Annotated in this window: 52 protein-coding genes, 1 tRNA gene and 1 riboswitch (1 of these 54 cut by a window edge); of the genes, 24 read left to right on the top strand and 29 right to left on the bottom strand. The window is 63.4% G+C overall.

Going from position 1 to position 55963, the window contains the following annotated elements; all coding sequences use genetic code 11:
• The 3 genes in view from BM177_RS15910 to rpe are tightly spaced (at most 40 nt apart) and all read left to right on the top strand, a layout consistent with a single transcriptional unit that may run on beyond the window.
• Positions 1-179, top strand: the final stretch of a protein-coding gene (locus BM177_RS15910) for a ribulose bisphosphate carboxylase small subunit (RefSeq protein WP_091685499.1). The gene continues 241 nt to the left of window position 1, outside the view; only the last 179 of its 420 coding nucleotides appear in the window; its start codon lies beyond the left edge, outside the window; its stop codon occupies positions 177-179.
• 40 nt (positions 180-219) lie between these two features.
• Positions 220-1161 carry a CbbX protein gene (cbbX, locus tag BM177_RS15905; protein ID WP_091685497.1) on the top strand — a complete coding sequence of 314 codons (942 nt, stop codon included), beginning with the start codon at positions 220-222 and terminating at the stop codon, positions 1159-1161.
• The gene (gene rpe, locus BM177_RS15900) at positions 1161-1844 is read left to right on the top strand and encodes a ribulose-phosphate 3-epimerase (RefSeq protein ID WP_175492645.1); all 684 of its coding nucleotides are present in this window, start codon (positions 1161-1163) and stop codon (positions 1842-1844) included. The genes cbbX and rpe overlap by 1 nt, the downstream gene beginning before the upstream one ends.
• Positions 1845-1879: 35 nt before the next feature.
• Here rpe and BM177_RS15895 read toward each other — a convergent pair whose 3' ends face one another.
• Complete coding sequence (locus BM177_RS15895) at positions 1880-2536, bottom strand: pentapeptide repeat-containing protein (protein WP_244532385.1); 657 nt, start codon at positions 2534-2536, stop codon at positions 1880-1882.
• 190 nt (positions 2537-2726) lie between these two features.
• Here BM177_RS15895 and BM177_RS21035 point away from each other — a divergent pair, with 190 nt between their 5' ends.
• Positions 2727-3389 (top strand): DUF3617 domain-containing protein, encoded by a 663-nt coding sequence (locus BM177_RS21035; protein WP_342028930.1) that lies wholly within the window; start codon positions 2727-2729, stop codon positions 3387-3389.
• Positions 3390-3415: 26 nt separating this feature from the next.
• On the opposite strand, the gene BM177_RS15885 is transcribed toward BM177_RS21035, so the two are convergent.
• On the bottom strand, positions 3416-4588 hold the full coding sequence (locus tag BM177_RS15885) for a serine hydrolase domain-containing protein (protein WP_091685489.1): 1173 nt from the start codon (positions 4586-4588) through the stop codon (positions 3416-3418).
• A gap of 280 nt (positions 4589-4868) precedes the next feature.
• Here BM177_RS15885 and rnpA point away from each other — a divergent pair, with 280 nt between their 5' ends.
• Entirely contained in the window at positions 4869-5354 is a 486-nt protein-coding gene (gene rnpA / locus BM177_RS15880; RefSeq protein ID WP_175492644.1) for a ribonuclease P protein component, read from the top strand.
• Positions 5355-5373: 19 nt separating this feature from the next.
• Here the strand turns inward: rnpA and bluB are convergent, their stop codons facing one another.
• From bluB to ychF, 3 genes are all read right to left on the bottom strand, one after another.
• Positions 5374-6033 carry a 5,6-dimethylbenzimidazole synthase gene (gene bluB / locus BM177_RS15875; protein WP_091685487.1) on the bottom strand — a complete coding sequence of 220 codons (660 nt, stop codon included), beginning with the start codon at positions 6031-6033 and terminating at the stop codon, positions 5374-5376.
• Positions 6030-7022 (bottom strand): MaoC family dehydratase, encoded by a 993-nt coding sequence (locus tag BM177_RS15870; protein ID WP_091685485.1) that lies wholly within the window; start codon positions 7020-7022, stop codon positions 6030-6032. The genes bluB and BM177_RS15870 overlap by 4 nt, the downstream gene beginning before the upstream one ends.
• A 148-nt stretch (positions 7023-7170) precedes the next feature.
• Entirely contained in the window at positions 7171-8268 is a 1098-nt protein-coding gene (gene ychF, locus BM177_RS15865) for a redox-regulated ATPase YchF (RefSeq protein ID WP_091685482.1), read from the bottom strand.
• A 256-nt stretch (positions 8269-8524) separates the two neighbouring features.
• Between ychF and rfbD the strand changes: the two genes are divergently transcribed.
• Together rfbD and BM177_RS15855 are read left to right on the top strand one after the other, a co-directional pair.
• A complete protein-coding gene (gene rfbD / locus BM177_RS15860; RefSeq protein WP_091685477.1) occupies positions 8525-9409 on the top strand; it encodes a dTDP-4-dehydrorhamnose reductase in 885 nt (294 codons plus the stop codon).
• Between the two features lie 115 nt (positions 9410-9524).
• Positions 9525-9953: a Rieske (2Fe-2S) protein gene (locus BM177_RS15855; RefSeq protein WP_091685572.1), complete on the top strand. Its 429-nt coding sequence runs from the start codon at positions 9525-9527 to the stop codon at positions 9951-9953.
• Between the two features lie 272 nt (positions 9954-10225).
• Here BM177_RS15855 and BM177_RS15850 read toward each other — a convergent pair whose 3' ends face one another.
• Positions 10226-10927 carry a response regulator transcription factor gene (locus BM177_RS15850; protein ID WP_244532384.1) on the bottom strand — a complete coding sequence of 234 codons (702 nt, stop codon included), beginning with the start codon at positions 10925-10927 and terminating at the stop codon, positions 10226-10228.
• A gap of 1034 nt (positions 10928-11961) precedes the next feature.
• A complete protein-coding gene (locus tag BM177_RS15845) occupies positions 11962-13335 on the bottom strand; it encodes a cobyrinic acid a,c-diamide synthase CobB (protein ID WP_175492651.1) in 1374 nt (457 codons plus the stop codon).
• A 53-nt stretch (positions 13336-13388) separates the two neighbouring features.
• Between BM177_RS15845 and BM177_RS15840 the strand changes: the two genes are divergently transcribed.
• Complete coding sequence (locus BM177_RS15840; protein ID WP_091685475.1) at positions 13389-14501, top strand: cobalt-precorrin-5B (C(1))-methyltransferase; 1113 nt, start codon at positions 13389-13391, stop codon at positions 14499-14501.
• A 23-nt stretch (positions 14502-14524) separates the two neighbouring features.
• Here BM177_RS15840 and cobM read toward each other — a convergent pair whose 3' ends face one another.
• Genes cobM through cbiE form a run of 3 tightly spaced genes read right to left on the bottom strand, consistent with a single transcriptional unit; the run spans position 14525 to position 16949 of the window.
• Positions 14525-15286, bottom strand: a complete 762-nt coding sequence (cobM, locus tag BM177_RS15835; protein WP_091685473.1) for a precorrin-4 C(11)-methyltransferase — start codon at positions 15284-15286, stop codon at positions 14525-14527.
• Positions 15283-15702 (bottom strand): cobalamin biosynthesis protein, encoded by a 420-nt coding sequence (locus BM177_RS15830; protein ID WP_091685564.1) that lies wholly within the window; start codon positions 15700-15702, stop codon positions 15283-15285. The genes cobM and BM177_RS15830 overlap by 4 nt, the downstream gene beginning before the upstream one ends.
• The gene (gene cbiE / locus BM177_RS15825) at positions 15699-16949 is read right to left on the bottom strand and encodes a precorrin-6y C5,15-methyltransferase (decarboxylating) subunit CbiE (RefSeq protein WP_091685470.1); all 1251 of its coding nucleotides are present in this window, start codon (positions 16947-16949) and stop codon (positions 15699-15701) included. The genes BM177_RS15830 and cbiE overlap by 4 nt, the downstream gene beginning before the upstream one ends.
• A gap of 47 nt (positions 16950-16996) precedes the next feature.
• Between cbiE and BM177_RS15820 the strand changes: the two genes are divergently transcribed.
• Complete coding sequence (locus tag BM177_RS15820; protein ID WP_091685468.1) at positions 16997-17770, top strand: cobalt-precorrin-6A reductase; 774 nt, start codon at positions 16997-16999, stop codon at positions 17768-17770.
• Here the strand turns inward: BM177_RS15820 and cobJ are convergent.
• The 7 genes from cobJ to BM177_RS15785 all read right to left on the bottom strand — a co-directional run bounded on the left by cobJ (position 17737) and on the right by BM177_RS15785 (position 26455).
• Positions 17737-18507, bottom strand: coding sequence for a precorrin-3B C(17)-methyltransferase (gene cobJ / locus BM177_RS15815; protein WP_091685465.1), 771 nt, complete (start codon positions 18505-18507; stop codon positions 17737-17739). The genes BM177_RS15820 and cobJ overlap by 34 nt on opposite strands.
• Complete coding sequence (locus BM177_RS15810; RefSeq protein WP_091685462.1) at positions 18504-19259, bottom strand: precorrin-2 C(20)-methyltransferase; 756 nt, start codon at positions 19257-19259, stop codon at positions 18504-18506. Before BM177_RS15810 ends, cobJ begins: the two co-directional genes overlap by 4 nt.
• Positions 19256-19906 carry a precorrin-8X methylmutase gene (locus BM177_RS15805; RefSeq protein ID WP_091685459.1) on the bottom strand — a complete coding sequence of 217 codons (651 nt, stop codon included), beginning with the start codon at positions 19904-19906 and terminating at the stop codon, positions 19256-19258. The genes BM177_RS15810 and BM177_RS15805 overlap by 4 nt, the downstream gene beginning before the upstream one ends.
• A complete protein-coding gene (gene cobG, locus BM177_RS15800; RefSeq protein ID WP_091685457.1) occupies positions 19903-21258 on the bottom strand; it encodes a precorrin-3B synthase in 1356 nt (451 codons plus the stop codon). The genes BM177_RS15805 and cobG overlap by 4 nt, the downstream gene beginning before the upstream one ends.
• Positions 21252-24659: a cobaltochelatase subunit CobN gene (cobN, locus tag BM177_RS15795; protein ID WP_091685455.1), complete on the bottom strand. Its 3408-nt coding sequence runs from the start codon at positions 24657-24659 to the stop codon at positions 21252-21254. Before cobN ends, cobG begins: the two co-directional genes overlap by 7 nt.
• Positions 24659-25735: a cobalamin biosynthesis protein CobW gene (gene cobW, locus BM177_RS15790; protein WP_091685453.1), complete on the bottom strand. Its 1077-nt coding sequence runs from the start codon at positions 25733-25735 to the stop codon at positions 24659-24661. Before cobW ends, cobN begins: the two co-directional genes overlap by 1 nt.
• Before the next feature lie 140 nt (positions 25736-25875).
• Positions 25876-26082, bottom strand: a riboswitch (cobalamin riboswitch).
• A 58-nt stretch (positions 26083-26140) separates the two neighbouring features.
• Positions 26141-26455 (bottom strand): hypothetical protein, encoded by a 315-nt coding sequence (locus BM177_RS15785; RefSeq protein WP_091685451.1) that lies wholly within the window; start codon positions 26453-26455, stop codon positions 26141-26143.
• A 270-nt stretch (positions 26456-26725) separates the two neighbouring features.
• Between BM177_RS15785 and cobO the strand changes: the two genes are divergently transcribed.
• Both cobO and BM177_RS15775 read left to right on the top strand, forming a co-directional pair.
• Positions 26726-27343 (top strand): cob(I)yrinic acid a,c-diamide adenosyltransferase, encoded by a 618-nt coding sequence (gene cobO / locus BM177_RS15780; RefSeq protein WP_091685449.1) that lies wholly within the window; start codon positions 26726-26728, stop codon positions 27341-27343.
• Between the two features lie 26 nt (positions 27344-27369).
• Positions 27370-28812, top strand: coding sequence for a cobyric acid synthase (locus BM177_RS15775; protein WP_091685447.1), 1443 nt, complete (start codon positions 27370-27372; stop codon positions 28810-28812).
• A gap of 8 nt (positions 28813-28820) precedes the next feature.
• On the opposite strand, the gene BM177_RS15770 is transcribed toward BM177_RS15775, so the two are convergent.
• Complete coding sequence (locus BM177_RS15770; RefSeq protein ID WP_091685561.1) at positions 28821-29606, bottom strand: hypothetical protein; 786 nt, start codon at positions 29604-29606, stop codon at positions 28821-28823.
• 261 nt (positions 29607-29867) lie between these two features.
• Between BM177_RS15770 and BM177_RS15765 the strand changes: the two genes are divergently transcribed.
• The 3 genes from BM177_RS15765 to BM177_RS20145 all read left to right on the top strand — a co-directional run bounded on the left by BM177_RS15765 (position 29868) and on the right by BM177_RS20145 (position 32519).
• Positions 29868-30971 (top strand): YeiH family protein, encoded by a 1104-nt coding sequence (locus BM177_RS15765; protein ID WP_091685444.1) that lies wholly within the window; start codon positions 29868-29870, stop codon positions 30969-30971.
• A 47-nt stretch (positions 30972-31018) separates the two neighbouring features.
• Entirely contained in the window at positions 31019-32059 is a 1041-nt protein-coding gene (locus tag BM177_RS15760) for an MBL fold metallo-hydrolase (RefSeq protein WP_091685442.1), read from the top strand.
• A gap of 307 nt (positions 32060-32366) precedes the next feature.
• Positions 32367-32519 (top strand): hypothetical protein, encoded by a 153-nt coding sequence (locus BM177_RS20145; protein ID WP_175492643.1) that lies wholly within the window; start codon positions 32367-32369, stop codon positions 32517-32519.
• A 355-nt stretch (positions 32520-32874) separates the two neighbouring features.
• On the opposite strand, the gene BM177_RS15750 is transcribed toward BM177_RS20145, so the two are convergent.
• Together BM177_RS15750 and cbiB are read right to left on the bottom strand one after the other, a co-directional pair.
• Positions 32875-34350, bottom strand: coding sequence for an arylsulfatase B (locus tag BM177_RS15750; RefSeq protein ID WP_244532383.1), 1476 nt, complete (start codon positions 34348-34350; stop codon positions 32875-32877).
• Between the two features lie 181 nt (positions 34351-34531).
• On the bottom strand, positions 34532-35512 hold the full coding sequence (cbiB, locus tag BM177_RS15745; RefSeq protein ID WP_091685435.1) for an adenosylcobinamide-phosphate synthase CbiB: 981 nt from the start codon (positions 35510-35512) through the stop codon (positions 34532-34534).
• Between cbiB and cobD the strand changes: the two genes are divergently transcribed.
• The 4 genes from cobD (at position 35511) to BM177_RS15725 (ending at position 39206) form a co-directional block, all read left to right on the top strand.
• Positions 35511-36590, top strand: coding sequence for a threonine-phosphate decarboxylase CobD (gene cobD, locus BM177_RS15740; protein ID WP_091685433.1), 1080 nt, complete (start codon positions 35511-35513; stop codon positions 36588-36590). The genes cbiB and cobD overlap by 2 nt on opposite strands.
• Positions 36591-36884: 294 nt before the next feature.
• Entirely contained in the window at positions 36885-37367 is a 483-nt protein-coding gene (locus BM177_RS15735; protein ID WP_244532387.1) for an iron transporter, read from the top strand.
• Between the two features lie 35 nt (positions 37368-37402).
• Positions 37403-37729 (top strand): cupredoxin domain-containing protein, encoded by a 327-nt coding sequence (locus BM177_RS15730; RefSeq protein WP_244532386.1) that lies wholly within the window; start codon positions 37403-37405, stop codon positions 37727-37729.
• A 10-nt stretch (positions 37730-37739) separates the two neighbouring features.
• Positions 37740-39206 carry a 4Fe-4S binding protein gene (locus BM177_RS15725; protein ID WP_091685425.1) on the top strand — a complete coding sequence of 489 codons (1467 nt, stop codon included), beginning with the start codon at positions 37740-37742 and terminating at the stop codon, positions 39204-39206.
• Between the two features lie 11 nt (positions 39207-39217).
• Here BM177_RS15725 and BM177_RS15720 read toward each other — a convergent pair whose 3' ends face one another.
• The 7 genes from BM177_RS15720 to rplU all read right to left on the bottom strand — a co-directional run bounded on the left by BM177_RS15720 (position 39218) and on the right by rplU (position 45186).
• On the bottom strand, positions 39218-39853 hold the full coding sequence (locus BM177_RS15720; RefSeq protein WP_280140570.1) for a nicotinate-nucleotide adenylyltransferase: 636 nt from the start codon (positions 39851-39853) through the stop codon (positions 39218-39220).
• Positions 39850-41145, bottom strand: coding sequence for a glutamate-5-semialdehyde dehydrogenase (locus BM177_RS15715; protein ID WP_091685557.1), 1296 nt, complete (start codon positions 41143-41145; stop codon positions 39850-39852). The genes BM177_RS15720 and BM177_RS15715 overlap by 4 nt, the downstream gene beginning before the upstream one ends.
• An 84-nt stretch (positions 41146-41229) precedes the next feature.
• Positions 41230-42417, bottom strand: coding sequence for a glutamate 5-kinase (proB, locus tag BM177_RS15710; RefSeq protein ID WP_091685554.1), 1188 nt, complete (start codon positions 42415-42417; stop codon positions 41230-41232).
• Positions 42414-43451 (bottom strand): GTPase ObgE, encoded by a 1038-nt coding sequence (gene obgE / locus BM177_RS15705; RefSeq protein ID WP_091685423.1) that lies wholly within the window; start codon positions 43449-43451, stop codon positions 42414-42416. The genes proB and obgE overlap by 4 nt, the downstream gene beginning before the upstream one ends.
• 38 nt (positions 43452-43489) lie before the next feature.
• Positions 43490-44248 (bottom strand): GNAT family N-acetyltransferase, encoded by a 759-nt coding sequence (locus tag BM177_RS15700; RefSeq protein WP_244532382.1) that lies wholly within the window; start codon positions 44246-44248, stop codon positions 43490-43492.
• Between the two features lie 109 nt (positions 44249-44357).
• Positions 44358-44633: a 50S ribosomal protein L27 gene (rpmA, locus tag BM177_RS15695; protein ID WP_091685421.1), complete on the bottom strand. Its 276-nt coding sequence runs from the start codon at positions 44631-44633 to the stop codon at positions 44358-44360.
• A 205-nt stretch (positions 44634-44838) separates the two neighbouring features.
• Positions 44839-45186: a 50S ribosomal protein L21 gene (rplU, locus tag BM177_RS15690; RefSeq protein ID WP_091685418.1), complete on the bottom strand. Its 348-nt coding sequence runs from the start codon at positions 45184-45186 to the stop codon at positions 44839-44841.
• A 787-nt stretch (positions 45187-45973) separates the two neighbouring features.
• Between rplU and BM177_RS15680 the strand changes: the two genes are divergently transcribed.
• Positions 45974-47992 carry a M23 family metallopeptidase gene (locus BM177_RS15680; protein WP_091685549.1) on the top strand — a complete coding sequence of 673 codons (2019 nt, stop codon included), beginning with the start codon at positions 45974-45976 and terminating at the stop codon, positions 47990-47992.
• 280 nt (positions 47993-48272) lie between these two features.
• On the opposite strand, the gene BM177_RS15675 is transcribed toward BM177_RS15680, so the two are convergent.
• Both BM177_RS15675 and gluQRS read right to left on the bottom strand, forming a co-directional pair.
• On the bottom strand, positions 48273-49022 hold the full coding sequence (locus BM177_RS15675) for a DUF6134 family protein (RefSeq protein ID WP_139223666.1): 750 nt from the start codon (positions 49020-49022) through the stop codon (positions 48273-48275).
• 492 nt (positions 49023-49514) lie between these two features.
• Positions 49515-50411 carry a tRNA glutamyl-Q(34) synthetase GluQRS gene (gene gluQRS, locus BM177_RS15665; protein ID WP_091685408.1) on the bottom strand — a complete coding sequence of 299 codons (897 nt, stop codon included), beginning with the start codon at positions 50409-50411 and terminating at the stop codon, positions 49515-49517.
• A 276-nt stretch (positions 50412-50687) separates the two neighbouring features.
• On the opposite strand from gluQRS, the gene recJ reads away from it, so the two are divergent.
• The 5 genes from recJ to BM177_RS15640 all read left to right on the top strand — a co-directional run bounded on the left by recJ (position 50688) and on the right by BM177_RS15640 (position 55095).
• Positions 50688-52511 (top strand): single-stranded-DNA-specific exonuclease RecJ, encoded by a 1824-nt coding sequence (recJ, locus tag BM177_RS15660; protein ID WP_091685405.1) that lies wholly within the window; start codon positions 50688-50690, stop codon positions 52509-52511.
• A gap of 123 nt (positions 52512-52634) precedes the next feature.
• A tRNA-Glu gene (locus tag BM177_RS15655) sits at positions 52635-52710 on the top strand.
• Positions 52711-53000: 290 nt separating this feature from the next.
• Positions 53001-53255 (top strand): hypothetical protein, encoded by a 255-nt coding sequence (locus BM177_RS15650; RefSeq protein ID WP_091685402.1) that lies wholly within the window; start codon positions 53001-53003, stop codon positions 53253-53255.
• Positions 53256-54147: 892 nt separating this feature from the next.
• Positions 54148-54474, top strand: coding sequence for a hypothetical protein (locus tag BM177_RS15645; protein ID WP_091685401.1), 327 nt, complete (start codon positions 54148-54150; stop codon positions 54472-54474).
• Positions 54475-54540: 66 nt separating this feature from the next.
• Positions 54541-55095 (top strand): hypothetical protein, encoded by a 555-nt coding sequence (locus BM177_RS15640; RefSeq protein WP_091685399.1) that lies wholly within the window; start codon positions 54541-54543, stop codon positions 55093-55095.
• The last annotated feature ends 868 nt before the right edge of the window (positions 55096-55963 follow it).

The raw sequence follows: 55963 nt of genomic DNA, 5'->3' as shown, positions 1-55963 counted from the left end.
TCAAGGTTTCGGGATTCGACTCCTCGCACGGCTGGGAGAGCGTCCGCATCTCCTTCATCGTCAATCGCCCCGGCGAAGAACCCGGCTTCCGGCTGCAGCGTCAGGAAGGTCCCGGACGAAGCCTGCGCTACACGACCCAGTCCTATGCCGTCGATCGCCCGTCGGGAGAGCGGTACTGACCCGATACTTGCGCTGGACCGATACTTGCGAAGGATGCGCATGGACGCGGGTCAAACCTTAAGTGAGACGGACGCTCCCGAGACGATTGATCTTCGCCGGGAACTGACGGAAACGCATGCGCAGGAAGTGCTCGACAAGCTCGACCGCGAACTCGTCGGACTCGTCCCGGTCAAATTGCGCATCCGTCAGATCGCGGCCCTCCTCGCGGTCGACCGGGTCCGCCGGCGGCTCGGGCTCGCCTCCGAAGCCCCGACCTTACATATGTCGTTTACGGGCAATCCCGGAACCGGCAAGACGAGCGTCGCGTCCCGGATGGCCGAAATTCTTCACAAGCTCGGCTATATCCGCAAGGGCCACCTCGTGTCCGTCACGCGCGACGACCTCGTCGGTCAATATATCGGGCACACCGCGCCAAAGACGAAAGAGATCCTCAAGAAAGCCATGGGCGGCGTCCTTTTTATCGACGAGGCCTATTATCTCTACCGGCAGGAAAACGAGCGCGACTACGGCCAGGAAGCTATCGAGATCTTGCTGCAGGCGATGGAGAACCAGCGCGACGATCTTGTGGTGATTCTCGCGGGCTACGCCGACCGGATGGACCAATTCTTCCGCTCCAATCCGGGTTTTCGGTCGCGAATCGCGCACCATATCGACTTTCCCGACTATGGCGACGGCGAATTGATGGAGATCGCGCGTTCGATGCTGGCCGCGCAGAACTATCATTTCAGCGCCGCGGGCGCGGCCGCGTTCGAGAGCTACATCGAAGCGCGCCGGCGCCAGCCCCTGTTCTCCAACGCGCGCTCGATCCGCAACGCGCTCGACCGGGCGCGGCTGCGCCATGCAAACAGGCAGTTCGAACGAACCGATCCGGTGTCGGTCGACGATCTCATGACGATCGACGCCCCCGACATCCTCGCCAGCGGCGTCTTCGACGCGGACCGCTCCGCCGGATCGGATCGGTCTGGTGGAAAGGAAGTGTGATGGCCTCGATCGTGATCGCTCCCTCGATTTTGTCGGCCGATTTCGCCCGCCTCGGCGAGGAAGTCCGCGCCATCGCGGACGCCAGCGCGAACTGGATCCATGTCGATGTCATGGACGGGCATTTCGTGCCGAACCTCACGATCGGTCCGGCTGTCGTTCGCGCCCTGCGGCCTCATACGAGCCTGCCTTTCGACGTTCACCTCATGATCGCGCCTTATGACCCTTATCTTGCGGCTTTCGCCGAGGCCGGCGCGGACCTGATCGCGATCCATGCCGAGGCCGGGCCGCATCTTCATCGCGGCCTGCAGGCGATTCGCGCGCTCGGCAAGCGGGCGGGCGTGGTGCTCAATCCGGCGACGCCCGCCTCCAGCGTCCAATATGCGCTCGACCTCGTTGACCTCATTCTGGTGATGTCGGTGAATCCTGGCTTCGGCGGCCAGGCTTTCATCCCCTCGGCGGTGGAGAAAGTCGCGGAACTGAGGGCGATGATCGGGCAACGCCCCATTCGCCTCGAGGTCGACGGCGGGATCAATGCGGAAACGGCCGCTCTGGTCGCGGCGGCGGGCGCCGACACCCTCGTCGCCGGTTCGGCCGTGTTCCAGGGAGGCCCGAACCACTACGCAGGGAACATCGCCGCGATCAGGAGCGCCGCCGAGGGCGCGCAGCGACGGGCGGCCGCCTGATTGTCTTTTCGATCTTCCCAAGGTTCCGGTCCGGTTCACTGCGCGCCGCGAAGGTCCGCTCCGTCGATGACGGTATAATCCAACCGGGCTCCCGTGAGATTCGCTCCCTTGAACGTCGCCGATGACAAATTGGCGTGAGTCAAATTGGCTCCTGTCAAATCGGCTCCGTTGAAATTGGCTTCGGGTAATTCCGCGCGCACTGGAACCATACCTTGATTCGTCGGATCCGCTCCGAGATCGGCGCCCGCGAGCTTTGCATTTTCGAACGAGACGCTCCGACCGCCTCCGATGATGCGTGCGAGACTGAGATCGGCATTTGAGAAATCGCACTCATCGAGGAGAGCGGCATAAAGGATGGCGCCGCGAAGATTGGAGTTGGAAAGCCTGGCTTTCCGCAAATCGGCGCGCGTGAAATTCGCTTCAGCGAGATCGGCGCCGATCAAGTTCGCTTCCGAAAGGTTCGTCGAAAAGAAATCGGCGCCGCGTAGCTTTAAGCCTGATAGATCGAGACCACTTAAATCGAGATTGCCCAGATCCAGACGATTTCCTTTCGCGCTCAGGATTCGTTGCTCAATTTCGGATCTCGTCAATTCCGCCCCGAGCGCCAGGGCGACAGGATCAGCGGCGTAAAGCGCGACGATTAAGAGAAGCCCCATCCGCGCGGATAGCGCTCCGTGAAGTCGTCCGAGCATCTCACCTCTCCAGTTTCGATCGGCGTCCTTGCGGAACTCCTGGAGTGCTTTCCGATCGCATGAAGTCATGCGATCGATCAGAAATCGCTCCAGAATCAAAGGCTTGAGCATATTCTTGTCGATTGGATTGATTCAATCCGATCGGAATATGCTCTAGCTGGCAGCCTTACGACCCCGATAGCGATGCGCAATGAAAAGCAATCGGGAATTTTTGGAAGATGCGCCGGGAATTATTCGGCGCGCGAACGCGGCGCAGCGTAGTGTAGGATGCCCTTGGAAGATCGGTCGGTTTGAAACCGGCCTTTGTAGTCTGGGGGGAAGACAGACGTTGGTAAAGGATCGCCGGATTTGGGTTGGAACGCGAACCCGTTGCCGAAGCAGAGACTCCTTGCGCGCCGCCAGGCGCGTCCTTTACTTGCTTCTCTCGATGATCGCTCAAATGAACGCTCTCACGGGCGATTCATGTGCCGAGCAAGTGACAAATTCGTCAGAACTTCTACCGGTGCGGAAATCGGGATTATGGCGGATTTCGATGCTTTCCGCCGCAATCGGCCTCAATGTCAGCGAAGCCTGTATCGGGCCGGATGACAGAATTATCGGCGAAGATCCAAGCTGCGCGAAGCCCGAAGTCACAAAAAACGGCGACCGGATTGTAGTGACTTTTATCTGCGAAGCAAAAGAGGGGCGCGTTACCAACAGCCTCCTGTTCACTGGCGACTTCACGACGTGGTATCGGGCGCAGGGAAAGATCACCATGGACGGGCAGGAGCGGAGATCCGATCTCCATTCCGGATTCACCGTTGACGCGACCTACATTCGCCCGGACTGCGCCGACGCGGCGTCAACGCGATGAAACGCCGCCGTTTCGCCGTAGGAGGTTTATGGCCTCGCGCGGCGCCGGCTCCTGTTGACGATCGAGCTGGGATAAGCCGATTGATCCCGTTCAGCGGGGACCATAAAATTCAACAGGCTGTTGGTGAGCGAAGCTGCGACATCAAGGCCCTGCGAATCGGTGACGCCGTCGCCGTTGACCAGAACGAAAGCTCCGGCCTGCGACGCGACCGCGCCCGGATCGGCGCTTGGAACAAACGCGATATAACTGCTGAAACCATCGAGGTCGCCATCTTTCCAGACTTGCTGCGGACTGATGAACCAGCCAAGGCCTAAACGATTGCCCTCCCACGTCACGCCGGGCAAAGGTTTTTGCAGCACGGGCAGAAGCGGAGTCAGAATGTCGTTCTGCAAAACGCCCATGTTGAACAACAGCCAAGTCAGCATGTCGTTCGGCGTGGCGACGATACCGCCAGCGCCGAAATAGGCCGGAAAAAAAGGCCAGCCCGGCGCGACCGCCTGATAGGTCGGCGACAGCGTGGTATTGTAGTTGAAGCCGAGCGGAAGTCCGGCGAGCGAGGCTTCGTCAAAAAAACTGGCGCTCAGACCGAGCGGACCAAAGATGTTGTGAGCCATCAGGGTTTCAAAGCCGCCGATCCGCGGGTTGGCGTTGGTCCCGGCGCAAGCGATGATCGCCGACATGAGGGCGAAGCCCAGATTTGAATATTGGTACTGCTGACCGGGCGGCGAAAGAGTCGGCGGCGCGGCGCCAAGAAAACTCAGCATTGCCGGCATGGAGTATGGCTGCGGCCAGTAAGGCGGAGAGTCGACCGAACCGTCCACATTGTCCGCCGGAAGACCCGAGGTATAATTCATGAGCTGGTCGAGCGTGATGTCGCCGAGCGACGCACTGATTCGCAGGGGACCGTTCGGGGCGATGTAGTCGCCGATTGTACGAGTGGGGTCGGACGCCCGGATCAACAGGGCGTAGAGAGTCGCAGTGAAGGTCTTGCTGATCGAGGCGATCTCGAACGGCGTTGTCGCCGAAAGGGTCAGCGGCGCGCCGAACTGGTTGTGTACGGGATTAGGGGATGTGTAGACACCCTGGAAGCTCGGGCTCGCGTAACCGATCGCAAAGCCGAGACCCGAGGGCTGCGCTTTCAAATACGGCGCGACGAGGGAGTTGAGGTAAGCCTGCGTTGGTTCGACGATATTCCCCATTTCCTGCCCCCGGCCGCGGCCAATCGACGTTTCAGCGTCGAATTCAGCCTGACATTATGTGAGATTTTTGAATATTTTTTGCGGACCAAGCCGCCAAAGGATGAATCAGACGCATAAATTGACTCCTGCGCTCCGCTTTTCCTACTAAAGAAAGCGGCCGGCTGGCGACCAGGCATATTCCGATCGGATTGAATCAATCCAATCGACAAGAATATGCTCAAGCTTTTGACTCTGGATCGATCGGCGGCGTCGCAAAACACTGATCCTTTCAGGAGATGATTTGGATAAGCCCATTGACCGCTTCGAAAAGAGTTCGCAGCCCCCCGTGCGGCTGAAGCGGCGGTTTGAATTTCAGAACGCGGCGAAGGGAAAGCGCTTCCACGCCAGCGCCTTCACTTTGCAGTCCGCGCGCTCTCCCGCTCCCTTGCCAGCCCCCTTGCCCGCCTCTCCCTCTGTCCTCCCGCCCGCCTCCCCGCCCGCCGACGGCGGCGACGGGCGGGCTCAAGTGACCCCGCCGCGGTTCGGTCTCACCGTCACGAAAAAGATCGGCAACGCGGTCGTGCGCAACCGGATACGGCGCCGGCTCAAAGACGCCCTGCGCGGACTGAACCCCCTGCCCGGCCGCCCGGAGCATGATTATGTGATCGTGGCCAAAAAGGAGGCGCTCGGAATGAACTTCTCGACGTTGCAGGCGGAGATCGCCCGCGCTCTGGGAATGATCGATTCGGCGAAGCCGGGAAGACGTCGCCAGGGGCCAAAGCCCTAAAGACGGAGCTCCAGTCTCCCTACCGCCGGAGAAGACGGGACGGATGATCAAGCCGCTCCTGCCAATGCGCCCGCTCAAGCTCGGGATCGAGGTGCTCCTCCTGTGGAAAGCCGACGCAGAGATAAGCGATCAGTTTCCAGCCGGGCTCGGCGTCGAGAGATCGCGCCAGCCTGTGCGGATCGAGGATCGACACCCAGCCGACGCCCAGACCGCGCGCCCGCGCGGCGAGCCAGAATGTGTGAATTGCGGCGACGACGGAATAATCCAGCGTCTCCGGCATTGTCTTGCGCCCGAGCCCCGCGCCCGCTTCAGTCGCATGATCGCTGAAAACGGCGAGATGCGCGGGTGCCTCGCGCAGCCCGCTCAGCTTGAGGCGGGCGTAAAGCGCGGCTCGTTCCCCCTCATAATCGGCCAGAGCGTCGGCGTTGCAGGCGCTGAAATTGGCGATGACGTCCTCCCGCCGCGCCGGCGACGCGACGCTGACAAAGCGCCACGGCTGGCAATTGCCGACCGAGGGGGCGATCGCCGCGAGCGCCACCAGATTCTCGAGCAGGCCGGACGGGACCGGGTCGGGCCTGAAACGGCGGACATCGCGCCGCCACTTGAACAGATCTTCAAGTCGGGCGGAGAAAACATCATCGAACGCCGGCGCTTGCGGAGGATGTCCGCTCGCCTTCACGGCCGTGTCCGCCAGAAGACGCCCGCGTCAAACCGGAGCACGCAGACGCGATCCTGATTGAGGCCTCGATTTTCAAAAAATCCCAGCCCCCAGCCCGGCCGCGATATGCGGCGCACGCCCGTGCATTTCGTGGTGTAGGTGATGGTGTCGCCGACATAGACGGGATAGGGCCACGCAAGATTTGAAACCCCCGGCGAAGGCCCGATCTCGGGCGCGCTTTCGCCATTCGCCGAGGCCTCCGCCGCCTCCCTGTGGGCGATCCATGTCTTCATCCAGAGCGCGGCGGTCTGCCAGCCCGAGGCGACGAGTCCGCCAAAATGGCTCTGTTTCGCGGCGTCCTCGTCAAGATGAAACGGCTGGGGGTCGAAAGCCCTAGCGAATCCGACGATGTCGTCCCGGGTGAGCGTCTGCGCGCCGATCTCGACCGCCTGCCCGATGGGCAGATCCTCGAGATGGGTCGGATAGGCCCTCGAGTAAGGAGCGGGGCTCGTCCCGGCCGCGGGATCTGGCGCGCCGCGAAATCTTCGCCCCGGCGGCGTCGCCGCGCCTCGCCGGGCGATCAGAAACGGGTTTTTCTGCGTCATCACCGTCTGTCCAATCTGGTTGAACACCTCGATGACGTTCTGCACAATTCCCATTTCAGGGCGCGACCTCGAAAGCCGCTTGCCCAGCACCGAGCGGCGGCCGACGAGCCTGTCGCCAGGGCGGACGGGCTGGCGCCAGGTCAGTTCGTCGACGCCGGGAGCGCCCATCGAGGCCGAGTTCTTGATGAAGCCGTCATAACTCATCCTCATGGTCATCGCCGCCGTATGCCAGCCCGAGGCGGCGAGCCCTTTCAGCATCGAGCCTTTCGCCGCGGCTTCGTCGAGATGGAAAGGCTGCGGATCGAATTTGCCGGCGAAGTCGAGAATTTCCTGTTTCGTCACGTCGAGGCCGCCAAACTCGATGGTCTCGCCGACCGCGACATCCTCGTAAAAGGTCAGATCCATGCCCTGGCTCCGGCTCTGGTGAACGGAGGCGTCAGCCCCAACGCCCTTGCGTCATGCTAAGCAAGTCGCCCCGGCGAACCAATTCAATCTTGCCGCGAGCCTCTGATCCCGACGATCGGCGCGTTCGGCCTCCGCCCGAAGGGGGCGGTCAGTTGGCGAACCGGAAATGCAGCACGTCGCCATCGGCGACCGCGTAATCCTTGCCTTCCAGCCGGAACTTGCCCGCCTCGCGCGCGCCCGATTCGCCGTTGCAGGCGATGTAATCGTCGTAAGAGATGGTTTCGGCGCGGATGAAGCCTTTTTCGAAATCGGTGTGGATGACCCCCGCCGCCTGCGGCCCCCTGGTTCCTTGCGCGATCGTCCAGGCCCGCGCCTCCTTTGGCCCGACCGTGAAATAGGTGATCAGGCGCAGCAGGTCATATCCCGCGCGGATGACGCGATTGAGGCCCGGCTCCGCGAGACCCACGGCTTCGAGGTAGTCCTTCTGATCCGCCGGGGCGAGGACCGCGATTTCGCTCTCGATCTTCGCCGAAACCGTAACCGCCACGGCCCCTTCCGCGGCCGCCCGCGCCTCGACCGCGCGGGAAAAATTGTTTCCCTCCGCGGCGGCCTCTTCCTCGACATTGCAGACATAGAGCACGGGCTTAGACGACAATAGCCCGAGCCCCTCGAAGATCTTGCGCTCCTCCGGCTTCACCTCGACGAGGCGGGCGGGCTTGCCCTCGCGCAGCAAAGCAAGGCAACGCAGGGCGAGATCGAGCGTCTCCTTGGCTTCCTTGTCGGCGCCCTTGGCTTTTTTCTCCAGCGCGGCGGCGCGTTTTTCGAGGCTTTCGAGATCCGCCAGCATCAGTTCGGTCTCGATCGTCTCGATATCGTCGATCGGAGCGATCTTGCCCTCGACATGAGTGATGTCGGAATCCTCAAAGCAGCGCACGACATGGGCGATGGCGTCGCATTCGCGGATGTTCGCGAGAAACTGGTTTCCGAGCCCCTCCCCTTTGGAGGCGCCCCGCACCAGCCCGGCGATGTCGACAAAGGCGAGCCGCGTCGGAATGATGTCTTTCGATCCCGCGATTTTCGCCAGCTTCTCCAGCCGCTCGTCCGGCACCGCGACGTCGCCGACATTGGGTTCGATGGTGCAGAACGGGTAATTCGCCGCCTGCGCCGCCGCGGTTTGAGTCAGCGCGTTGAACAATGTGGACTTGCCCACGTTAGGCAGGCCGACGATGCCGCATTTGAAACCCATGAAAAGCACTCTTCAAGACGCCGGCGAAGCCGTAGGGAAAGGGATGGCGCGCTATGCGGCGCGGAGCCGGAAAAAGCAAGGCGCCGGTCAAACCGGGCCGCGCAAATAGACGCCGGACGCGAATCTGGGATATGCAATCGCGATTGCGGCGTCGGCCGAATGTGGAAGCGGAAACGATGAGACGAAAGATCGCCCGTTCGTCGGGAACGCGGCCACGAGTCCGCCCCGGCCGCGCAAACCGTCGTAAGGCGCCCGAATGATCCTGATTTTTGGCGGCGGCGGCCAGCTGGGACAGGAACTGCAGCGGACCGCGGCGTTAAAGGCCATGCCCTATACCGCGATTTCGCATGCCGACGTCGATATCAGCGATACGGCGGCCGTCTCGCAGGCTCTTAGCGCCGCGCGTCCGAGCATTGTCGTCAATGCGGCGGCCTATACCAAGGTGGACCTTGCCGAAAAGGACCCCGACGCCGCGCGGCTCGGCAACGAGATCGGGCCTGGAGTGATCGCCGCCGCCTGCGCCGCGGCGGGAACGCCGCTGATCCACATCTCGACCGATTATGTTTTCGATGGCTCCAAAGAGGGCCCCTATGTCGAAACCGACCCGATCGCGCCCCTCGGTGTCTACGGCGCCACGAAGGCGGCGGGCGAGGAGGCGGTCCGGAAGGCGGCGCCGCGCCATGTCATTTTACGGACATCCTGGGTCTTCGGCGCCTTCGGCGCCAACTTCCTGAAAACCATGCTCCGTCTCGCCAGGGAGCGCGACGAATTGCGCGTCGTCGCCGATCAGCGCGGATGCCCGACATCGACGGGCGACATCGCAGGCGCGATCTTGCAGATTGCGCCCCGGCTCCGCTCCGAAGTTTATGGCTCCGAAGTTTACGGCCTTTATCATTTCGCCGGCGCGGGATCGGCAAGCTGGCACGAGTTCGCGAGCCGCATCATCGACGCGCAAGCTCCTTTCACCGGGCGTCATCCGAAAGTCACCGCGATTGCGACCTCGGATTATCCGACGCCCGCGCGCCGTCCGGCGAATTCCGTTTTCGATTGCGGTAAGTTTATCCGGACATTCGGCTTCGGCCCACGGCCCTGGACCCTCGAAACCGATGCGGTGGTGCGTGAACTTTTCGCCGCGGATTAGAGCGCTTTCGCGGGAGGACAAGAAGCCGCTGGCCGTGGCGCGTCGATTGCTTCAAGCAGCTTTGCACGCTTCCGCATTCCTGGAGCGTTGGACATTGTCCGAAAGGCGCCAATCGATGGATGAGCTGTTTGCGATTTGCCGGACGATCGAGGTCGACGATGGGCAGGCGATGGGTTTTGTGCTGATGCGGGCCGAGGAAAACGGCGAACCGAAGCCCTGGCCGATCCTCATCACGCGGAAAGGCAATCAATTCTTCGGATTTGAAAACGCCTGTCCCCACCAGGGATTGCGGCTCGATACGCGGCCCGGAGATTTTCTCGACGAGGAAGGTAATTTCCTGACCTGCGGCAATCATAAGGCGCAATTCGACCTGGACACGGGCCACTGCTTCATCGGTCCCTGTCAGGGAAAGAGCCTCACGTCGATCACGCTCGTGATCGATGATGGCGACGTTTGCCTGACCGGCGTCAATCTCGCCGAAGAAGACGGGCTCGATATTCCCGATCCGGACGCCATGCCGGAAGTCATGATCACCGGCGATTGACAGAACGTCCCGGTTCGGGAGCCGCCCAAGGCCTTACACCCCTAGGCCTCACATCCCAGGACCTCGCACCGCAATCGATGGTCTCAACGCATCCGCCGGCCTCGCCACGCGATCGCTTGGGTTTGGGTTTGGCGCGCCAATCGCGTCGATCTGAGAGGGCCGGCGCGGCGCCCTCACACGCGTTCCCCCATCTGAACAGGGGGGCCTGAGCGCAAAAGTCTGGTCGGTTTCTCCTCCGCCCGCTCTCGTTGATCAGGGGGCGACGCGCGGCGTTACCGTTTCATTTCCAGATATTGGCAAATGGCCTGTGTCCTATTGCGGACATCGAGCTTGCAGAAAAGATTCCGCAGGTGGAATTTGACCGTGTTGATCGACACGCCGAATTCTCGCGCCAATTGAGCGTTGCTCTGCCCGGACTCCAGGGCCGCCAGCAGATCGCGTTCGCGATGGGTCAGGCCCGCCAAAGGATCGGCGCGCCCCTTTTGAATATCGACGAAAGGAAACACCATGTCGCCTGCGGCGACGGCGGCGAAAACCTCCAGAAGCCGTTCCGGCGGCGAGAGTTTGCTGACGAAGCCCGCGCCGCCGAGCCGCAATGTGTCGGCGGGCGCGGCGGGATCCCTGGTGCCGCTGTAGACCACGACCTTCGGCGCTCCCGGTCGCCTCGACAATGTCTGAAGAACGTCGCGGGCGTGCAGCACCGGCAATTCCCACCCGATGACGGCCAGACTGATCGGCAGCCGCCCCAGAGCCTGAAGGAAACGTTCCCCGTCGCCCGCCATCAGGAGAAGATTGAAGCGCTTGTCTCGGGTGAGCAAAGCCTCCAACGCCGCGAGAACCATCGGATTCTTGTCGGCGATCGCGATATTGACGGGGAAAATCGGGAACAATGCCTGCGATTCCTCCCCCAGAAGAGTGTCTGTATGCGCAAAGATCGGCGGGTTGTCGTTGACAGGAATGATATTATCGTTCACTAAAAACCCAACGGACTTCGTCCTGCGTCTTGTTGTCGCGCGGTTCGTCTGTGAGTGGGTCGGCTTGGCTGTTTGTCGCGCCCGGGCGGATTGAGCCGGTGACAAAACGCCCAAACTCGCCTCCCGAGGCTTTTCTTTACTGTCTAGCGGCGTGTAATCCCAATTCATCAGCATATCCTAATGCCGGAGCTTGGAGGCTCTTGGATACGGACGACAGGACCTCGCGGAGAATCTCTGCTGTTTTGCTTTATTGGTTAATGATCACAGAGATGTCACGACGTAAAACGCGAGATCGAAAATGAGACCGGCCCGTGCTGTTCGCATCCGAACCTTCGGGCGGGTCTAAACTTTGCCGCGGCGATCTGTCGCCGCCTCTAAAGCTAATTCTTCAACTTCGCCAGACGAACTCGGGCAACTTGGAAGTAACCCGATCGCTCATCGAGGGTTTCACGACCACAACGGCGTAGCGCCGGAGATGCGGCCAAATGAAACACGCCTCTCTTAGTCTTGAAGAACCCAGCGTCCAAAAAAGAACAGAGCGGCAAGGCCGCCGATCGCCGCAATGGCGCCGAACGGAGTCTTCAGATACTCAACAACGTCAAGAATAGCACCCATTTTTTCCTCCTTACAATATTATCAAAAGCTGTTATAGCTCTGACAAGCAGCAAACACGCGGATCGCGTGTGTGTCTTTTACAAAAACGGCCTAATTCCACGAAACAGCCGATCTATACATTTTAACGAGCCTGACAATTCTTAGAGATTGACCGACTAAGTTCAGTTGTACAGATTAAATCAGCAGAAGCGCAGTTGTTACTACCCGTCTTTTTCGTTCGGGTGTTATAAAAGGAAATCTTAGTCGCGGTCAAGCGGTTAGGTGCGAAAGCCCTTGCGCCAATTCAGCGCCCCGGGACTCACCCCATTCGGCCGCGCCTCTTGGGGCCCAGGAACTCCATCTGGCCAATTCAAGAGCGAAGCGGCGGGACAGGCGCGGACCAGAAGATCCCTTGATCGAAGCCGCTCGCGTCCGGGAAATTACATTCGTCCCGCCGGCCGCGCCGCCAGATCCTCTGCTTTTGCGATGACGTGAAAAAAACTGCCCGACGTCAAACCGCGGCGGCTTCCGTCGGGTCGTTCCGGTCCGCCATGCGCGTCGCGCACGAAAGCAAATGGCGCATCGGGCTTTTCCTGCTCGATTTGCGTCGCATAGTGGAATTCATGGCCCCGCAGACGGGCCCCTTCCGCCCCGAGGGCATGAGCGGAGGCGATCCGGGCGTCGCGATATCCAAGGTGAAGCCCGCGTTTGTCGAAACGGAAAGAGGGTCCGAGCAGGCCGGCCATAGGGTGGACCTTGCCGTCTTTATCGGTCAGCGTCTGTCCCAGCGCGATGTAGCCGCCGCACTCCCCATGGACGGGTCTGCTTTGCGCAAAGCGGCGCAGCCCCTCCAAAAACGCGGCCGAAGCGGCGAGACGCCCGGCATGCAGCTCGGGATAGCCGCCCGGCAGCCAGCAAAGATCGCAATGGTCCGGCGGCGGTTCGTCGGCGAGCGGCGAAAAGAAGGCGATTTCGGCTCCCTCCGCGCGCCATCCCGCAAGGATGTGCGGGTAGAGAAACGAGAAGGCGTCGTCTCGCGCGATCGCGATCCGTTGCGCTGGCGGCGAGAGGCCCGAATTGGGAAATGCTTCCGTTCCCGAGGAAACAGCGGACGACAAAATCGCCTCAAGATCGGCGTGGGCGCGGACGAAGTCGGCCATCGCGTCCAGCCGCGCGTCCAGCCCTTCGGTTTCGCCAGCCTGGACGAGCCCCAGGTGGCGTTCCGGCAGACGCACCGAATCATCCCGCGGCAAGGCTCCGAAGACCCTTATTCCGAGGGCTTCGATCGCGTCCGCCGCAAGGCGGCGATGCCGTTCGCCCCCGACGCGATTGAGGACGACGCCGGCGATCTTGATGCGGGAATCATAGCTAGCGCAGCCCTTGACGATCGCGGCGGCGGTTTGCGCCTGGCCCGAAACGTCCACCACCAGCAGAACCGGCCAGCCCAGCGCCGCCGCGATATCCGCCGAGGAGCCGACCTGGCCCGCATCGCCGGAAGCGCCGTCGAACAACCCCATGGCGCCTTCGCAGACGACGATGTCGCGGCCAGCCCCCGCCGACGACGCCAGCGACCCGATCAAGGCGGGAGGCATCGCCCAGCTGTCGAGATTGAAGCTCGGCTCCCCGCTCGCCGCGGCGTGGAATGCAGGATCAATATAGTCGGGTCCGCATTTCGCGCCGCCGACTCGCAGGCCCGCGATTTTGAACGCCCGCATCAGACCGAGGGTCAGCAAGGTCTTGCCGCTTCCAGACCTTGGCGCCGCAACGACGAGGCCGCGTGTTAGACTGATAGAGCGTCGGCTCGTAGACTCCATGCCCGTCAAATTCACCCCTGTCCGTCACATGTCGAGAAAGCGCGTCCTCTGCGATGAGCGAAGCTGATGCCGGCGCCCCTCCTTATAAATTGCGCAAAGGCTGGACGACCGGCGCCTGCGCCGCCGCCGCCGCGCGCGCCGCCTTCGAGGCTCTGGTCTGCGGCAGGTTCCCCGATCCCGTCCGCATCACCCTGCCGGGCGGAGCGCAGCCCGCGTTCGCCCTCGCCGTTGAAGACCTCGGCGACGGGTTCGCGCGCGCGGGCGTCATCAAGGACGCCGGCGACGATCCGGACGTGACTCACGGCGCCCTCGTCGTCGCCAGCGTGCGCCGCGGACCGCCGGGATCGGGCGTCGCGTTCCGCGCGGGCGAAGGCGTCGGCACGGTCACTCGCGCCGGACTGCCGCTGCCGCCGGGCGAACCCGCCATCAATCCGATCCCGCGCCAGATGATCGCCGCGGAAATCGCCGAAGCCGCCCGGCTTCACGCCGTCGAAGGCGATGCGATCGTGGAAATCTCGATCCCCGGCGGCGAAAGGATCGCGGAGCATACCCTCAACGCCCGCCTCGGAATTGTCGGCGGCCTTTCCATCCTCGGCACGACGGGCGTCGTGGTGCCGTTCTCCTGCGCGGCCTGGATCGACACCATTCACCGCGGCGTCGACGTCGCGAGAGCGGCGGGACTTCGCCATATCGCGGGGGCGACGGGCTCGACTTCGGAAGCGGCGGTCAAGGCCTTGCACGGCCTGCCGGACATCGCCTTGATCGAAATGGGCGATTTCGTTGGCGGCATGCTGAAATATCTGCGCCGTCACGAGATTGAAAGAGTGACGATCGCGGGCGGCTTCGCCAAGATGACGAAGCTCGGCCAGGGCCTTCTCGACCTCCATTCGCGGCGCGGAGAGGTCGATTTCGACTGGCTCGCCGAACGCCTCGCCGAAGCCGGCGCCGGGCCGCAGCTTGTCGCCCGGGCGAGAACGGCCAACACCGCCATGGAGGTCGCCGATCTGGCGTTGGCGGAAGGAGTCGACATTGGCGCGCAGGTGGCCGAGGCGGCCTGGCGGACCGGCGCCAAAGCGTTGCGCGGCGCATCGATCGCGCTTGAAATCGTGGTTCTCGACCGCGGCGGCAGGCTTCTCGCCAGAACGCCGTTCCGCCCGGCGCGCTAAATCCGGCGGGTTCATGCAAGCGCTCACTCCGGGACGCCCCGGAACCGGCGCCGGTAATCGGGATCATAGAGCGCGCTGTCGCGAAACCCGCCCGGCTTCAGAACATGTCCAACGAGGATCAGCGCCGTGCGCTCCATCGGCGCTTCCGCGAGCGCCTCCAGAATCGTCCCAAGATCGCCCCGGACGATGCGCTGGTCCGGCCACGACGCCCGGAACACGATCGCAGCCGGGCAATCGGCTCCGTAATAAGGCGTCAGCCGCGCGATCACCTTGTCCGCCGCATGGATAGAAAGATGGATCGCGAGCGTCGTTTTCGTCGCCGCGAAAGCTTCGAGCCTTTCTCCGGAAGGAATCGACGAGGCGCGGCCTTCGGTCCGCGTCAGGACGAGCGATTGCGCCACTTCCGGGAGCGTCAATTCGCATCCGAGAGCGGCGGCGGCGGCGGCGAAGGCCGGAACGCCGGGCGTGACGGTGTAGGGGATTCCCCTCGCCTCGAGGCGGCGGATCTGTTCGCCGAGCGCGCTCCAGATCGAGAGGTCGCCGGACTGGAGCCGGGCGACGTCGAGGCCTTCGCAATGCGCCCGCTCGAATTCGGCGGCGATCTCGTCAAGGCTCATCGGCGCGGTGTCGATCAGACGCGCGCCCTCGGGGCAATGATCGAGCAAGGCGCGCGGCACCAGCGATCCGGCGAAAAGGCAGACCTTCGAGCGCGCGATGAGATCGCGCCCGCGCAAGGTTATGAGATCGGGGGCGCCAGGACCGGCGCCGATGAAATGAACGGTCATCGCGGACCCTCCTGCGGCCGGTTCAGCCCCAAACCGGCGTCCGGCGCGCTTCTCGCGATCGCGCAGCTTGCGCCCGCCGCGCTGATCCGCGGCGCGATCAGACAGGACGCCGGCCCCGCTCCCGCGAGAGCCGCCGTCTCTGCGATCGAGGGCAGTCCGAATATCCGCTGAACCTTCGCCGATTTGGTCGCGACGCGGCTGGAGGCGCTCTCCAGAACGCGCGCTTCGAGGAAAACCAGCGGCAGGCCAAGGCCCTGCGCGGCGTCGGCGAGACCCCTCTCGCCGGATTTGGCCTCGTGCGTGAAAAGCGCGGCGTTTTCGTCCTCGCAGGAGGCCAGCGCCAGCGCCCGCCGCACCAGCGTCGCGATCGCCTCGCCGGAGCAATCCTTGCGGCAGCCAAGCCCGATCGCGATCATTGTTTGGTCACCGCCCATTGGGTGAGCGGCATCGCCGGACGCCAGCCGTGGAAAGCCCCGAGCGGATCGGCGCGGGCGATCTCGATTTTGATGAGGTCGCCTCCCAGAGCCTTGTACCGGGAAATGAGGACGGCCTCGGTTTCGAGCGTGACGGCGTTGACGACGAACCTTCCGCCCGGAACGAGCGCGGCGAACGCGGCGTCGAGCAAGGCTTCGTCGCCGCCCCCGCCGCCGACGAAAATCGCTTGTGGGCGCGGCAGCGCGGCGAAAACCGCGGGAGCCGCGTCGGCTATGATTTCAAGCCCCGGCGTGCCGAGAGCCCTGGCGTTGCGCGAAATCCGCTCGGCGCGGTCTTTCCTGGCCTCGATCGCGATGGCCCGGCCGGAGGGGTTGCGCAGCAGCCATTCGATCGCGATCGATCCCGAACCCGAACCGACGTCCCAAAGCAATTCGCCGCGCCTTGGCTGCAGCGCCGACAGGGCGATGGCGCGCGCCTCGCGTTTGGTCAATTGGCCGTCGTTTTCGAACCAGGCGTCGGCAAGGGCGGCGCCGAGCGGAAGTATCCGCGCCGCCGCGTCCGCGCGAACCTCTATAGCGACGAGATTGAGCGGAGCGATATCCGTGAGGTCGAATGCTTCCGCCGCGCACGAACGAATGCGCTCCCTTGCGCCGCCCATCGCCTCAAGCACGATCATTCTCGACTGGCGAAAGCCCCGGTCGGACAAAAGGCGCGCGAGCCGCGGGGCCGTGGTCTCGTCCCAGGCGAGGCAGAGAATCCTGGCGTCCGGCTGCAATTCCGGAATGATGGTCTCGAAGGCGCGCCCGTGAAGCGAAACGAGACGGCAATCCTGCAGGCTCCACTGGAGCCGGGCCGCCGCCAGACTGAACGCCGAGGGCGCCGGCAGACAGCGCATTTCGTCCGGCGGAACATGAGCGCCGAGCAAGGCGCCGATTCCGTAGAAGAACGGATCTCCCGAGGCGAGGACGCAGACAGGCTCGCCGCGCCGGGCGAGAATCGCGGGCAGAGCCGACGTCAGCGGCGAAGGCCAGACCATGGTTTCGGGCGTTGCTGCGCCAGATCCATTTGACGCGTCGAGTTGCGCCAACGCGAGATGCCGCGCGCCGCCGATGACAAAACGCGCTTGCGCCAGCAAGCCGCGCGCGGCAGGAGAGAGGCTTTCGACGCCGTCTTCTCCAATGCCGATCAGCGAAAGCCATTTCTCGGGGACGGACGCCGGGATCGTCATCGGGGCGGCGCTGGACGTGTGAATGCCGAACGCCCAGTGGAGGCGCGATGCGGGTTCTGGTTCTCGGAGGAAGCGCGCAAGCGAGCGAACTCGCCGCCCTGCTCGCGCAGCAGCGCGATGTGGAGGCGGTTTTGTCCCTGGCCGGACGCACGAAGGCCCCGGCGGCTTCGCCGATCCCGGTCCGGGTCGGAGGTTTTGGCGGCGCCGACGGGCTCGCCGAATATCTCGAAACACGGCGCGTCAACGTCCTGGTCGACGCCACCCATCCCTTCGCGGAACAGATAACGCGCAACGCCGCGATCGCCGCCGCGCGCGCCAATGTTCGGCTGGTGGTCCTGTCGCGTCCGCCGTGGCGAAAGGAGCCCGGCGATCGCTGGATCATGGCAAGTGACATGGCCGCCGCCGCGAAGGCGCTTCCCCGGGACGCACGGCGCGTGTTTCTCACCGTCGGCCGCCTTCAGATCGCCGCTTTTGAAGCGGCTCCGCAGCATTTCTATCTGATTCGCTCCATCGAGGCGCTCGATCCGGCGCCAGATCTGCCGGAGCAGAAACTTATTCTGGCGCGCGGCCCTTTCACGCTCGATGACGAGGAAAGGCTTTTGCGGGAGGAGGCGATTGAAATCATTGTCGCCAAGAACAGCGGCGGCGCGGCGGCCCATGCGAAGGTTGAAGCGGCGCGCCGGTTGGGCCTGACCATCGTCATGGTCGAGCGGCCGGGACTCGAAAGCCGCGGCTCCTTTCACAACGCCGCCGAGGCGCTCGCGCGCATCCTGAAGGGGTCCATCGCTCATGACGCCGCTCCCGCCTCGCGCGGGGTGTAAACGAAGGGCGCCGCGCCCTCGCGTGCGATCGCGCGGGTCGCGCTCGACCCGATGATGACCAGCGTGCTCATGTCGGCGCGGCCCGGATCCGCCGCTTGCAGCGTCGTCACGACGATCTCTTCATCCGGCCGACCGACCGCGCGAGCGAAAATCACAGGCGTGGCGCCGCCGATATGGGTTCGCAAAAGCCCGAACGCGTCGAAAATTTGTTTGGGCCTCGCTTTAGAGGCGGGATTGTAAAGAGCAATCACAAAATCGCCCTCCGCCGCCGCTCGTAGCCGCCGTTCCACGAGGGGCCAGGGTTTGAGATTGTCCGACAGGGAGATCGCGCAGAAATCATGGCCGAGGGGCGCGCCGACGCGGGCCGCCGCCGCCTGCATCGCAGAAATTCCGGGGCAGACGGAAATATCGAGGTCGCGCCATTGGGGCTCGCCCGATTCGATCGCCTCGAAAACCGCGGCGGCCATCGCAAAGACGCCGGGGTCGCCGCCCGAAACGACGGCGACCCGACGCGCGCCGTCCGCCAGCCCGAGCGCAAAGCGGGCGCGCTCCAGTTCGACCCGATTGTCGCTCTTGTGGAGGATTTGCCCCCGGTTCGGCGTCAGTCGCTCCAGATAGGGCGCGTAGCCGACGAGATCCGTCGCCTGCGTCAGAATGTGCGAGACCTCGGGCGTGATCCAGTCCTCCGAGCCTGGCCCGAGGCCAACGATCCGCAAGCTTCCGGCGGCCGGGCTCATTGAACGGAGCCCGGGCGCCGGCCCTGGCCGGGGATAAGGATCATCGAAAAATAGGGCGCGGAATCATCCGTTTTCTCAGTGAGAGGAAGGATTTTCTGCGCCTCGCCGGTGCCGTGTTCGACGTAGATCGCGCGTTCGCAACGGCCGGCCTCCAGGATTGCGGCGCGGATTTTCGCCAGATTCGCCCCGATCTTGATAATGACGGCGGCGTCGCAGGACCTCAGATGGCGCGACAGCGCAGCAAAATCGAGCGTGCCGGGCAGGACGCTCAAGACATCGTCGCCCCATGTCATCGGCGCCCTCGCCGCGCTCCAGCATCCCGACATTCCGGAAACGCCGGGCACCACCTCGACCGCGAAACGGTCCTTCAGACGGACATAGAGATGCATGAACGATCCGTAAAACAGCGGATCGCCCTCACAGACGAGCGCGACGTCGCGGCCCTCCGAAAGGTGGGCGGCGATGGATTCCGTCGCCTCGGCGTAGAAGCTTTTCAGCTGCGCCACATAGGCCGGGTCGCAGAAATAGAGTTCCGTCGTCAACGGATAAAGCAGCGGCAATTCGAGGGACGCTCCGCTAAGCCACCGATCGACGATCCTGCGGGCGTTTCCGCGCGCGCCTTTCTTTGCGAAATAAGCGACAACCGGCGCGGCGCCGATAATTTTGGTCGCCTTGACGGTCAGGAGCTCGGGATCGCCGGGCCCGAGGCCAACGCCGAAGAGACGGCCGGCACCGTGCGGCGAGGCGCTCATTCGACCTCGCTCGCCATCGCGTTCAGGGCGGCCGCAGCCATGGCGCTGCCGCCCTTGCGACCCCGGAGCGTGATGAAGGGCGCGGGCGCGGCGTCGATCAAGGCGTCCTTCGATTCGGCGGCGCCGACAAATCCAACCGGCAAACCCACGATGCAAGCGGGCCGCGCAGGGGTCCGGTCAAACAATTCAAGAAGATGAAACAGCGCCGTCGGCGCGTTGCCAATCGCGACGATCGCTCCCTCAAGACGCTCGAGCCAGAGTTCGACGGCGGCGGCGCTCCGTGTTGATCCAAGCTTCGCGGCGAGACCGGGGACGGAAGGCTCGCCGAGCGTGCAGATCACCTGATTGGCGCAAGGAAGGCGCGCGACCGTCACCCCCTGCGCGACCATTCTCGAATCGCATAAAATCGGCGCGCCCTCCTGCAGCGCCCGCCGTGCGCGAAGCGCGGCTCCGTCGGAAAAGACGACATCGGCCGCGATCTCGACCATGCCGCACGCGTGAATCATGCGCACGGCGACGCTTTCCTCCTCGCGCGTGAAGCGGGAGAGATCAGCCTCGGCGCGGATGATCGCGAAGGAGCGCTTGTAGATCTCCGCTCCCTCATGGATATATTCGAACCGGCTCGGCCTGTCCTGCACTGGTTTCATGGCTCGCGTTTCCGCTCGATGAGCTTTGACAGAAATGGCTGGCCCTCCAAACGCGCCTCGCCTCGCCCGGCCAAAATAGCCGCCGCCGCCGTCACGGAAAGCTCTGTGGCGAATGCGCGCCCGGACGGCGCTCCATCGACGATCAGATCATAGCCTCCCGCTTTCGCGACCAAGGTGTATGGCGCCGCGGCTGGCCGCGCGCACCCTTTTTCGCAACCGGACACGTGCAGCGCGACGCCGGCGCGTCCTAACCACTTCGCAACGGGCGCCAGATATAAGGCGTCCGCCTGCGTGTCGGCGGCGGCGCAATCGCAACCTGACGCGCCAATGCAAGCGACGACGGCAAGGCGCGGATCGTCTCGCTCTGTGACGAAATCCAGCCTTGAAAGGAGCCCGCGCAAGACGTCCGCGCGGTCTTCAGCGACTCGCGGAATGATCAAGGCGCGCCAGGGCGTCAGCCGGATCTCGCCCCGAGCATGAATCTCGGCCGCGTCCGCCGCGGCGGCGAGCATTTCGGCGCTGAGCCGCCCGAACGGCGCCCCGACGCCAAGACATAAGCGTCCTTCGCCAAGCTCGATGACGCCGATGGGCGAGGCTTCGGCGCATCGTGCGCGCTTCGGCGCGGGATCTGGGCGCAGACCCGCCGTCTCAGCGATCATCCTTGCGGAACAGGCGCTCAGGAGATTGCGCATTCGCGCCGGAGGCTTTGTCATCGCGCCGCCGAACCTCAGGAAGGCGCGCGCGATGACAAAGCCTGCCTCGACGACGTCGCGCGCCTCGCAAAGGCCGAGCGGAACCGCGCTCTGCGCCGTTCCCGCGAGGCCGACGGCGAACATGTTCCGGTCCGCGCAAAAATCAAATCTGACGTCCGCCGATTCCTGCGCCAGAGACAGCGGCCCGCCGTTGTCGACCAGAAAGCCGAATTTCGCGGGCAGCGCGCGCAACGCCTTGTCCTGCGCCAGCGCGTCTTCAAGCGCCTTGCCGATCGGCCCGACGTCGACGCCGCTGTCAAGGCCTGTGAGCGGACTGACGAGCACGTTGCGGATCGCTTCGGCCCCGGCGTCGTCATCGATCAGGCCAAGGCCGCTTAGGACCTCGGTCAGGGACGGCAGATCGGCGTCCCTGACGCCGCGCATTTGCAGATTTCCGCGAGAGGTCAGCTCGAAGATTCCATTGCCGAACCCGGCTCCGGCGGAGGCGAGGCGGCGGAGCGCGACGGACGACAGAACGGCGCCGCTGACCCGCAGGCGAACGAGGAGTCCGTCCTTCGCGGGCATTGGCGCCAGCGCGCCTGGGCAGCGTCCTTTGCGCGAGGGCAGGCTCGTTTCGCGCGGGGCGGACATCGTCAGCATGGCAGCGCCTCGCGCATCGAAGCGAGCGTTTCGAAACTGGAATTGCGCAAGCTCCGCCAGAACCCGCGCCGCCGCGCCGCCTCGAAACGCTCGAGGATGGCGCGCGCCGCGCCGGGATTGGCCTCGATCAAAAAATCGCGGACGGCGGGCGCACCGCAGGTCGCCTCGAACATCAGATCGAAATGGCGGCTCTCGACCGCATCGGTCAGCACGGCGAAGGCGAAGAGATGGTCAATTGTTTGCGCAATTTCCGCCGCGCCGCGATGGCCGTGGCGCATTTGCCCCGCGATCCAGCGCGGGTTCGCCGCGCGCGCCCGGACCACCCGGGCGATGTCTTCCGCCGTCGTGCGCACCTTGAGAGCGCCCGGCCGGCCCGCCTCGACAGAATAGCTCTCGGCGTCATTGCCGAGCCATTGCGCCGCGGCTGAAAACCCGCCGACATGATCGGCGATCGTCGGCGAGTCGAGAATATCCTGTTCGTCCTGATCCTGCACATGCACGAAGGCGTTCGCCGAAGCGACGCGCTCGCGGAACGCGTCGCACGCGATCCCCTCCGCCTTTACGCCTGCATAGGCATGCGACGTCGCGCCGAGATAGAGTTCGGCGAGATCCGCGCGCGCGGCCGACGCGTCGGCGTCGATTTCGCGCGAGAGCCCGATCCCGTAACGGGAAGGGGCGGCCCCGAAGATCCGCAGCGGCGCGTTGGCCCCGGCGCGGCGCAAGCCGGCCAGGGGATTGTCGGCGGCGTCTTCATCGAGCCCGGCGATCGCGCGCACCGCGGCGTCGAACAATCCGATCTGCATCGGGAAGACATCCCGGAACAAGCCGGAAATCCGCACCGTCACATCGACGCGCGGACGGTCGAGCCGGGCGAGCGGGACGATCTCGAACCCGTTGACGCGCGATGAGGCGAGATCCCAGGCCGGCCGCACGCCAAGGAGCGCGAAAGCCTGGCAAAGATCCTCGCCTCCGGTGCGCATCGTCGCGCTCGCCCAAAGGTCGAGGACGATCCGCTCCGGCCATTCGCCATGGTCCTGCGCGTAGCGGTTCAGCACTTCTTGCGCCGCGCGCCGCCCGATTTCCCAAGCGGTGCGGGTCGGAACCGCGCGCGGATCGACGCCATAGATATTACGCCCGGTCGGCAGCACGTCGAGCCGCCCGCGCGAAGGCGCGCCGCCTGGTCCCGGCTGTACGAAACCTCCGCCGAGCGCCTTCAGCAGACTTTCCCGCTCCGCGCCGCCGCACCGGTCGACCAGCGCGCCTATCGCGAATTCGGTTTCGCCCGCCGATGAGCCGCCATCCGCAGACGGCGCCAGGGCCTCCATCAGACTTGCCGCAGTCGCGTCCCGCAATGCGGCGGCGGGTGATTGTCCGAACACATGCAGCCCGTCCCGGATGCGCATGTCCTTCAGGTCGCAGAGCCAGGCGTCGAGGCGCGTCAGCGCCGCGACCGGATCGGCGCCCTCTCGCAAACCGCAATCCTGGGACAATCCGGTTTCAGCGGCGCGCTCGAGAATCGTCTCGGCGAGCCGCCCCGCGCGTTTGGGATCAAGAGACTCCGCCGCCGCGTATTCGTCGAACAGAGCTTCGATTTCGAGCGCCGCGCCGTGGGATCCGGCGCGCGTCAGAGGCGGCGTCAAATGTCCGATGGCCGCGGCGCAGATGCGGCGCTTCGCTTGCGCCGCCTCGCCTGGATTGTTGACGATGAATGGATAGACGACCGGAACCGGTCCCAGTACAGCTTCGGGCGCGCAGGCGGCGTCGAGGGCCGCGGCCTTTCCCGGCAGCCATTCGAGCGTGCCATGCGCGCCGCAGAAAATCAGAGCGTCGATCCTGGCGATCCTGCGCAGCCAGACATAAAACGCGACGTAGCCGTGGCGAGGGGGCAGCGCGATGTCGTGGTACTGCGCTTTTCGATCCGCTTTCGCGCCGCGCTCGGGCTGCAGCGCGAGAAAAAAGTTTCCGGCCTCAAGAATAGTCAGACAGAATCCGCCCGAACTGAATTGCGGATCCTCTTCCGGTTCGCCCCAGTGCGCGCGCACGGATTCGGCGAAGGAGCGCGGCAATTCCCCGAGCGCCGCCGCGTAGTCGGAAAGGCTCAAGCGCTGCGTGCGGGCGCCCGCCTCCAGCGCCTTCATCAGTTCAATTTCGTCCGGAAGCGGTCCGATGCCGTAGCCCGCGTCACGCATCAGATCGGCGATCGAGAGGACGCTCCTGGCCGTATCGAGACCGACGGCGTAGCCGCCTCGCCCGGCCTTGCCGGGATAGTCCGGCAGGACGCAGGCAATCCGTTTGGCTTTTGCGGGAAGTTCGCGCAACCGCGCCCAGGCGGCGGCCAAGCCGGCGACAAAGGCGATGCGGGACGGCGCGGGGACATGCCTTGCCGGGGTGAACTCGAAGTCGGCGCTGCGTTCGGCGGGCGCCTTGAACGCAACGGCTCGGCTGATCAGGCGTCCGTCAATCTCGGGGAGGACGATATTCATGGCGAGATCGGCTGCGCCAAGGCCACGCGGATCGGCGTTCCACTGATCCGCGCCGCATCCGGCCATGATCGCCTGTATGACCGCCGAGCCGGCCTCTTCGAGCACGCCGGGCCGTTCGTCGAGCCTCGCCGAAAACGCGGTCGTGTTGATGATGACGGCAGGCCGTTCACGCGCGATTTCGCCGCGCAGGAAGGCGATCGCTTCGGGATCCTTCAGGCTGGTCACGTAGACGGGCGTGACGGCGAGGCCGCGCCCGCAGAGCGCCTCGGCGAGCGCATGGACCGCTTCCGTGTCCCCAGCGAGGAGAAAGGACCTGTAGAAAACCACAAGCGCCGCGCCTGTCGCGCCTTCGGGTCGGCGGCGGGCCGGTTCGAAAACGCCGGCCGCGGGCGGAGCCGGCGCCGGGACATCGCTGGTCCAGTCGATCGGAGTTCGGCCGTAGCTCTCGATCCAGCGAAGGAGCTTTGCGACGGAGGAAGGCTCGCCGCCGCGAAAAGCCGCCGTGATCTGGCGCAGTGAGGCCTCGGGCACGGTGGAGGCCTCGTCGAGCCTCGCGTCGTCCATGACGTCGCCTGGAACGACGGCGAGTGCGAAATCCTTCGCCCGCGCCGCGCGCGCCAGCTCTTCGACGCCGTAGCGCCAGTAATCGAGGCCGCCGAGCAGACGCACCAGAACGAAGCGGGCCTTCGAGGCGACCTTTTCAAGGTAGAGATCGACCGAATAAGGGTGTTTGAGCTGCGCCAGATTCGCAAGACGCAAGCTCATCGCGCCATTGTCCCGGCGTTGGGCGACGGACGCAACCATGGCGAGATCGCTGTCGGAAAACGAGAGAAACACAAAATCCGCGGGCGTCTGCGCGAGATCGACGGCGGCTTCCGCATCATCGAGGCTTCGCGCGTCGGCTCGCAGCAGATGCATCAGGCCGACGCCCTTGAAACATCCAGCAGACCCGTGACGGCGGCGGCGTCGAGCCCCTTGACGCCGATGATCACGAGACGTCCGCGGCGAAGTTCTTCCGCCCGCCAGGGCCGGTCGAAATTGTGCTGGAGCCGTTCACCGACCCCCTGGACCAGAAGCCGCATCGGCTTGCCGCGAACGTCGAGGAATCCCTTGATCCGCAGGACGTCGACGCGCCCGGCGATCTCCGCCAGCCGTCGCATGAAGGCGGCGCTGTCACTGATGGAGCCGACTTCGACGACCAGGCTGTCGAAATCGTCGTGATCGTGCTCAGCCTCGCCGTCATGGCAGGACGGGCGGTTTTCAACATCGTCCTCGGCGGCGGCGCAGAGGCCGAGCAGGACGGCGGGTTCGATCCGTCCCTCGGCGACGGAGACGATTTTTGCGCGAGGCGCGCGGGCGAGGATGGCGTCGACGACGGCGCGTTGTTCGACCTCATCGATGAGGTCGGTTTTGTTCACGACGACGATGTCGGCGCAGAGAAGCTGATCGCCAAAAACCTCCTCCAGCGGGTCGTCATGATCGACCGAGGGGTCGGCCTGGCGCTGGAGCGCGACCTGTTCCGGGTCGCTGGCGAAGCGTCCGGCGGCGACCGCCGCGCCGTCGACGATCGCGATGACGCCGTCGACGGTCAACCGGGAGCGGATCGCCGGCCAATCGAACGCTTTGACAAGCGGCTTGGGCAAGGCGAGGCCTGACGTTTCGATGATGATGTGTTCGGGGGGCGGATCGAGCGCCAGCAATTGTTCGATCGCGGGCAGAAAGTCGTCGGCGACCGTGCAGCAGATACAGCCGTTGGCGAGTTCGACGATCGATCGCGCGTCGCAGGCGAGGTCGCCGCAGCCTTTGAGGATCTCCGCATCGACGCCGACATCGCCGAATTCATTGATGACGAGGGCGAGCCGGCGGCCTCCGGAATTTGCCAGGATGCGCCGGATGATCGTCGTCTTTCCGGCCCCGAGGAAGCCCGTGATGATCGTCGCTGGAATTTTGGCCAGCCCGTTCAGACTTTGGCCGTTCAGACTTTGGTCGTTCATGCGTTGACACTCATCGCGCGTCCAGTCCGGTTGTCGCGTCCCTTGGACGCACGGGTGCTGGAGCGGAGCCGCGCAAGGCGCAGCCCTTCGCTGGCGGGAGAGGGCCGCCAGCATCGATAGAGGCCGGAGCACCCCGCCGGCCCATACGCGATCGAACGGCAGGTTTCCTGGCTCGCGGATCGGCGCCGTGCGCCGCCTTCCCAGGTCAGGTTGCCCATCCCCAGTGGCGTTCTGGCGCGCGGCTACCCGCTGACAGTTGCGGGGGCAGCTGCGGCTTTGAGCGAAATGGCCCGCACCGCATTCCCTATTACCCCTCGAAGCGAGGGACCGTTACAGGTCCGACACTAGCCCGCTTGGCGGGCGTGTCAAATGCGGCGCGAAAGGCCTCGCTGCGCCTTCGCTGTTTCATTCGCCGCCGGACGTCCCCCGCCCTGGGGGCTCCGCGCCCGCCGGGCCTGCATGCGACTGCCTGCAATTGTCGGCGATATTGCTCCGCTCCGGCGCCTCGCCCGCGCCGGACCAGGCGCCGGTCGCAAAATCAAGCAGGTAAGTTCCGTCGGGAATCGAGCCGCAATGCGTACGCTCCAGATCGTCGATCTGGGCGTGCGACATCCATTGGCCGTTGACGATGACGACGCGCTGGGCATAGACCGGGACGGCGGCGGCGCTCCAAAGAGCGATCGCCTGCGCCACGGCGCGGAAGGTGCTGGATCGGAACAAGCGGCGCTCCCTTAGCTCACGTCGGAAGTATCCTTGGGTGGTATTCCTTGAGTGGCGCCCTTGGCGTCCTGGGTTCTCTCATGGTTACGTTAGCCGCCACGAATCGGCGGCTCTGTGCGCCCCCGCACGCGGGGACACGCTCATTCTCAAAAGCGTCTCATGCTCAAACGCGCCTCATGCCCTTTGACCTGCCCCATACCCTTATCCCGCTTCATGCCCTTATCCCGGCGGCGCTAACAAAGGTTCAGTCCCATTGAAAGCAATCGCTTCATGACGCCGGAAAACAGTCCAGAGGCTCTTCGTCATCGCGAAAAAATGGCGAAGCGAAAAGCGGTTCAGGACGCCGAAGTCGCCAGCAAGATCATCGCGGAAAAAGGTCTGCTCATGGTCCACACCGGGCCGGGCAAGGGCAAATCGACGGCGGCTTTCGGGCTTGTCCTGCGCGCGCTGGGACATGGCTGGCGTTGTGGAATCGTGCAATTCATCAAGGGCGCCTGGGACACTGGCGAGCGCCGCGCGCTGGAGCGTTTCCCGGATCTGATCTCCTGGCATACGATGGGCGAGGGCTTCACCTGGGAAACGCAGGATCGCGCGCGCGACGCCGCCGCCGCGAAAGCCGCCTGGACGAAGGCGAGGGAGCTGATGGCCGATCCGGACGTGAAGCTTGTCGTCCTCGACGAGTTGAATATCGCCTTGCGCTACGATTATCTTCCGCTGAGCGAGGTGGTCGCGGCGCTGCAGGGGCGACGGCCCGGCCTTCATGTCGCCGTCACCGGCCGCAACGCCAAACCCGAACTCGTCGAGGCCGCCGATCTCGTCACCGAAATGAATCTGGTGAAACATCATTTCAAGGCGGGCGTGAAGGCGCAGGAAGGAATCGAGTTCTGACGAAGCCGTCTCGCGCGAAAGCCTTGATGCTGCAGGGCACGGGCTCCGACGTCGGCAAATCCCTGATCGTCGCGGGGCTGTGCCGGGCCTATCGCAACCGCGGACTGATCGTCCGCCCGTTCAAGCCACAGAACATGTCGAACAACGCCGCCGTAACGGCGGACGGCGGCGAAATCGGCCGCGCGCAGGCGCTGCAGGCCAAAGCCTGCGGCGTCGCCCCGACGACCGATATGAACCCCGTTCTTTTGAAGCCGCAAAGCGAAACCGGCTCCCAGATCATCGTCGGCGGAAAGGTCGCGGGGCGGGCAAAGGCCGGCGAGTACCAGAACTGGAAGCCGAGGCTGCTGTCCGTCGTACTGGAGAGTTTCGAAAGGCTCGCCGCGCAGGCCGATCTCGTGATCGTCGAAGGCGCCGGCAGCGCGTCGGAAATCAACCTGCGCAAGAACGACATCGCGAATATGGGCTTCGCCCGCGCCGCCGATGTGCCGGTGATCCTCATCGGCGACATCGATCGCGGCGGCGTGATCGCGCAGATCGCGGGGACGAACGCAGTGCTCGATTCCTCCGACGCCGCCATGATCAGGGGCTTCCTGGTCAATAAATTTCGCGGCGATCCGGCTCTGTTCGAGGACGGCATGCGGCTGATCGCGCAGATGACCTCCTGGCCGGCGCTCGGCCTTGTTCCGTTTTGCAAGGAGGCGGCGCGCCTGCCGGCCGAGGATTCCATGGCGCTTGCAGGCAAGGCGCTTGTGGGCGGCGGATCGATCGTGATCGCGGTTCCGGTCCTTCCCGGCATCGCCAATTTCGACGATCTCGATCCTTTCATCCTCGAAAAGGACGTCCGTCTCGTGATGGTCCGCGAAGGCGAGACGCTTCCGGTCGAATCTGCGCTGGTGATCCTCCCCGGCTCCAAGACGACCTTGCGCGACCTCGCGGCGCTGAGGAGCGAAGGCTGGGACGTCGATCTCTTCGCGCATGCGCGGCGCGGCGGCCATGTCCTGGGGCTATGCGGGGGCTATCAGATGCTCGGCCGATCGATCCGGGATCCGCAGGGGTTCGAGGGTCCGCCCGGCGAGGCGCGAGGGCTTGGCCTCCTCGACGTCGAGACGGAGTTTTCGGGCGAAAAGATCCTGAAACCCGTCCACGGGGAAACCGCCGGGAACGGCGCGGCTTTCTCAGGCTATGAAATGCATCTTGGCCGGACCATCGGCCCCGATTGCGCGCGGCCGATGCTCCGTTTCGACGACGGCCGCGCGGACGGCGCCGTCTCCGCAAATGGAAAGATCATGGGCTGCTATGTCCATGGCCTCTTCGCCGATCCGGCGCAACGCGGCGCGCTGCTCGCGCGGCTCGGAGGAGAAAGCTCGGGGCTCTCGCATGACGCGATGATCGAGGACGCGCTCGACGCCGTCGCCGCCCATCTCGAGACGCATATCGATCTTGATGTTCTGCTGACCCTCGCGGGCTGATGACCGTCTCAGATGTCGAGGTCGCGGTAGACTGAAACCTCACGCTCGCGGGCGACGCGCGCGTCATCCCCGGTCCGGACGCCGCGCCAGACGTCGAACGCCGCGACCAGCGTCGTCAAAAGCCCGGAAATCTTGCCGATGATGAAGCCGAACGGAAAGATCAGACCGCCGGGCGCGAGAATGAATTGCGAGCCGAGGAAGATCAAGATGGCGTTGGCGAAATAGGCCGGCCGGTAAAGCGTCTGCGCCGTCCAGGCGCTTCTCGCGTAATGGCGCGAATTTTTCTTGACCGCCTTGTTGTACCTCGGGTTGGAAAAAAGCCCCCCGAAACGGCGCTTTGGCGGCAATGCGTTCGGTCCGGCGACAAGCGAACGGAACTGCCGCCGCATCTCGAAATAGGCGAGCCCCGCGAGCAAGAGATTCGCCGCGACGAGAGCCAGCTTGAGCTGCGGCAGCGAAAACGACAGCTGCGCCGCGAGATCGACAAAAAAGAGATGCGTGAACCCATTGAGCGCGAAGGCGGAGCGATGGAAGGCCGCCCGGTTGATGGCCTGAACCTTCTCGTCGATAAAGGCGGCGCCGGACTTCGCGGCGCCGAATTCAAGCAGGAACGCGCGCTGGCTCGCGCTGAGCGGCCAGCGTTTGCCGAGTTCCTCGATGGTTTCGGCGGGCTTGCCCCGCTTGATCCGGAAAGTCGCCTGGCCGAGGAGCTTCGTCGTCCGCGCCAGCACGTTCTTCCCCATCGCAAAGCGCGACGTCACGGAATCAAGGAGAGTCTCGGGCTCGTCTCCCATGGGATCCACTCCAATCGGATGTTCGGGGCGCGACATCAATAAACGACGCGCGCCATAAGGTAAAACCGGCGCCGCGGCGTCGGGACCGATTTCCTCGCCCGGACCGGATCGCCTCGTCAGGGCCTGAGCTTTTTGTCAGGATTTGGTTTCTTTCGATTTCCGGATACGATGCCCTTTCATGTCCCTTGCTGATAGCGAGGATAGCCCGGGCGGCTTCGCGCACTATCATCGCAATATCATATTGAGGGAAAGCGGGTCGTCATGAGTTCCGACCTCGATACGGACACCGATTCCGTGCGCGCGATCTTCCAGTCTTACGACGGAATGGAAGGCCTCTCTCACGCCGTGTCGCCAGCTCCGGCCCGGCCGCAAGCGGCGCGCTGGCAGGCGCTGTTTCTCAAGATCTATCCGGGCTTTTTGCTGTCAGCCACCATCGCCCTGGCGGCGACTTGGCTGTCGCAACACTATCAGTCTCCGGTGATGTTGTTCGCTCTCCTGTTCGGAATGACCTTTCACTTTCTCCATCAGGAAGGCCGCTGCGTGACCGGGATCGAATTCTCGTCGAAGGCCGTGCTGCGCGTTGGCGTCGCTCTGCTTGGAGCGAGAATCACTGCGGGCCAGATCCTCGAACTCGGCGCGATGCCGATCGCCGCGGTCGTGACGGGGATCGCCGGCGCCGTCGCGCTCGGCGCCTTCGCCGCCCCGCGGCTGGGGCTAAGCCGCTCCTTCGGCGTGCTGTCCGGCGGCTCCGTCGGCATCTGCGGCGCTTCGGCGGCCCTCGCCATCGCCTCGGTGCTGCCCCGCACCGACGAGAGCGAACGCGACACATTGCTCACCGTGGTGACGGTGACTATTCTCTCCACCATCGCCATGATCGTCTATCCGCTGTTCGTGGCCGCAATCGGCCTCGACAACACCAGCGCCGGAATTTTCCTCGGCGGCACCATTCACGACGTCGCTCAGGCTGTCGGCGCCGGTTACTCCATCTCGCCGCTCACAGGCGACGTCGCGACCTACGTCAAGCTGCTGCGGGTCACGATGTTGCTTCCTGTGGTGTTCGCGATCGCATTTCTCGTCAATCGCGGCGCGAGGCGCGGCAAAAGCGGCGCGAAACCGGCCCTTCCCCTTTTTCTTGTCGGCTTCGCCGCCCTCGTTGTCGTGAACAGCGTCGGCCTGCTGCCGAAACCCGTGAGCAGCGCGGCCGGGGAGGTCTCGCGCTGGTGCCTCGTAACCGCCATCGCGGCCCTGGGAACTAAAACCTCGTTCAAGGACCTCGCCGCGGTCGGCTGGCGCCCTGTCGGCCTCATGGCCGCAGAGACAGCCCTGATCGCGGCCATTGTGCTCATCGCGGTGGAACTGGCCTAGTCATAAGAACAATGCCCCAGCCCGCCAGGTTAAAATGGGAGTCCGCCATGATCTTCCGACAGCTCTTCGACGGCGTTTCCTCAACCTACACCTATCTCATCGCCAGCCGGGCGGGCGGAGAGGCGCTGATCATCGATCCGGTGCTGGAAAAAGTCGAGCGCTACCTCCAGCTCGTGCGCGAACTCGACCTCAAGCTCGTCAAGGCGGTCGACACCCATCTGCACGCCGATCACGTCACCGGCCTCGGCGCGCTGCGCGACCGCACCCATTGCATCACCGTGATGGGCGAGCAGACCCATGCCGACGTCGTCTCCATGCGCGTCGCCGAGGGCGACCAAATCGATATCGCGGGATTGAGCCTCGACGTTCTCTACACGCCGGGCCACACCGACGATTCCTATTGCTTCCTTATGGAAGGCCGCATTTTCACCGGCGACACGCTGCTCATTCGCGGCACCGGCCGAACCGACTTTCAGAACGGCGACGCCCGCGCGCAATACAAGTCGATCTTCGGCAAGCTGTTGAAACTGCCCGACGAGACGCTCGTTTATCCGGGGCACGACTACAAGGGCGACACGGTCTCGACTATCGGCGAGGAAAGGCGCTACAACCCGCGCCTACAGGTTTCCTCCCCCGGCGAATACGCCGAACTTATGAACAATCTGAAACTCGCCAATCCTAAGATGATGGATGTGGCGGTGCCGACGAACATGCATGTCGGCCTCCACCAGGATGAGATCGCGCGCATGGGCTGGGCGGTCTCCGTGGCCGAGGCCATTGGCCTCATGGGGCGGCCCGAGATCGCGCTCGTGGACCTGCGCGAGAAGAGCGAGCGTTTGCGGCACGGCGGCATTCCCGGCGCGCTGCACGCGCCCTACACGCAATTGCAGGAGAATATCGGCGCGGGAGGCGTTCTGCACGAACTGGCCGCGGCGACGGGGAAGCAGATCGTCTTTTACTGCGCCTACGGCGAGCGCTCGGCGATGGCGGTGCAGGCGGCTCAAGACGCCGGCCTCACAAGCGCCCGCCACATCGAGGGCGGCATCGACGCCTGGAAGAAGGCCGGCGGCCCGGTGTTGATGGGATGAGGGGAATGTCGGAACACACGACAAGGTTGCAGCCGCGCGTGATTTTCTTCCCGAATATCTACGAGGCGTTCCAGTGCGCTTTCGGCGAGCGCTTGGCGATGGCGGCGAGTCCATCCGTGAACTCTTTTCAGCCAAAGCTAAACTATCTGCGCGGTTGTCCGTCACCGCGATAGGCGTTAGATTTAAGCGCTGGAGTTGATTTTCCGGCGAAATCCAAAGGGGAACGTACATGAAATTCTGGCTCAAAACAGCGGCTTTGGCTTGTGTTTTTTCAGCAGGCGGGAGCGGAATCGCGTGGTCGGAGAACATGACGCGAGAGGCCGCGACCGAAAAATGCTGGGCGGAGGCGCACAAGGAATATCCGAAAGACAGCGGTAGTGACATCAACACGAGCGCTCTCGCCAAGGGCGCGTATTTTCAATACGCGGCGTGTATGGAGAAACTCGGCCTCAGGCCGTAAGGCGCGACGGCGCATTCGCCGCGACGAGACGCCAAAAGAGGAAATCGAACAAACCGGGCGGCCCCGAGGACGTCCGGTTTATTTTCTGCTCCTCGGCGGGATGAGATTGCGGCGTCGCGTATCGCCGCGTTGGTAAAGTCGATCGCGGCTTCGACGATCCGCTAACCGGCGCGGCGGCGAGAGCTGCTGCGCCAGATGAGTCGCCGCTGTACGAAGTGAGAGAGAGCGGGTTCGGACGCCCTCCGTGCGATCGCCGCGTTAGTGCGTCGCCGACAATCCCTCTTTATAAAGGCATTGGGCGAGGCGCGACGAGAGGCGTCGCGCCGTCCATTGCGGCAAAGGCTCGATTTCATTTTCAATCGTCGTCGCTTTGCCCGAAAAGAACCGCGTCATCGTCCGGAAGAGCCGGCGGCGTCTTGAGCCTCTGCAGCACGGCCTTGAACTCGGCGTCCAGAAACAGAGGTTTGGCCATGGTCGCGGCGAGTTCGTTGGCGCGTTTTTGCAGGGAGTCGACCTTGTCGGGATTCGCCGCCGCAAGATTGTCTTTCTCGTAAGGATCCCGCGCGATATTGTACAACTCGACGCCGGCCGGCAGCGGCGTGCGCCAGATCAGCTTCCAATCGCCCTGACGGACTCCGGCGCGAAAAGGCTCGATGTTGTAGACGATTTCAGTTCGCGGCGAGGGCTTGCCCCCGCTGATCGTCTCCCAGACATCGAGGCCATCCAGGGGCTTGTTCTTTTCAAGCCTCCCTTTGGCCAGTCCGATCAGCGTCGGGTAGGCGTCGACGACGTGGATCATTTCATTGACGATGCTTCCGGGCTTGATATGGCCCGGCCAGTTGGCGAGCGAAATCACCCGGACGCCGCCCTCGTAGAGCGAGGCCTTCCCCTCGCGATATGGGCCGTTGTCGACTGGAATCTTGATTTTCGACATATCGCCTTCGCCGGCGAACATGGGATTTTTCGTGCCGCCATTATCGCTCTGGAACATGATGAGCGTATTCTGGCGCATTTTCTTCTTGTCCAAAGCCTCGACCACGCGGCCAATCTGTTCGTCCATGGCGGTGATCATGGCCGAATAGGCGCGGCGGCTGGGATCGGCGACGCTACTGTAGCGATCGAGATCGTTTTGCGGGGCCTGATAGGGCGTGTGCGGCGCGTTGAACGTCAGGTACAGATAAAGCGGAACCCTGTTGTCATGCTCTTCGATCAGCTTGACCGCGTCGTTTCCGAGCAATGTCGTCGAATAGCCGTCCTCATTGACGCGAACGTTGTCGCGATACCAGTCCACCACATGATGTTGCTCATGGGTGAAATAGTCGATTTCCCCGATCAGCGGCCCGTATTGATAGTCAAAACCTCGTTGGCGCGGCCAGTATTTCGGGTCAGCGTGGCCAAGGTGCCATTTGCCGATGATCGCTGTCTTGTAGCCCGCGTCCTTCAACGCCTGCGGCAGAAGATATTCGTCGGTCGGCAGGCCATAAGTGTGGTTCGAGGCGATCACCGCGGTCTGCAGGCCATATCGAAACGGGTAACGCCCGGTCATCAAGGCCGCGCGGGTCGGCGTGCACATCGGCTGGGCGTAGAATTGCTCAAGCCGGGCGCCGCCCTGCGCCAGCGCGTCGATATTGGGCGTCCGGATGTCGGAGCCGTGATAGCCGACGTCCTTCCAGCCCTGATCATCGGAGACAATGTAGACGATGTTCGGAGGCAGGAAGACTTCCGGCCGCGACGGCGCATCGCCCTGCTGGGCCTTGGCGGACCAAGGGAGCAAGAGCAGCGCCAGGACGACGAAATCGCGGACGATGCGCGTCGAGATAGAAGAATTCATTTGCATCCCTCGGTTATGCTTGAAGAGTCCTTTGAACCAGTTAATTGCTCCGGTTTCGCCCTGCTTGAAATTTTACTATCGACAGCCTTGAAATCCCGCGAGCAAAATCGTCGCCCGGAGCAATCAAGGCCCCAACGCGCCCGCTTCAGGCGCCTCGCTTCTCTCGCGGAAAGAGCCGGAATCAACGCAGCGCCAAGACCGTACCCGCCGCCAGCGCGCACCCCTGCGCCGCGCACGCCCACCAGTACAACCTTAAAGCGCGCCTGATGTCCGCGCTTCCCGCGCGCTCCTTCCCCTCACCGATCCAGCCGTCCTCGATCTTGACCGCGCCATAGGAGCGCGGGCCGCCGAGGCGCAGGCGGAGCGCGCCGGCGAAAGCCGCCTCCGGCCAGCCGGCGTTGGGCGAGGCGCGCCCGGCGGCGTCGCGCCAAGCGATTCGGAAAACGCTCGTCGCCGACGCGCCGGGTATGACGCAGGCGGCGGTGCCGACCCACAGGACTGAGAGTCGCGCGGGAACGAGATTCAATAGATCGTCGAGTTTCGCGCTGGAATAGCCGAAGGCGTCATGGCGCGCGGTGCGATGGCCGATCATGCTGTCGGCGGTGTTGACGGCCTTGTAGCACGCCCCGCCAGCGAGGCCGCCCAACGTGAGCCAGAATAAGGGCGCGACGATCCCGTCGGAAAAATTCTCGGCTAGGCTTTCGATGGCGGCACGGGCGATTCCGGCCTCGTCGAGATCGGCGACGTCGCGCCCGACGATGGCGGCGACCGCCCTTCGTCCCGCGCCGACGCCCTCGTCGTCGAGAGCGTCGGCGACGGCCAGCACATGGGACGAAAGGCTGCGTTGCGCGATGAGGCTCGACGCGATAAGCGCAGAGGCGATAAAACCCAGCGGGCGGGGCAAAGCCGCCAGCAGAAGGCCAAGACCATGAGCGCATCCGCCCGCGGCGGCGAGGATCGCGGCGAGCGCGGCGAACCCCGCGACGCGCCGCCGTGTGAAGGGCCAATTCTCGCGGTTCAGCCGGGCGTCGAGACAGGCGATCAGCGCGCCGATCCAGGTCACCGGATGGCCGATGGCCCGGAACAGCCAGCGCGGATAGCCGGCGCAGGCCTCGATCGCCAGGGCGAGCGCCGCGAGCGGAACGGAGGCGAAAAAGTCCATGAATGATCGTCCCGCCGAAGCTCGGATCGTGGCAGATTGTTATGGCCATGACTTAGACGGCGACGCGCATGGCGGCAATCTGGCGGCGGCGCGGCGGGCGTTTCCGCAAGCGCCCGAGCCTTGGCTCGATCTTTCGACCGGCGTCAATCCGCATCCCTATCCGGTCGCCGATCTGCCGCTTGAGGCCTTTGCGCGCCTGCCCGACGGCGCGGATCTGGCGCGGCTCGAACGCGCGGCGGCGCTCGCCTATGGGGCGCGTTCGCCCGTAATGGCGACGGCCGCGCCAGGAACCCAGGCGATCATCAACTGGCTGCCGTTCCTCTTCCCGGCGCGGCGCGTCGGAATCCTCGACTTCACTTACGGCGAGCACGCCCGGCGCTGGCGCGCGAGCGGCGCGGAGGTCATGATCACGGGCAAGATCGAGCAACTCGCGGAATTCGACGCCGCGGTCGTGGTCAATCCCAACAATCCCGACGGACGGCTGATCCCGGCGGGCGAACTTCTCCGGCTTGCGGCGGCGCTTCGCGCGCGCGGCGGCGTTCTGATCGTGGACGAAGCCTTTATCGACTTTCTTCCCCCGGCCGCGAGCCTCGTTCCCGTCCTCCCGGAGGGCGCCATCGTCCTGCGTTCGTTTGGAAAAACCTTTGGCCTCGCCGGCCTTCGGCTCGGCTTCGCGATCGCGCCCGAGCCGATGGCGGAACGTTTGCGCGCGGCGCTCGGACCCTGGCCGGTTTCAGGCGCGGCCATCGAGACCGGAGGCAAGGCCCTGGCGGACGCCGGCTGGATCGCGCGCGCGGGGGCGAGGCTCGCGGCGGACGGAACGGCGCTCGACGCACTCTTGTCGGACGCAGGGTTTCAGGCGATCGGCGACACCCTGCTGTTTCGCCTCGTCCGGCACGAAAATGCGCAACGCCTCTTTGGCGCTCTTGGGCAGGCGGGCATCCTTGCGCGGCGTTTCGCGGCGCGTCCCGACTGGCTCCGGTTCGGGATTCCGGCGGACGACGCGCAAAGAGAGCGGCTTCGATCAGCGCTTGCGCAAGCAGTCGTCCCGCCCCGCGGCGAAGCGTTACAAGTCTAAAGTCATTCCATTTTGCCTTAATTAAAATTAATATAATGTAGCCGTTAAAAACACACTTGAAATTGTTTTCGATATTCCGCGCTGTGGATCTATATTATTGTGGTGTTTCTTTTCACGCCGGGACCGCCAGACGCGTGTACGCTGGATAGGCTTACGGTTGGCTTGGCTGACGGTCGGCTTGGCTGAGGATGGTCGGCTTACCGGACTTTTAAGAAGGATGAACTCATGCGGCCCGGCCTGACAGCTTTTTTGTCCGCCTTCGCGTTCGCGGCCGGGCTGACCGGTTCGCCGCTCATGGCCAAGGAATATCCCATCGGCAAGGCGCAGGAAAAAGAGGGGCTTGAGATCGGCGCCGTTTACCTACAGCCGATCGAGATGGACCCGCCGGGCGTGATGCGTCCCGCCAGCGACTCCGACGTGCATCTCGAAGCCGACATCAAGGCGGCCAAGGACAACAAAAATGGATTCGCCCAGGGCGATTGGATTCCCTATCTGAGCGTGAACTACGAACTGACCAAGCTGGACGACAACCAGTCGCAGAAGGGCGAGTTCATGCCGATGGTCGCCAACGATGGCCCTCATTATGGCGACAACGTCAAAATGATGGGCCCCGGGAAATATAAACTGGCGCTGACGATCGCATCGCCCGACCAGAACCCGCACGCTCATTTCGGACGTCATGTCGACAAGGAAACCGGCGTCGCCGCCTGGTTCAAACCCTTCACGCTGGAATACGAATTCATCTATGCGGGAACGGGAAAAAAAGGCGCTTACTGAAAGGCGGCGGAGAGGTGAATCGCGTAAAATCCTCTTTGGCGGCCGCGATCGTTGCGTTCAGCCTGCCTGCGCTTCCGGCGCGCGCGCAGGCGGACGACGAGCCGACCTTCGCGATCGAATTTCACGACGGGAAGGTCGATCCTGTCCGCCTTGAAGTTCCCGCCAACCGCCGATTCAAAATAGAATTGCGCAACACCGGCGATACGCCGACGGAGTTCGAAAACGGCGACTTGCGCCAGGAAAAAGTCGTCGCGCCGAATTCGACCGCCGTGCTCGTCGTCAGGACGCTCGACGCTGGTGAATACGCCTTTTCCGACGATTACCATCCGGATGCGCCAAAAGCGGTCCTCGTCGCGAAGTGAACCCGCCATTATGACAATTGGTCTGACCGGGCCCGAGACGAAATCTGAAGCGCACGGGCGCTCGGCTACGCTCGCGCTGATCGAGCCGCCGCAGCTTTCATGGTCCGCGCGAGGCCTCGCCGCGGCGGGCCGCTGGCTGCGCCGGAACCAGCGCCTTATCCAGCGCGTCCAGTGGGCGGTGGTTCTCGTCTATATCGGCCTTGTCGCCACGCCCGCCTTTCTGCCCCTGCCGGAGCGCACGGCGCATATCTGGAACAATCTCACGCTCTTCGCGCAATTCGCTTTCTGGGGTCTTTGGTGGCCCTTCGTGCTTCTCAGCATGATCATCGCCGGGCGGTCGTGGTGCGGCCTGTTCTGCCCGGAAGGCGCCCTCACGGAAATGGCGAGCCGCCACAGTCTCGGGCTTTCCGTACCGAGATGGATCACCTGGAAGGGCTGGCCCTTCGCGGCTTTCGTGCTGACCACGGTCTATGGTCAGATGATCAGCGTCTATCAATATCCCAAACCGGCGCTGTTGATCCTCGGCGGTTCGACGCTGGGAGCGATCGCCGTGGGATTTCTCTACGGCCGCAACAAAAGGGTGTGGTGCCGCTATCTTTGCCCCGTGAACGGGGTGTTCGGGCTGCTGGCGAAACTCGCTCCGGTCCATTTCCGGGTCGATCAGGACGCCTGGTCGCGATCGCGCAGCGCCGGCAATTCCGGCGCAAGGGCGATCAATTGCGCGCCGCTGGTGCCGATCCGCACCATGCGCGGCGGCGCCGACTGCCATATGTGCGGGCGTTGCGAGGGCTTCCGGGACGCGATCGAACTCGCGCCCCGCTCGCCCAATCATGAAATCATCGAGGTCGCCGGCGCCGTGCCGAAGCCCTGGGAAACCATGCTGATCGTCTTCGGTCTGATGGGAGTCGCGGCAGGCGCCTTCCAATGGAGCGGAAGCCCCTGGTATGTCGCCATCAAGCAGGCGGCCGCCGAATGGCTGATCGATCGCTCGATCATGTGGCCGCTGCGCCTGCAGCCGCCGTGGTGGATCCTGACCGATTATCCCGGCCTCAACGATCAGATGACCCTTCTCGACGGCGCTATTGTGCTGCTGTACATCGCGGCCGTGACCGCGATCGTCGGCGCCGCGGCGCTGATCTGTCTTTGGGCGGCGGCGCGGAGCCTCGGCCCGTGGTCGCCGCGCCCATTCCACCATCTGGCCCAAAGCCTCATCCCGATCGCGGCCTGCGGGGTGTTCTTAGGGCTAAGCGCGACAACGGTCAGTTTGCTGCGCGCCGAGGGCCTTTCCCTCGCGAACATCGGCCTGCTGCGCGGCGCGCTGCTCGGCGGAGCGACGCTGTGGTCGGCGGCGCTGGGCTGGAGCATCGCCGGGCGCTACACATCCGATAAGCCTCGCCGATCGGCGGCGGCCTTGTTCGTCGCGCTGGCCGCATCGATCGGCGCCGCCAGTTCGATTCTGATCTTCTTCGTCTGGTGAACCGGCGCGGATCAGCCGCAGCCCGCCCGGCGGACGGGAGGCGCCGGCGGCGGCGATTTGGCCCTCAGCGCCGTGGAGGACAGAGCTGATCGCGGCCCATGCAAAAAGACATAAGCGGGCGGCTTCATGTCGGCGAGACGCCCCGCCCGGCTCTCGTCGATGCGATAGGGAGCGAACATTTGCGCCGCGCGCGAATTCGGCGCGACCAGAGTGGAGCCGGGCCGGTCGATGACCGCGATCGGAACAAGTCTGCCGATGTCGCGCCAGCGCCGCCAGACATGGAAGCCGGGAAAATTATCCGCTCCCATCATCCAGACGAAACGGACGCCGCGGCAGCGCGTCTTCAAAAATGAGATCGTCTCGAATGTGAACCTCGTGCCGATGTCGGATTCGAGGCCTGTGACGACGATTCGCGGATCGTTGGCGATTTGGGCGCCGGCCCTGACGCGGACATCCAGCGCCACCAGTTCCCCCGGGTCCTTCAGCGGATTGCCCGGCGTGACGAGCCACCAGATCCGGTCGAGCCGCAGCCGGCGCAAGGCCAGAAGGCTGACCGCGCGATGACCCTGGTGCGCCGGATTGAAACTGCCGCCGAACAGCCCGATCCGCATCCCGGCGGAAAAGGGAGGCAGCCGGACCAGCGTCACGAACGAATTTGTCCGTCGCCGCGCACCTTGTATTTGAACGAGGTCAATTGTTCGAGCCCGACAGGACCGCGCGCATGCATCCGTCCGGTCGCGATGCCGATCTCGCCGCCGAAGCCGAATTCGCCGCCGTCGGCGAACTGGGTCGAGGAATTGTGCATGACGATGGCGGAATCGACTTCGCGCAGAAAGCGCTCCGCGGCGGCCTTGTCCTCGGTGACGATGCAGTCGGTGTGATGCGACCCGAATGTCTCGATATGGCGGATGGCGTCGTCGAGATCCTCGACGACCCGCACGGCGATGATCGCGTCGAGATATTCGGCGCTCCAGTCCGCGTCTCCGGCGGGCGTCACGCGGCCGTCGGCGGCAAGAGCAGTCGCGTCGCCGCGCACCGCGCAACCGGCGTCGAGGAGCATTTTGACGAGGGGCGCAAGATGCGTTCCCGCGCAGCCGCGATCAACGAGCAGTGTTTCGGCCGCGCCGCAGACGCCCGTACGCCGCAGCTTTGAATTGCGCAGGATACGTTCCGCCTTGGCGAGATCCGCCTGCCCATGCACATAGACATGAACGATTCCTTCAAGATGCGCGAAGACCGGCACTCGCGCCTCCGCCTGAACCCGCGCGACGAGATCCTTGCCGCCGCGCGGGACGATGACGTCGATGGCGCCGCCAAGACCGCCGAGCATCTCGCCGACGGCGGCGCGGTCGGGCGTCGGCACGCGGGCAATCGCGGCGATCGGCAGCCCCGCCTCAATGAGGCCCGCAACCAGACATTCGTGAATGATCGCGGTGGAGAGAAGACTCTCCGATCCGCCGCGCAGAATCGTCGCGTTGCCGGCCTTGAGGCAGAGCGCGCCGGCGTCCGCCGTCACCGCCGGACGGCTTTCGTAGATGACGCCGATGACCCCTAACGGCGTCGAGACGCGCTCGATCACGAGCCCGTTGGGGCGCTCGAACCGGGCGAGGCTCCGCCCGACCGGGTCAGGCAGCGCGGCGATCTGATCGAGGCCGTCGGCCATCGCGGCGATGTATTTTTCGTCGAGGCGCAAACGGTCGAGAAAGGCGCCGGTCGCGCCTTTCGCGGCCGCAGCCGCGACGTCCCGAGTGTTGGCGGCGAGAATATCCAAAGCCCGCGCGCGGATCGCGCTGGCGGCGCTTTTGATCGCTCTATTTCTGGTCTCAGTCGAGGACAGCGACATGTCGTGCGCGGCGGCGCGAGCCTCGCGGCCGATCCGGGCCATCAGGACCGCGATGTCGTCATCGGCGGAGCGTTCGACAAGTTTCAGAGGTTCCATTCGCCCATCTTCAATGCTTTCCGTCAAAAGCCGGCCGTGACCGGCGCGCGGAAGAATGTCCTGATCAGCCAAGCCGATCAACTCTCAAGGGTCCGGCCAATCTCCCGCCACGACCATATCGTCGCGGTGGATCAGGACCGCTCGGCCGGGAGCGCCCAGCAGAGCCTCGATGTCCTGCGAGTTCCGTCCGGCGATCAGGACCGCCTCGCTGGCGTCATAGCCGACGAGACCGCGCCCGACCTCGCCGCCCGCCTCGTTTCGCATCAGGACGCAATCGCCGCGGGCGAAATTTCCCTCGACGCGGGTGACGCCCGCCGGGAGCAGGCTTTTTCCGCTGGCGATGGCGCGCGCCGCGCCGGCGTCGAGATGCAGCGCGCCGCGCGGTTCGAGCGAACCCGCGATCCATTTCTTTCGCGCCGTGACCGGGTTGGAGCCGGTCAGGAACCACGTGCAGGGCGCCCCCGCGGCGATTCTCGCGAGCGGGTGCTCGATGCGTCCATCGGCGATGACCATGTGGGCGCCGCCGCTGGTGGCGATCTTGGCGGCCTCGATCTTGGTCCTCATTCCGCCGCGCGACAGCGCGGAGGCGGCGCCTCCGGCCATCGCCTCGATCTCCGCCGACACGCGCTGGACGATCGGGATCAGTCTGGCGCCGGGGTTTTCGCTTGGCGGCGCGGTATAGAGCCCCGGCACGTCCGACAGGAGAACCAGAAGATCGGCGCTGGCCATGGTGGCGACGCGCGCAGCCAGGCGATCGTTATCGCCGTAGCGGATTTCGGACGTCGCGACGGTGTCGTTCTCGTTGATGACCGGCACCGCCCGCAGATCGAGAAGCCGGCCGATGGTCGCCCGCGCGTTGAGATAGCGGCGCCGCTCCTCGGTGTCGCCAAAGGTGACGAGGATTTGTCCGGCCGTGATGCCGATGCCGCCAAGAACCTCCGCCCAGATCCGCGCGAGAGCGATCTGGCCGACGGCGGCGGAGGCCTGACTGTCCTCGAGCTTCAGATCGCCGTTCGGAAGGCTAAGAACGGTGCGGCCCAGCGCAATCGAACCCGAAGACACGACCAGAACGTCGGCGCCCCGGCGATGCAGGTCGCCGATGTCCTGCGCCAGCGCCGAGAGCCAGGCCCGCTTGACGCAGCCCTGTTCGCGATCGACCAGCAGCGACGAGCCGACCTTGATCACGATCCGGCGGAATTTCTCGAGGCCGGGCGAGCTTTCGGCCGGCGTGGACTTCGCCGGCTTGGCCTTCGCGCGATTGGCGAGGCTCACGGGCGCCACTCCACGGCCGCGAGCGTCTCCACGGCTTTCGCCGCTTCGGCCTCGTCGATGACCTTCAGAACGTCCCGCAGGGTCTCGAGAAGATTCGCGCCCGTCGCCGCCGAAACTTTCAAAGGGGTCCTCCCGGCGGCGCGCTTCAGGCGCAAGCTCTGCGCTTTCAATGTTTCCGCGTCGACCGTGTCGATCTTGGAAAGGGCGACGATTTCAGGCTTGTCGGCAAGGCCTTCGCCATAGGCGTCAAGTTCGCGGCGCACCGTCTTGTAGGCCTTCCCGGCGTGTTCGACGCCCGCATCAACGAGGTGGAGGAGAACCCGGCAGCGTTCGACATGGCCAAGAAAACGGTCGCCGAGGCCGACGCCTTCATGGGCGCCTTCGATCAGGCCGGGAATATCGGCGAGAACGAATTCCCGCTCGTCGCAGGCGACGACTCCAAGCTGCGGGTGGAGCGTCGTGAACGGATAATCGGCGATTTTCGGCTTGGCCGAACTGACCGTGGCGAGGAATGTCGATTTTCCGGCGTTGGGCAGACCGACGAGGCCAGCGTCGGCGATGAGTTTCAGCCGCAGCACGATCGTGCGTTCCTCACCCGCCTGGCCCGGGTTTGTCCGGCGCGGCGCCTGATTGGTCGAGGATTTGAAATGGGCGTTGCCGAAGCCGCCGTTGCCGCCTTTTGCAAGGACGATGCGCTGGCCGATTTCGGTCAGGTCCGCGAGGAGGCTGTCGGAATCCTCGTCGAAGATCTGGGTTCCGGCGGGAACTCTCAAAACCGCATCGGCGCCTCTCCCGCCGGTGCGGTTCTTTCCCATTCCGTGCACGCCGGTCTTCGCCTTGAAATGCTGCTGGTAACGGTAATCGATCAAGGTGTTGAGGCCGCCGACGCATTCGGCGACGACATCGCCGCCCCGACCGCCATCGCCGCCATCGGGTCCGCCAAATTCAATAAATTTCTCCCGGCGGAAAGACAGGCAGCCCGCGCCGCCGTCCCCCGAACGGATGTAAACCTTGGCCTGATCAAGAAATTTCATTGCGGTTTTGTACCATGAGCCGAATTAATTCGCCGGCTTTATATTCCCGGATCCTGCGTCGACGCGGCCACGACCAGGGCCGCAAGGTCGCTCTCGCCATGGATCTGATGCATCATCGACGGCATTTGGCGGCTCCATTGGCTCGACGCCCAGGCTTTACGGTCGAGTTGGAACCGTTCGCAGGGATGCAGGCCTCCGCGAGCCGGGAGCGGATCGAGGCCGGTGTCGATATAGGCGAATCCGCAATTTTCCAGCACCCGCCGCGAAGCCTGGTTAACCTCGCGCGAATTGGCCAAAATCCGGCTGGCGTTCGTCAGGCCGAAAACCACCCCGATGAGCGCCTTGACCGCTTCAGTGGCGTAGCCCTTGCCCCATTGCGCGGGTGAGAGGATATACCCGATCTCGACCTCGCGCGCCGCCGAGAGCGTCGCGCTGACAAGGCCGAACGCCGGCCCCCCGCCCCCTTTTTGCGTAATCACCAGCGCCAGGGCCGAGCCCTCGGCGTTGCCGATGCGCGATTTCAGGATGAACCGTTCAGCTTCACCGGGCGGGTAAGGGTGCGGGATCCCCGCCGTCATCCGCGCGACGTCCGGCAGACTCGCGAAAGCTGCGATCGCGCCGGCGTCGGAGGCGCGCGGCCAGCGCAGCCACAGCCGGCCGGTTTCCAGATAGAAAACATCGTCGCGAGTTAAATCCGGGAACATCACGGCTCCGGCCAGAACAACGCCCGCCAGGGAACAGCCGCCGGCGTCAGCCCTTGAAAGGATGGCGGCGGCGCGCGTTCTTGCAAGGCCCAAACCGGTCTTCCCGGATTCCGTTCCTCGACCGCGCCAAACCTTGGCGCCAAACCCTTTCGGACAGGAGAGCCGGCTCCCGCTGCTCGGAGTGCGGGCTCAGGCCGGCAGATTATTCGGCCGCCTCGGGCTGCGGCGCCGGAACGACCGCGACGTAAGCGCGGCCATTGGCCTTGGTCTGGAATTCGATCTTGCCTTCGGTCAAAGCGAACAAGGTATGGTCAGTGCCCATTCCGACATTCGCGCCCGGATGCCAGGTCGTTCCGCGCTGACGCACGATGATGTTGCCGCCGATTACGCTTTCGCCGCCGAACTTCTTGACGCCGAGGCGCCGACCCTTCGAGTCGCGGCCGTTGCGGGACGAACCGCCTGCCTTTTTGTGCGCCATTTTTGGCTCCTGGATTCTCTCAACACCAAACCCGAACCCCAGCAGAACGGAAATGCTGATTTCCGCCCACCGCGATCTGTTTTCTTCGATCCTGGAGCATATTCCGATTGGATTGAATCAATCCAATCGACACGAATATGCTCAAATCTTTGACTCTGGAGCGATTTCTGATCGATCGCATGACTGCATGCGATCGGAAAGCGCTCTAGACCGCGGCCGCAGCGCCGGTCCGAGCAGAATTCGCACCTGAGACCCCGGTAATTTTAACGAGCGTCAGATCCTGCCGGTGACCGCGCTTACGCTTCGAGTTCTGCCGCCGCCGCTTCTTGAAGGCGATCACCTTGGGACCGCGCTTTTGCTCGACGATCTCGCCAGATACGCTGGCCCCTTCGATGAAGGGCGCCCCGACCGACGACGCGCCGGCGTCCGACAGCATCAGAACTTCGCCAAACGTAACGGGATCGCCTGGGGCTCCCTCGAGCGTCATGACGGTGATCGTATCTTCGACGGCGACGCAATACTGCTTTCCGCCGGTTTTGATGACCGCGAACATCTTATTTCCCTATGTTCCAACCCGGCTACCCAGGCGCGCCGCACCGAAGGAGCGGCTCGTTGCCAGCTTTCGAAAAGCCGATTCGCGGCATCAAAGCTGTAATGTCAATCTTCTTTTTCGAAAACGAACGCGCCGTCCGCCACTGAAGGGTCCGGCCCAAAGGCGAGATTCCCGTGATGAGGATTGCGAGGATCAAACGAAAAAACGCGGCAAGACGGCCGCGCTGACTGAGCAAATCGCATACAAAGGCCGTGGAGCTTTGTCAACCGTTCCAAGGGCGGCCAAGAGAAGAGATATGTCGAAGAACAGTGTGAAAACCCGCCCGGCGACGCGAACGGGCCTTGCGCCCCATTTGGGCCATTTTCGGCAGGCTTTGTCCTTGCGCATTTAGACGACAGTTTGGTTAAACTCCAATCCGCTTCCGATTCGCTGGCCATCAAGGTGTCTCAGAATGACGAGCGAGCCCATGGAGGCGCGCGAAACTCTGGAGAGGCGCGCGAAACCTGCGGGCTTCCTTACAACTCCGTCGCTAATCCGTCTTGCGTTTATCCGTCTTGCGTTTGCGTCTTGGGAGGACGTTTGATATTGCCCCCTCGCGAGATTAGCCGGTGAACGGCCATGCATCCTCCGATCTTCGGGAGCCGAACACGGCGGCCGCGTCAAGGCGGCGTTTTGCGCCGGCCTCGGCCTTTGGGGACATCAACATGATCGACGGCCGGATCATGCCGCCGCGATTCCCGGAAATTTTGGCGGCCGAAACGGCTTTAGCCAGGACCAGAACATGGTGATGGTTTTGGACTCGCCCCTGCAAAGCCGCCAGCTCGACATCGCATCCTTTTCCGCCCGGATTGCAGGCCGCATTGATCTTGGACACGATCCAGCGATCGAGGCGGACGGCGAACAGCACTCGACCTTTGACCGAAGGCGCGTCTCGCTCCGCTGGTTCTTCGGAACGATTTTGACCGCGTTCTCAGGAGCGGCGCTTTTCGGCGCGGCGCTTTACGCGGCGCTTGGACACCAGACCTATTTCGCCGAGGCCCCCTCGCTGGCGCAGCCGCCGCGACGCGAGGCCAACGCTGATTTCGGCGTGAATCCACGTAAAGCTGATCGCCTTGTGAAATCGGTGGACCTCGTCGCCGCCAAACAGACGTTCCGGTCGCCAACCTCGATCCGGGTCGGCGACAAGGAAATGATGAAGGTCCATACCTTCACCCGCGTCGAGACGACCCTTGTCCTGTCCGACGCCGGTTTCTCGGACGACGTGCCGCCCTTCAATCCGTTGAAGCTCCTGGCGGACGCCCGCAATCCCGTTGACGCCGCGCAGGAGCCCGTCCAGGACGACGCCGAGATTTCATGGGCGACGCGCGACGTCGCCGTGGAAGATCTGTCCCCGGCGATTGTTCTCAGCCCCGATGAAGTGCAGGCCCAGATCGCCGAGCAGGTGAAGGACGTCCGGGCGGCTGGAGCAAAGCCGATCCCGCTGCCGCCGCAAATGCTGCTGATGCGGACCAGCCGGGCCAATGTTCCCGGCGTCCTCTCTTACGGAAATCCGGCGGAGCCGCTCATGACGGCGCCCTTTTCGGCGATCGAAGTCCGGATGGTCCCGGAAAACGTGACCAATGTGCCGCGTTCGCCCACGGTGCAGACGACTCAGATGGAGGAGCGCCTCGTCGTCGTCCGGCACGGCGAAACCCTCGAGGACGTTCTGCACGCTGCGGGACTCTCCAAGGAGAAGACAAATGCGGTCGTGGCGGCTTTTAACCTGAGGAGAGGCGAGGTCGCCGCGCCCGAGGGGCGCCGTCTCAAGCTTCTTTTCGCCGATCTCGACGGCGCCGGTGGGCGCATGACCCTCGCGCGGCTGTCCGTCTATTCCGATGAGACGCTGGAGACGAGCATCGCCGTCAATGATCGCGGCGGATATGTCCGCGTGACCGCCCCCCAGCGCACCGCCAGGAAGCCGGCCCCGACCTCTGACGATGAAGACGATTCCGACGGCATGCGGCTCTACGATTCGCTTTACCAGACGGCGCTGAAACAGGACATTCCGCGCGCGACCGTCGACGATCTCGTGCGTGTTTTCGCCAATGACGTCGATTTCCAAAGGTCCGTCAGCGGCGGCGATTCATTTGAAGCCTTCTACGACGAGAGCGAGGAAGCCGAAGGGCGCGGCCAATTGCTTTACGCGACGATCACCGCTCGTAACGAGACCTTCCATTATTACCGGTTTCAGACCCCTGACGACGGCGCCGTCGACTTTTACGACGAGGCCGGCCGCTCCACGCGTAAATTTCTGGTTCGCACTCCGATCGTCGCGGGAAAGTTCACGTCCGGATTTGGCATCCGTTTTCATCCGATCCTTGGCTATTCAAGGCCACACACAGGCGTGGACTGGGCCGCTCCGATCGGCACCCCGATCTTCGCGGCCGGCAACGGGACGATCATCACCGCAGGCTGGGATTCCGGCTATGGCCGGCGCATCGAAATTCAGCACGCCAACGGCTACATCACAACCTACAATCACATGTCGGGCTTCGCGCGCGGCGCCACGGAAGGCGCGCGCGTCCGCCAGGGACAGGTCATCGGTTATCTCGGCCAAACCGGCCTCGCCACCGGGCCGCATCTTCACTATGAAGTCATGGTGAACGGCCATTTCGTCGATCCGATGCGGGTCAAGCTTGCCCGGACCCGCGAATTCGATGGCCGCATGCTGGCGAATTTCAAGCGCGAGCGCGACCGGATCGACGCTCTGCTCGCCAAGGCGCCGTCCGCTGGAAATATGGCGGCGGCTGTCGAGCCCAGGAACTAGAGCATATTCCGATTGGAGTGAATCAATCCAATCGACAAGAATATGCTCAAGCTTTTTATTCTGGAGCGATTTCTGATCGATCGCATGACTTCATGCGATCGGAAAGCGCTCCTGGACGCTCGAACCGAACATCAGAGTTGACCGTTCGGACTGACAAAGTGTGGAACGGCGCCGATTCCCTTCAATCCTGCAAACGCCCCCGTCTCAGAGCCGGGCTCGCGCCGCGACGCTTGCAGGATGTTGACAAACCAAGGCGCGTCTTCTGCGTGCGGGGCGAGGATCAGCGCAGATCGGAAACAATCGTCGAACGATCCGAGCCAATGAGCTTCATGCGGACAAGAAGGTCGCCGTCATACCAAACATCGCGATCGAATTCTCCGGGGGACTTGTCGGATAATTTATAGTGATGCGTCTGTTTTTTCGCGCCATCATCAAGGGTCACAGTTTCCTCACCCATATCCTTGACTTTGACCGACAGGCGCCGCCCGTCGGCGGGGTCGAAGAGATCGGGATGGTTGATTATCTCCCTGGTCCAGAGGCTGGCGGGCGAAATGGTTTTCGGCACTTCGGTCTTCACGCCGTCAACGATCAATGTCAGCTTGTCGGCGGCGGAACCAGGCGCAATCTCGACGTCATGCTTTGTTCCGTTGTCGTTGGTATGGGATTTAAACGCGACCAATTGACCACCTTTCCAGGTCTCGTTCGCGGAATGCTCCATATGATACATTTCGATGGACAGGACCTTGACCGAAAGCTTCGTGTTGGTTTTGACCGACGTCGTATCCTTCTGCCGGTCCACGTCGACGGTATCGACGCCAATCTTGTCGCCGCTGCGGATAATGTCGAAAACCTGATGCAGCTTGCCGGTTGCGGCCGGAGCGTCCGCGCGGATCGCCGCATCCGGACGGGCAGGCTCGGCGCTGGACGAACGAGGCGCCAGAACCGAAATCGCCAGGGCGCCGCACGCGATGATTGAGCAGACGGCGGCGAAAGAGACGAAGGAAACTGCTGCGGAGTCTTTTTTTGTCATCTGGTCACCGTTCATACCCGTTGAATTTCACCTTCAAAGCGCATTTAATGTTGCTCGAAGAGAGTCCGCGATTTGGCGATTTCGAGCCTGTCAATCTAGAGCATATTCCGATTGGATTGAATCAATCCAATCGACAAGAATATGCTCATCCTTTGATTCTGGAGCGATTTCTGATCGATCGCATGACTTCATGCGATCGGAAAGCGCTCTACGCCGATACCTTTGTTCGAAAGACGCCCACAATTCAAAGACGCCCCGGAGTCGCTGGAGCATATTCCGATCAGAATGGTTCGAACTGATCAATATGCTCAAACTATTGAATCTGGAGCGATTTCTTATCGGCCGAATGGCTCCATCCGGCCGGAAAGCGCCCTGAGGAGCAAGTTGCGGTTTTTTGGACGGCGAGTGAGTGCGCCCATGATCGCCTTTCTGAAATCTCCGAGACTCTTCTCTCTCTATACGGCCTGATCGGTTTTTTGTCTCTCCCGGTCATCAGGGTGTGCTCAGGCAGACAGGTTCGAGGGCGAGCCGCGCCCGCGCTCCGGCGGGATCGATCCCCTCCTCGCGCCATGCCCGTAAAGACTTCGCCCGAAGACTCTTGGATAATTTCCGCCCTGAAGCATCAAGCAGCAGCCGATGATGATGATAATCAGGAGCGGGAAGCCCGAGCAAAACCTGCAGCAGCCGATGCAGACTCGTCGCCGCGAAGAGATCCTCGCCGCGCACGACCTGCGTGACGCCTTGAAGCGCATCGTCGACGACAACCGCAATATGATAGCTCGCGGCGATGTCCTTGCGCGCCAGCACCGCGTCGCCCCAGACTTTGGGATCGGCGATCACGTCACGCTCCGGGGCGCCGGGGGACGCCAGTTCGCGCCAAGCAAACGGGCCTCCCGCGACGCCGACGGCGAGGTCAATGTCGATCCGCTCAGCGAAGCCCGCGCCGGAGGCGAGCCGACGCCGGCGTTCGTCCTCGGAGAGGCGCTTGCAGGAGCCGGGGTAATGGGGCGATCCGTCGGGGTCGCGCGGCCAGCCGGACCGGCCTGAGACGGCGGCGATGATGTCGCCCCGGGAACAAAAGCAGGGATAAAGCAGTCCGCGCGATCTCAGGAGGTCGAGCGCATTGGCGTAGTCCGCAAAATGTTCGGACTGCCGCCGTACAGGCCTGTCGAAAACGACTCCGAGCCAGCTCAAGTCTTCGAGAATGGCCCGTTCATATTCAGGCCGGCAGCGTTCAGCGTCGATATTTTCTATCCGCAGCAGGAGCCGGCCGCCGGCCGCCCGCGCCAGATCAAAATTCAGTTGCGCGGAATAGGCGTGGCCGAGATGCAGATAGCCGTTCGAGGACGGCGCGAAGCGGAAAACCGGAGCGTCAAATGACCGGGTCATGCGCGGCGCGGTCTCGGCGACGAGGCCCGAAACGGTTCGACGCGGTCAAATGAGGGACGGAAAGTCATCCGGATCTTCCAGTAGAGCCAGCGGAAATGGCGCGGCGGTCCTTGCTTCGAATCCAATATAATGGTCTCGCTTAGCCGGAACGAGACAGACTTTCTTGATGTCAATTTGTTGTGATCGATCGAGCGAGGATTTCACCGCCCGCATCCCTCTGCGCGATTTTCAGGCCGAGCTTCTGTTTCTCCCCGCCTCCTCCCGTTAAAGTCGGGCATGACCGAATCACCGCATTCCCGCCCTCCTGCGTTTCTGGGCGTAGAACGCTCCGTGACGGGACGTCCCTGGCGGGACCGGCTCGATGAGGCGGGGCAGTCACGAGCGCTCGCGATCAGCCAATTGCTTGGCGCCGGAGATCTGGTCTCGCGCGTTCTCGCCGGGCGCGGGATCACCCCCGATCAGGCCGAGGAGCATCTCGACCCGACCTTGCGGCGGCTAATGCCCGATCCCTTCGTCCTGATCGACATGGAGGCGGCGGCGGGCAGGATCGCGGACGCCGTTCAGCGCGGCGACAAGATCGCGATCTTCGGCGATTACGATGTCGACGGCGCGGCCTCCTCCGCTCTTCTCGCCGACTATTTTTTTGCCGTCGGCGCGCCCTATGTCATTCATATCCCGGATCGGATTTTCGAAGGATACGGGCCCAACGTCGAAGCGATTCAAAACCTCGCCCAAAGCGGCGCCAGACTTCTGATCACCGTCGATTGCGGCACAATGAGTCATGGCCCCCTCGCCGAAGCGGACAAACTCGGCCTCGACCCTATAGTGCTCGACCATCACAGCGCTCCCGAAACCCTGCCCGACGCCCTCGTCGTCAATCCGAACCGCCAGGACGATCTTTCGGGCCTTGGCCAGCTTTGCGCGGCGGGCGTCGTGTTCATGACCCTCGTCGCCGTCAACCGGATCTTGCGGGCCCGGAATTTCTTTGGCGCGGCGCGGATCGCCCCGGATCTGCTGGCGGGGCTCGATCTCGTCGCCCTGGCGACGATCGCCGATGTCGCGCCCCTCACCGGCCTCAATCGCGCCTTCGTGACCAAGGGCCTCAGCCTCATGCGCACACGCGGGAGGCCGGGCCTTACAGCGCTTTTCGATGTCGCCCAGGCGGACGGACCGCCGAGTTCTTACCATCTTGGCTTTCTTGTCGGGCCGCGCATCAACGCCGGCGGACGAGTCGGAGACGCCGCCCTCGGCGCAAGGCTCTTGAGCCTCAAGGATCCACTCGAGTCGCGGCGCGTCGCGGAGGAGCTCGACCGCCTCAACCGCGAACGGCAGGATCTCGAACGCGGCGCTCTTGAAGAGGCCGAGGCGAACGCTCTGGCGACCCTCGGGCTCAAGGACCAAGGCGCCGCCGTCGTCGTTTCGGGCGAGGAATGGCACCCCGGCGTGGTTGGCCTCGTCGCCGCGCGGCTCAAGGAAAAATACCGCCGCCCGGCCTTCGCCATCTCCTTTTTCGGCGCGGGCGAATTCGGGACCGGATCGGGCCGTTCGATTCCCGGCGTCGATCTCGGCCGCGCCGTCCGGGCGGCCGTCGAGGCCGGGATTCTGGTCAAGGGCGGCGGCCACGCCATGGCGGCCGGACTGACCATCGGGCGCCGGCGCGTCGATGACTTCCGGGCTTTCCTTGAAGACCGCCTCGCCCGCCGCGTCGAGGATCTGCGCGCCGGCGAATCCTTGCTGATCGACGCCGCCCTGACCGCCGGCGCGGCCAGTCCGGCGCTCATGGCCGCGCTCGACCGCGCTGGACCTTTTGGCGCCGGCAACGCCGAACCTGTGTTCGTATTCCCTGCGCACCGGCTCCTCGCTGTCGCGGATGTCGGTAACGGACATGTGCGCCTGCGCGCCCAATCCGGGGACGGCGCCAGGATCGACGGCATCGCTTTCCGCGCTGGTGGGGAACCGCTCGGGCGCGCGCTCCACGCGGGTCGCGGAACGATGACCCATCTCGCCGGAACCCTGTCGCTTGACTCCTATGGCGGCCGGGAGCGGGTGCGGCTGCGGCTGCTCGATCTCGCGCCCGCCGCGCGGCCCCGCCAGAACTAGAACTTGACTGCCAGAATTTGCCAACCAGATCTTGCCGGCCGGGAACTTGCCAGCGAAGCCGCCGCGCTTTATATGTCCGCGGACAGCCCGGGAATCTCTCAGCGAACGTGTTCGCGGGCCTCCGCGCCCATCGTCTAGCGGTCTAGGACGTCGCCCTTTCACGGCGAAAACAGGGGTTCGATTCCCCTTGGGCGCGCCAGTGAAATCAATTGGTTGGAGCGCGAACGCCCCCCGTTTGGCCATCCGTACGGAAAATATACGGAAAAGTTGGTCCAGAACGCCGGTGATTTTTCGTGAACGCGCACGGACGTATTTGATTGCCAGCCAGCGAAATGCTCCATGAGAAGCTTTATTATTTTGTTCCTGGCGTTCTTTGCGACATACGCAAGCGCTCAAGAACCTAGATCTACTATGGTGTTCTACCCCGATCGCCATAAATGCCTGAGCGTTCTCGAGCTTGAACGGGTGCGCATAGGGAACGGAAGAGTTATGTTCGACAAGCTTGACGAAGCATCGCTCAGTCTCGCTATGGACTATCTCCAAGTCGCCGCATGGCTCGCGGGTTTCATCAGTGCGCGGAATCAATTCGATGTCAGTACCGACGGCAACCTTACCAAAGGGACGGACACCAAGGACTGGATGAATTGGATTTTCAGCTATTGCCGCCAGCATCCCACCAGTGAGATTTTTACGGCGGCGCTGGACTTCTCAAATAATTTGAAAGCGAGCAACAAACCGAACTGAACCGGAGCTGCTAGCCTTTACTATTTGAAGCGCCCTTCTTGAAGATCCAATCGCCATCGTCAAGATCGGGCTCCTGCGACTTTTCTGGCGCGCCAGGCGTGTGTTTTGCGGGGATAAGCCAAATCCGACCGCTCTCATCGACCATGACCGCCCTCGGCGGATCCGCACGATCCGCCACCTTTACAGCCCGCTCCAGCTCCGATTCCGTGACGCGAGCACGGCGGGTCATCCTACTTCTTTCATGTCAGTTTCTGACCTTTCCTCAGCCAGCCGGCCGCCACTTCCGCCATTCTCCTCGATGAATTCGACGCCAGCGATGGCGTGGAAGCCCGCACCTGAAGCCAAATGAAGGCATTCTGAGGCGCTCTGCTGCGAGTTCAATGGTTTCACGAGCGTTGGTCGCTGAAACCCCGTCTGAAACCAAGCGAGATGAAATCGTCGCGCGTTGGGGTGCGTACCCGACTTGCGCTCCAGTGCTCCCCTCGATCGCCGCCCTTACCGCATCCAGGTCAGACTGCGAAAAGCCATTATACAGCCTCCAAGAGGAGGGCCGAAAAGAAATGAACGGATGAGCTTCGGCCGTTTAATTCCGGCGTCCCTTTTGTCCGATCTTGCCCTTAGCGATTAGCCATTCTTCAAGTGCATAACGAATAGCAGCAGATCTTGTGGGCAGAGGATCAGGCTGCTCGGAGATCCAAGCGTCAAGTCCTTCCCTAAGATCGTGGGCGAGACGAAGTGAAATTACCGGCGTTTTGCCAGTTGGCTCCGGGCCTCGTTTTTTGTGTATTACAGGGATTGACGCCATTAGCTTACTGTGTAATACAAAGATGCGGGCTAATCAAGAGGTGGTGCTCCTGATCAGCCCTAACCACAGCAAATAAAGGGGATTCGCATGGCTAAGATCAACAATACCATCCCGTCACGCTTCCACAACCTTTCCGACATCGCGCTCGCCGATGAAATCGGCCGCGTCGACGCCATCGTGAAGGCCGCGGAGGCAGAACCGAAGGCGCTGAAGGATGAGTTCAAGGCGCGTGGCTTGACCGACGTTGCGGGCGACGCTTTCACCGTCACCGCAACCGAGCAGATCGCCGGCCGGCTCGATGCAAAAGCAGTTCGTGAGTTTCTTGGCCCGACCTATGTCCGCTTCGAAACCGCCGTCGTCTCAACCGTGATCAGGATCAAGGCCGCCAATAGGACGCTCGCCGTCGCCGCCTGAGCGTTCATTCTCGACAGCGGGCGCCGTTGAGAGCGCTCGCCTTCGCCTTCAATTTGGAGAACCACAATGCCGAACAGCACCGTTCCGGCAGCCGCTACCGGCTTGCCTGCCAGATCCACAAAAGCCAAGACCCGTCCCCGGCCGCGCAGGCGGAAGCAGGACGATGCCGCCTTTATCGCGAACCTTCTCGAACCAGTCTTACCTCATGAACTGGATGACTTTGAATACAACAAACTCGCCAGAAAATGTTTGGAAGACGCTTGGAAGGATGTCGACGCAAGGACCCGACACGATCGCGCGGCGTTCGAATTTTGGGATAAATATTGGTGTTATTACCGATTCCACATGAAGGATAAATCCAAGGCGGACTATGCTTTCGAACAGCGCTCGAGTTGGCTTGCGGATTGGCGAAAGTCAGTCGCGGAACAATTGCGGACAGCTGCATGTGACAGCGCCGGTCTCGCATGGAAGCGCCGCATGGAGAAAGAACCCTGCTTGTCGATCTCCCGAGAAGAAATCGATGCCGCGATCGCAGCGGATGAGGCGTTCTTGGCCGCGCATCCGGTGCGGCGTCCGTCGAAGGTCGCGAAGAAGAGCGCGATTTCCGACGTGCTAGGCTGATTGTCCGTGGATTTCGCGCTCTGACCGTCGAGTCGAATTCTAATTTTGAGGACGCGCCATGATCAATTTGAAGGCCCGGATTTTTTACGTCCTTTGGGAGAGGCTGAGGGAGTTGGAGGCGGCAGAGGTTTCGGAGAAATTGGAAAAGACTCGGATTGTTCTTCGAGAATTACCGGACGTTTCGATCGCCAAGGTCCCTACAGCAAAGAAACATAATGATCGCCGGTTGAGGCTGAATTAGACGGCCGCGGCGGCGAAGAAAAGCGCGGGCGTTGTCATCATATCGCGGCGGCAGGCGCCGCTGAGACGCGCGGCTCGCTCGTCTGTCGTCCGGATTGACCGTTTTGAAACGGCAGCGCGAGCTGAAAAGAGCTGACGGGCGTGCGCCCGTCGCGCCGCAGGACGGCGTGCGGGAGCACCCTTAATGGCTGTACCGCCCCGCAGACCGTCCCAAATTGTTTGGTACTGAAATCGCATTAATTTTAGGCGAGGAAATTTTGACGGGCGGCATCAATTCGCACTTTGCCTTTGGGCGCGCTCCGCCACTATACGCGCCCTTAAAGTCGACCAGGTGCCGAAGCGAGACGCACGCCTTCTGGGAGACCTCAGTTTATATCGAATCGTTGCAACTTATGCGTCTATGCTCGAATGGAATAGTCGGTTTCGGCGAAAGTCTGCTGAAGCCTCCAACTTGAGCAAAGAGCAATGTCAGAGCCGGAATGGAACAGTACGACGACACCTGAGGAAGGATCGATCGTTCATGTCCTCGCCGAGGACGATTTTGGCCAATATCCCGTTCCGTTCCGGATTCTTTTTAAGGACGACAGGTGGTGGAATGCTCACACGGGAGAAGAGCTTGAGGTGTTTG

It is taken from the genome of Methylocapsa palsarum, assembly GCF_900114285.1.
GTDB lineage: Bacteria > Pseudomonadota > Alphaproteobacteria > Rhizobiales > Beijerinckiaceae > Methylocapsa > Methylocapsa palsarum.
This window is presented reverse-complemented; position numbering and strand designations above follow the sequence as displayed.

What these genes read in the sequence shown, in the direction of transcription:
- cbbX (WP_091685497.1), top strand. Translation starts at nt 220, where the DNA reads ATGGACGCGGGTCAAACCTTAAGTGAGACGGACGCTCCCGAGACGATT.
- rpe (WP_175492645.1), top strand. Translation starts at nt 1,161, where the DNA reads ATGGCCTCGATCGTGATCGCTCCCTCGATTTTGTCGGCCGATTTCGCC.
- BM177_RS15895 (WP_244532385.1), bottom strand. Translation starts at nt 2,536, where the DNA reads ATGCTCGGACGACTTCACGGAGCGCTATCCGCGCGGATGGGGCTTCTC.
- BM177_RS21035 (WP_342028930.1), top strand. Translation starts at nt 2,727, where the DNA reads ATGAAAAGCAATCGGGAATTTTTGGAAGATGCGCCGGGAATTATTCGG.
- BM177_RS15885 (WP_091685489.1), bottom strand. Translation starts at nt 4,588, where the DNA reads ATGGGGAATATCGTCGAACCAACGCAGGCTTACCTCAACTCCCTCGTC.
- BM177_RS15870 (WP_091685485.1), bottom strand. Translation starts at nt 7,022, where the DNA reads ATGGATCTGACCTTTTACGAGGATGTCGCGGTCGGCGAGACCATCGAG.
- ychF (WP_091685482.1), bottom strand. Translation starts at nt 8,268, where the DNA reads ATGGGTTTCAAATGCGGCATCGTCGGCCTGCCTAACGTGGGCAAGTCC.
- rfbD (WP_091685477.1), top strand. Translation starts at nt 8,525, where the DNA reads ATGATCCTGATTTTTGGCGGCGGCGGCCAGCTGGGACAGGAACTGCAG.
- BM177_RS15855 (WP_091685572.1), top strand. Translation starts at nt 9,525, where the DNA reads ATGGATGAGCTGTTTGCGATTTGCCGGACGATCGAGGTCGACGATGGG.
- BM177_RS15845 (WP_175492651.1), bottom strand. Translation starts at nt 13,335, where the DNA reads ATGGAGTCTACGAGCCGACGCTCTATCAGTCTAACACGCGGCCTCGTC.
- BM177_RS15840 (WP_091685475.1), top strand. Translation starts at nt 13,389, where the DNA reads ATGAGCGAAGCTGATGCCGGCGCCCCTCCTTATAAATTGCGCAAAGGC.
- cobM (WP_091685473.1), bottom strand. Translation starts at nt 15,286, where the DNA reads ATGACCGTTCATTTCATCGGCGCCGGTCCTGGCGCCCCCGATCTCATA.
- BM177_RS15830 (WP_091685564.1), bottom strand. Translation starts at nt 15,702, where the DNA reads ATGATCGCGATCGGGCTTGGCTGCCGCAAGGATTGCTCCGGCGAGGCG.
- cbiE (WP_091685470.1), bottom strand. Translation starts at nt 16,949, where the DNA reads ATGACGATCCCGGCGTCCGTCCCCGAGAAATGGCTTTCGCTGATCGGC.
- BM177_RS15820 (WP_091685468.1), top strand. Translation starts at nt 16,997, where the DNA reads ATGCGGGTTCTGGTTCTCGGAGGAAGCGCGCAAGCGAGCGAACTCGCC.
- cobJ (WP_091685465.1), bottom strand. Translation starts at nt 18,507, where the DNA reads ATGAGCCCGGCCGCCGGAAGCTTGCGGATCGTTGGCCTCGGGCCAGGC.
- BM177_RS15810 (WP_091685462.1), bottom strand. Translation starts at nt 19,259, where the DNA reads ATGAGCGCCTCGCCGCACGGTGCCGGCCGTCTCTTCGGCGTTGGCCTC.
- BM177_RS15805 (WP_091685459.1), bottom strand. Translation starts at nt 19,906, where the DNA reads ATGAAACCAGTGCAGGACAGGCCGAGCCGGTTCGAATATATCCATGAG.
- cobG (WP_091685457.1), bottom strand. Translation starts at nt 21,258, where the DNA reads ATGCTGACGATGTCCGCCCCGCGCGAAACGAGCCTGCCCTCGCGCAAA.
- cobN (WP_091685455.1), bottom strand. Translation starts at nt 24,659, where the DNA reads ATGCATCTGCTGCGAGCCGACGCGCGAAGCCTCGATGATGCGGAAGCC.
- cobW (WP_091685453.1), bottom strand. Translation starts at nt 25,735, where the DNA reads ATGAACGACCAAAGTCTGAACGGCCAAAGTCTGAACGGGCTGGCCAAA.
- cobO (WP_091685449.1), top strand. Translation starts at nt 26,726, where the DNA reads ATGACGCCGGAAAACAGTCCAGAGGCTCTTCGTCATCGCGAAAAAATG.
- BM177_RS15775 (WP_091685447.1), top strand. Translation starts at nt 27,370, where the DNA reads ATGCTGCAGGGCACGGGCTCCGACGTCGGCAAATCCCTGATCGTCGCG.
- BM177_RS15770 (WP_091685561.1), bottom strand. Translation starts at nt 29,606, where the DNA reads ATGGGAGACGAGCCCGAGACTCTCCTTGATTCCGTGACGTCGCGCTTT.
- BM177_RS15765 (WP_091685444.1), top strand. Translation starts at nt 29,868, where the DNA reads ATGAGTTCCGACCTCGATACGGACACCGATTCCGTGCGCGCGATCTTC.
- BM177_RS15760 (WP_091685442.1), top strand. Translation starts at nt 31,019, where the DNA reads ATGATCTTCCGACAGCTCTTCGACGGCGTTTCCTCAACCTACACCTAT.
- BM177_RS20145 (WP_175492643.1), top strand. Translation starts at nt 32,367, where the DNA reads ATGACGCGAGAGGCCGCGACCGAAAAATGCTGGGCGGAGGCGCACAAG.
- BM177_RS15750 (WP_244532383.1), bottom strand. Translation starts at nt 34,350, where the DNA reads ATGAATTCTTCTATCTCGACGCGCATCGTCCGCGATTTCGTCGTCCTG.
- cobD (WP_091685433.1), top strand. Translation starts at nt 35,511, where the DNA reads ATGAATGATCGTCCCGCCGAAGCTCGGATCGTGGCAGATTGTTATGGC.
- cbiB (WP_091685435.1), bottom strand. Translation starts at nt 35,512, where the DNA reads ATGGACTTTTTCGCCTCCGTTCCGCTCGCGGCGCTCGCCCTGGCGATC.
- BM177_RS15735 (WP_244532387.1), top strand. Translation starts at nt 36,885, where the DNA reads ATGGCCAAGGAATATCCCATCGGCAAGGCGCAGGAAAAAGAGGGGCTT.
- BM177_RS15725 (WP_091685425.1), top strand. Translation starts at nt 37,740, where the DNA reads ATGACAATTGGTCTGACCGGGCCCGAGACGAAATCTGAAGCGCACGGG.
- BM177_RS15715 (WP_091685557.1), bottom strand. Translation starts at nt 41,145, where the DNA reads ATGGAACCTCTGAAACTTGTCGAACGCTCCGCCGATGACGACATCGCG.
- obgE (WP_091685423.1), bottom strand. Translation starts at nt 43,451, where the DNA reads ATGAAATTTCTTGATCAGGCCAAGGTTTACATCCGTTCGGGGGACGGC.
- rpmA (WP_091685421.1), bottom strand. Translation starts at nt 44,633, where the DNA reads ATGGCGCACAAAAAGGCAGGCGGTTCGTCCCGCAACGGCCGCGACTCG.
- rplU (WP_091685418.1), bottom strand. Translation starts at nt 45,186, where the DNA reads ATGTTCGCGGTCATCAAAACCGGCGGAAAGCAGTATTGCGTCGCCGTC.
- BM177_RS15680 (WP_091685549.1), top strand. Translation starts at nt 45,974, where the DNA reads ATGGTTTTGGACTCGCCCCTGCAAAGCCGCCAGCTCGACATCGCATCC.
- BM177_RS15675 (WP_139223666.1), bottom strand. Translation starts at nt 49,022, where the DNA reads ATGACAAAAAAAGACTCCGCAGCAGTTTCCTTCGTCTCTTTCGCCGCC.
- gluQRS (WP_091685408.1), bottom strand. Translation starts at nt 50,411, where the DNA reads ATGACCCGGTCATTTGACGCTCCGGTTTTCCGCTTCGCGCCGTCCTCG.
- recJ (WP_091685405.1), top strand. Translation starts at nt 50,688, where the DNA reads ATGACCGAATCACCGCATTCCCGCCCTCCTGCGTTTCTGGGCGTAGAA.
- BM177_RS15650 (WP_091685402.1), top strand. Translation starts at nt 53,001, where the DNA reads ATGTTCGACAAGCTTGACGAAGCATCGCTCAGTCTCGCTATGGACTAT.
- BM177_RS15645 (WP_091685401.1), top strand. Translation starts at nt 54,148, where the DNA reads ATGGCTAAGATCAACAATACCATCCCGTCACGCTTCCACAACCTTTCC.
- BM177_RS15640 (WP_091685399.1), top strand. Translation starts at nt 54,541, where the DNA reads ATGCCGAACAGCACCGTTCCGGCAGCCGCTACCGGCTTGCCTGCCAGA.